The organism is Bacteroides sp. RCH18 (assembly GCF_058231005.1).
On sequence record NZ_JBIPTC010000002.1, the window covers coordinates 1,499,181 to 1,556,851 of the forward strand.

Sequence of the window (57,671 nt, forward strand, 5' to 3'; positions counted from 1 at the left end):
GATGGAATACCGAGCCGTCTTCGTTGATAATCAGTTCAGAGGATGGAAAGTACTTTTTCATGTTATTGAACGGTTTTAGTTTTACAATAAGTCGTATATAAATAGAAACGCCGGAACCGGATTTTAGTTCGGAAGAGGTATCTTTCTTTTGCAAGTTTGTCAAAGAGAAGATACGCAGATGAACTGAATAGGAATCGGGTTCCGGCGTTGGGTAGACTATTTACTCAAAGGCTGGTTGGTGGTACCACCAGTCGTTGGTTTGGCAATGTTTTCGCGCATTGAAGTATCGGCTTCGATATTTTTCATACGGTAATAATCCATTATACCCAGATTGCCGCTACGGAAGGCCTCTGCCATTGCTTTAGGTACTTCCGCTTCCGCTTCGATTACTTTGGCACGCGCTTCCTGTGCTTTAGCTTTCATTTCCTGTTCGGAAGCGACAGCCATTGCACGACGTTCTTCTGCTTTAGCCTGTGCGATGTTCTTGTCTGCATTAGCCTGGTCAATCTGCAAAGCTGCACCAATGTTTTTACCTATATCGATATCCGCGATATCAATAGATAGAATTTCGAAAGCTGTTCCTGCATCCAATCCTTTACGAAGTACGAGTTTAGAGATAGAATCCGGATTTTCGAGTACTGACTTGTGGTTTTCCGAAGAACCGATAGAGGAAACGATACCTTCACCTACACGGGCAAGGATGGTATCTTCTCCGGCACCACCGACCAGCTGCTTGATGCTGGCACGTACCGTTACACGAGCTTTCGCTATCAGCTGTATACCGTCTTTGGCTACCGCAGTAACAGGAGGAGTATCAATCACTTTCGGGTTTACAGACATCTGAACAGCTTCAAATACATCACGTCCGGCAAGGTCGATAGCGGTTGCCATCTGGAATGACAATTCGATGTTCGCTTTCGATGCGGATACCAACGCATGGACTACTTTTTCTACATGGCCTCCGGCAAGGTAGTGGGCTTCCAGTTCATCACGGGTGATGTTCTTCAATCCGGCTTTGTGGGCTTCGATCATGCCCGGAACAATGATATACGGCGGAACATTACGGATACGCATCAGGAAGAGTTGAATCAACGAGATGTTAACGCCTGATACTTTAGCCGACAACCAAAGGAAGAACGGCACATAATGGAAAAATAGTATTAGGAAAATAATACCTCCAACAATCATAACGATAGGTAAGTACAAAGATGTTTCCATTGATAATTTATATTAAGTGAATATTATATTTTGTGTTTCTCGACCAGGATGGTACCGTCAGCGATGCGGCTCACAATGATGGGAGTTTTTTCATTGAGGAAGCCGTCTATCGATCTTACTTCCACGATGTTACCGTTAATCTCAGCATAACCGATTTGTGCCAGGCGGGTAGTGCTGATTCCTGTGTCGCCTACCTTGACGCTCTTCTCCGCACTGCGGTCTACTTTCGAATCAATATCTTTTTTCAAAGCCAGCTTATCCAGCATCTTCGAACGCATGAACCAGATAAGCGAACCGATACAGGCGACAGCCGATATCCCTAAAGTGATAAATCCTCCTGCCATACCCAGATTGGCGAAAGCGTAATAGTTGGCATAGAGAATACAAGCAAGTGCTGAAATGCCAGCCAGGCTAATCCCCGGAATGACAAACAGTTCAACCAAAAATAGTATTACTGCAGCAATGATGAGAACGGTGATAGTCAGTATGTCCATAACTCTGTATTATTTTGATTTTGTTTTTTCGGCATTACGTACACTTACTCCAAGAGCATCCAGTTCTTCATTCATTTGCAGAATTCTTTTTTCCAGATCAAGGATTGCGGGAGCGAGTTTTTCTTTTCCTTGTTGGTTGGCGCTTGCATATTGCTGGCGCAGACCGTTCAGTTTATCTTCCTGTTGTAGATAATCTTTTTCCAGTTGCCGGTAACTTTGGAACAGTAGCTTTGCTTTGGGAGATTTGAAGTCACTCAATTGATAATAGGTCGTGCTATCATCGATGACAAACTCGAAATCAACTACACGACGTTCCTGTGGCTTATGATTGATTGCCTCTTTCAGACGTTGCAGTGCCTCCGTTACTGTATTTTCATCTTTCCAAGTTTCCTTCAGCGAATGAATCTGTGCCAGACGGATCATCTGCTGCGGGTCCATCGCCTCATAATTATAAGTCTGTTTAGATGAATTAGGAATGAATACATAGATGCAGACCTTCTCTTCGGGCTGGAAACGGTCGGAGGCAAACCAACCCAGATTATTGTATTCGTCAATGACGTACATATAATCGTTATAAGGTGAATTGAACGGCATTCCCACATTTTCCGGTGTCAGATAAGAGTCTGTATTTGTGTTGTAGCGAGTGACAAAAATATCATACCCTCCCAGTCCTTCGCCATCGGTTGCATAATAAATAGTAACACCGTCCGATAGTACAAACGGGTAGTTGGCATTTCCGGATTCGTTGATGCTGCCGGGCAACGGGCGACCGTTGCTCCATTCATTCAGTAATTTATTCTTGGAGAATATGTCCAGATTTCCTCTTTCTCCCTTTTCGCTATAATAGATTTTATTACCGATTTCTGTTTCATATACTGTTCCCGGATGATCTCCTTCGGTCTGGAAGAATTCGTTGAACGTAAATAGCTTGCCGGACTCTTCACTGATTTTGTATGCGCTTAGGAAATTTGCTTTATCTACCACGAAACTGTCAATAATGCACACATCTTCTACTCCTTTGAGCATACGCAGGTCAGCTTTGCTCTTTTCCAATAGAGCTTCAGCTTCTTCCGTCGATCTTTTGCGTTTGCTGAGGTCGGCGATGTATTCTTCGAAGCAGTTGACTGCATCTTCGAAACGATAAGTATCATTGTAGGCTTGTCCCAGATATAGTTGTCCACCGGCTACCCGTCTTTTTACAGCGGTTTCAAGGTACTTCACGGCTTCTTCCGGTTCTCCTGTTTTCAGGCAGCAGACACCGTACCAGTAGCTGTAGTTACCATTGGACGGTTGAGATTTGGCATATTTCTGAAATACGGGTTTGGCTTGTTCGTAGTCACCTTTTGTAAATAAGGTGCGTGCCTGTTCCAATGTTTGTGCAGATACTCCTCCGAGGAAGAAACTGCAAATTATAAATAGAATATATTTTCTTTTCATTGTTTTATTCACTAATCCATGCATCAATTGTTCAAAAGTACAAATTTATTAGAAATAAACCCTTTTTCAGAGATTCTATTATGTTAATTCTTCTTTAAATCATTCTTTTCGCTTACTTTTGCAGCCGATTTTTGAAGATATGACACAATTTACGGAAGAAGAGAAGACGATCCGCCGTATTGAACGGCGATTCAATAAAGGAGTGGTGCAGTATGGACTGATAGAAGAAGGGGACAAAATCCTTATCGGACTGTCGGGCGGGAAAGATTCGTTGGCACTTGTAGAGTTGCTGGGCAAGCGGGCGCGTATTTATAAGCCTCGGTTTTCTGTGATAGCTGTTCATGTGGTGATGAATAATATTCCTTACCAAAGTGATACTGAATATCTGAAAGCATATTGTGACTCTTTTGGAGTGCCTTTTGTGCAGTACGAAACGTCCTTTGATCCTGCTACGGATACGCGTAAGTCTCCCTGCTTTCTTTGTTCCTGGAATCGACGGAAAGCTCTGTTTACGGTTGCCAAGGAGCAAGGATGCAATAAGATTGCTTTAGGACATCACATGGATGATATTTTGGAAACATTGTTGATGAACATTACTTATCAGGGGGCATTCAGTACGATGCCGCCCCGCTTGATGATGAAGAAATTTGATATGACAATTATCCGACCGATGTGTATGGTGCACGAGGCTGATCTGATTGAACTGGCTGCATTGCATGACTACCGGAAACAAGTGAAGAATTGTCCTTATGAATCACAGTCCAGCCGAAGTGATATGAAAGGTATTCTGCGACAGTTGGAAGCGATGAACCCGGAAGCTCGCTACAGCTTATGGGGGAGCATGACGAATGTGCAGGAAGAATTATTGCCGGATAAAATAGACTGATAATTACTAATTTTAGTATATAATAAGATGAAAGGTTTCTATACAATTTTATTACTCATTGTATCCAATGTCTTTATGACCTTTGCATGGTATGGTCATTTAAAAATGAAACAAGAGTATTCTTGGTTTGCTGCTCTTCCGTTGATAGGTGTGATTACCTTTAGTTGGGTTATTGCATTTTTTGAATATTCTTGTCAAATACCGGCGAATCGTATCGGCTTTGTCGGGAATGGTGGTCCATTCTCGCTGATGCAGTTGAAAGTGATTCAAGAGGTGATTACTTTGATTATATTTACTGTTTTTACCACTGTTTTTTTTAAGGGAGAAACATTACACTGGAACCATCTGGCAGCATTTGTTTGCCTGATTGCAGCTGTTTATTTTGTGTTTATGAAATAATTGTTTCAGCCACTCTGAAACAGAGGCTTCGTTTGGCTTCAACAGAGGTGCTGTTTTATATAAACGGAGGCTCTATTCGTATGAAATGGAGCCTCCGTTTATATGCTTATTTGCAAAGCATTTTTCTATTTGGCATCAGGCATATATCGTTTCATACCATCCGTATAGTAAGTCTTAAACTCTCCATTCTCGCCGCTATATATAAAGTAGGCATCGATCATAGGATTTGCTTTACAGAATTTTTCGGCTTCTTCCAGTCCCATTACCATGAAAGAGGTAGCCAAAGCATCAGCCGTCATACAGTCTTCGGCAATCACAGTAGAAGATAGGATACTGTGCTGTACCGGATAACCTGTTCTGGGGTCGATGGTATGAGCATACTTTTTGCCATCCTTATAATAATAGTTGCGGTAGTTTCCCGAAGTAGCCATACCTAAATCTGTCAGGTTGAGTACTACTTGTATATCTTGCTTAACAGCTAATGAGTCGTCGTACGGCTTGTTTATTCCGATACGCCACAGATCTCCTGTCGCATTTTTACCTTTTACTACTACTTCACCACCTATATCTACCATATAGTTTTTGATTCCTTTCCGATCGAGTAGACGGGCTATTACATCTACCGAATAGCCTTTTGCAACCGCACTGCAACTTAACATTACACGCGGATCTTGCTTGACTACCTTTCCGTTTTCCAGCTTCACTTTTTCGTAACCGGTAATCTGTAGCAGGCTGTCTATCATCAATGAATCAGGGAAAGCGCCTTTCTTAAAGCCAAATCCCCAAGCATTGGCAAGAGGGGCTATCGTTATGTCAAAAGCTCCTTTTGTTTCACGGGAGATTTCCATAGAACGGTTGAAGCAAGTTTGGAAAAAGCTGTCTGTCACCAACTCTTCGTTGCGATTGACGCGACTAATGACCGAACTGTCATTGAACGGTGAGAGAGACTGGTCGAAACGTTTTAATTCCGCTTCAATCTCCGGTTTCAGATCAGCGTCATGTTGATACGCGATCTTGTATACTGTCCCAAACACAAAACCACTGGCGGTATTAAACTCTGCTTTTTGGTTACGTCTGGCTAATATCCAGATCGTTGCCAAGATGAGGAAGGCCAGCCAAAGGAAACTCTTTTTTGTTTTCATACGTTTTTCTGTTTTTTTTATTAGAGGAACCAATGCTTATTATTGTAAGAACAGATGTTCTATCAATATTTTTAATCCGATAGCGACTAGAATGATGCCGCCCCATAATTCCGCCTTTAATTTCCGTGCACATCCACAACCACATTTGATACCGAAGTAAAGGCCAATGAGCGACATGACGAATGATACGAATCCGATGATAAGGATAGGAGAGAGGATTTCGGTATAGTTGTTGATTCCGAGCAGGGCAAAGGAGATGCCTATTGCCAGTGCATCGATACTTGTCGCTATCGCCATTGTGAATACGACTTTCGGACTTGCGGGGTTAAATGTCTGACGGCAGTCCTCGTCTTTAAAAGATTCAAGAATCATACGTCCGCCCAAGAAGGCAAGGATAGCGAAGGCGATCCAGTGGTCTACACTTTCTATCAGGTGGCTGAAAGTCTTTGCAAAAATCCATCCAATGAATGGCATCAGAGCCTGAAAAAGTCCGAACGCTAAAGCCATGACCAGCATCGGTCTCCATTGAGTACGTTTCAAAATAATACCGCTTGCAATTGAAACAGCGAAACAATCCATCGCTAAGCCTATTGCAAGCAGCCAAATCTCTAGTCCTGTCATTATTCTTTAAAGAGGTAATTTGTAAATAAGGGAATAGGTAATTCCCATGTTATTTGATTTAAATTTTCCGTAGCCGGGCACATACCAAGGGTTGGCGTATTCATTGGTCGAAGCATTTGTCTTATATTTCATGCGTACAGACCAGCCCATATTGAAATTCTTGTAAATGCGTACTTTGACACCTACCACTAATTCAAACCACTGCATAGACCCTTTCATTCCTAAATGACTGAAAGGAACGCTTCCTCCCCAGTAGTCGTCTTCCAGACTCGGATTTCCGATGCTTCCTCCCCAAATCGGATCGTCAACCGGCAGGGTTGACACATCATACTTGAATGAACTGAACGCATAGCGGAGACCTACATATAGATAGCTGTTTTTCTCCTTTTTCTTTGCCATCGTGTTATAGTCTACACCAATCCGGAAGAATGGGGCGGTCTTACTTTTGTAGTGTATTCCCGTTTCATTCCATGTATCTGTTCCTCCCATACCAAACTCGATAGTCGGGATAAACTTGTTTTTAAGGTTGACGCCTATGCTGACTTCGGAGCTCATGAAGTCGCCACCTAGCATTTTACTTCCGATGCCGTATATGTCCACACCGACATACGTCCCATTATAAAACGGGATGGTATCGACTACAGCCTCTTTCTTCTTCTGGTCTCTTTTCTGTACAGGACCCGGTCGTTGTTGTTGCTGTTGTGCAATTGACGGTAATCCAATACAAAAGAGGAGCAGCACACTACTCAATCGTAGGAGGCGTGCGGTCGCGATATCTATAGAATATTTCCAAATTCTGAATTTCATTTGTATTGGCTTCTTTGTTTGATGTATGAAGTGAGTCTATTTTTTCCTGATCTGCGGTTTTTCTCGGATTGCCGTATCTCGCACTGAGAATGTTTTGTTTCATCATATACCCACATTCCATTGACTGGAAATACGGAGTGTTTTGTTGTACAATAATTAATGTATCGACGTCATTCGGTTTACGGTCCGGATCGTAGCGGAAAATAAAAACAGTAGTATCGCTGGTATAGCGTAACGGTAACATCAGCGTATGTACTTTTTTCTGGTTGTTGAGAATGATTGAGTCTGTTCCCAATGCTGTAATTGTTAATGAGTCCAGTGTGTCATTTACCCTGAGATCGGTTATCTCGTCAATTGTGTACAATGTGCAGTACATCATGGGGCGTCCCGCCAGCGAACAATCATTTTCGTCCGAACACGAACTGCCGATGCTTATACCTGCACCAACAATTACTACTATTAAAAAGATACGAATTAAATTCTTCATAATCGGTTATTGGGCGTGAATTAAATTTTCTTTTCTATCTGATAATTGTTCCGTTCGGGGGCATTACGTGAGATCAGTTCTCCCAGGAATCCGGCAAGGAATAACTGTGTACCGATAATCATCGCTGTGAGCGATAGATAGAAATAAGGAGAATCGGTTACAAGCCGGTAGGGGAGACCGTTGTACATTGCGTGCAGTTTACTGACACCTACCATGATAACGGAGATCATTCCGATAAAGAACATAAGCGATCCTAATAATCCGAAGAAATGCATCGGCTTCACTCCGAATTTAGACAGGAACCAAAGAGAAATCAAATCCAGATATCCGTTGAAGAAACGGTTGAATCCGAATTTGGTAGAGCCATATTTACGTGCCTGGTGGTGCACTACCTTTTCACCTATCTTCTGGAATCCGGCATTCTTAGCAAGGTAGGGGATATAGCGGTGCATTTCGCCATATACTTCGATATTTTTCACGACATCTTTGCGATAGGCTTTCAGACCGCAGTTGAAGTCGTGCAGGTTTGGAATACCTGAAACTTTGCGTGCGGTAGCATTGAATAACTTTGTCGGCAGTGTCTTTGATAGCGGATCATATCTTTTTTGCTTCCATCCGGACACCAGATCGTATCCGTCTTCCGTAATCATCCGGTATAATTCCGGTATTTCGTCCGGGCTGTCCTGTAAGTCGGCATCCATTGTGATCACCACATCTCCTTGTGCTTCTGCAAATCCGCAGTAGAGTGCTGGCGATTTACCGTAATTGCGGCGGAACTTGATGCCTTTTACGCAGTCCGATTGGGCTTTGAGTTTTTCTATTACCTCCCATGAACGGTCTGTACTTCCGTCGTTAACGAAAATCACTTCGAATGAGAATCTGTTGGCTTTCATTACCCGTTCTATCCAAGCGTAGAGTTCGGGCAGTGACTCTTCTTCATTGAATAATGGGACTACAACTGATATATTCATTTTTAATAATTATGAATTACGAATTATGATTGGGCCGGGGTATTGTTTTCCGGTCGTGCTTTCTTCATTACCATCAATCCGGTAGGAATGGCCAGTAAACTTCCCCAGAATACGTCCCATGACAGGAGTTGCATGGTAATATTGATTGAAGTAAGTGAACGGGCAGTATCTATCGTTTCTTTTATTATCTCTTGATTTTCCATCAAAGCGGGGGTTTTAGTCATCAGTTCGTCCCATAACTGGATATAGGAGTTGATGATAAAGCCGTGATCAATGAATTGGAAATAGGCGTAGTGTGCAACGGCTACCAGCAGGGAAGCAAACATATACATGAATATGGTAAAGAGAACTGCATGAGAGAATTGGATACTTCCTCCACATATTTTGTCACGATACATCTTCACGTAGTGATAGCCAATGAATGGCACTGCCAACGTCAGGATTACAAATAATAGTGAAAGGAAAGGGATGTGAAATCCCAACGGAAATAAAATGAACTTCAATATCCAATAGATTCCCATATACGTGCCAAAGTGCATGGCATATTTCTGTAAATAGCTTCTGTTCTCTGTCATCTTCGTTAATAAATTGCGCACAAAGGTACAAATAATATCGGTTGGTAAAGGGAATATGGTTGTTAAAGTTAATAAAGCAGTAAAAGTTGGCACTCGAATATTTTTTTTGATTTTTAATTGCTTGAAACGTAGAGTATTACTTCCTTTTATGCAAAAAAGTTACCTACAGCTATTGCAGAATCCATAAAAATACCTACCTTTGCAACCGCAAAACGGGTAAGTCCTATACGGCCAGCTCCCTTCGAATCCTCCAGGGCTTGATCGCAGCAAAGGTAGTTGGTTGTAGCGGCGCGATATAGTAAGCTTACCCACCCGCCTCTTTAGCTCAGTTGGCCAGAGCACGTGATTTGTAATCTCGGGGTCGTTGGTTCGAATCCGACAAGAGGCTCAAAAAGAAAAAAGCATTCAGGTATTTTACTTGGATGCTTTTTCTTTTTTGCTTTTATGATCTCCTCCTGTATAATCTGATGAAAATTCCTAAGACAAACAGCATCATGAATAAAGTAATCCCGAATGCCCAGTAATTAATGACCCGTGACTCTGCGGTAAGTACATAATCACCAGCGAGAAGCCGGAAGCCGTCTATTTTCCAGATGACTACATTATCTTTCAGAACTTTGGCGTTAGAGGTGAGCAGTCTGCCCGGCAGTGTCAACTCAAATTGTATAGCATGATAGAAGACTTCGGCGATGTTGATTTTCTCTTCGCACAGGGCATCCATCATTTCTTTATTTGTTTTATAAAGGTCCGAAAAGTATTTCGTACTGCAAGCTTTATCAAACATACCGCAGACCTCCTCGATATCAGCGTCTCCCATACTGTCGCCTTTTTCTGACGAATGTTTCTTGTAGACAGAATCTTTCAATTCCTCCAGACACTGCAGGCAAGCGGTATCTCCTTGTAAAGAAGTGAAGTGGCGGATGACTTCCCAATTGATTTCATAGACACTGCGGTTATACCATTCTCCGAATTTAGCTTCGAGTTTATCCAGTTTATCATTCATTTCGATGCCGTTCATGCCTCTGAAGGCATCATCGTTTCCATGAAGCCAAATCATTTGCTCTTCCTTATTCAGATAATTGTCAAGAGGTACAGGACCTTTGTCCTGAAGTTCTTTGTAAGTGGCGGTATATATATAATAGGTATAGAACCATCTGAAACTCTTCTTTACCCGTTCCATAGGTATAGCCATGGCACTCAGATGCTCTTTACCTTTGGCAACAGTGAAGTATTCTCCATCTACTCCGGAGAGTTTTTGGCAGGCTTTTACATTCAGCTTTTCTTCTTCGCCCCAGAAGTTGAATTTAATTGTAGAGTCCAGATTTACTAATTGCCAGTTGGCATCCGGTTGAAACAGAAAAGGAGTATGTGTTTTATCTCCTGCGATGAAAGCGGAATCACCTTGTGCATAGATTTCCCTGTACAAACTTCCGTCCCTTTCAACCCGTGAAGTCATCCGATAATAGGTGCTGCAAGAAGTCATGCTAAGTAACAGTAGCATGGTTATTAAGAAATAGTTGGTTTTCATATTCTGTCTATTTTAATCGTTTTTCTTTGATGACTTGTAAGAATTGCATCTTCCGGGATTTCCGGTGTTGCATATATTGAGAGGATAGATAAGTGTTCTTTTCCAGCAGTCGCATTTCTTCCCAGTGGTCAGGTAATGGAATGCTGTTTGACCAGTTGTCATATTCATTTTGCATTTCTGTCCGGTGAGGGACAGCAGTGAAGCAAGTGTCATTGATGAATAGCAGGAGTAATAATGAGGCGGCAATGCCGGATGCCCATGCTCCTATAAGAAACTTTCTCCGTTTCCTTTCCGGTGAGATTCCGGATATTCTGTTGAGGATGGCTGCGGTCAGTTCCTCCGGATTCTCCAATATCGGCTGGTTACTTTTGATTTCAGTCAGCCATTTTGCGTACTGTTTATCTTCTTGTTTCATAAGGCGGGATCTATTTGATTCATTTTATTACGTATGTTCTTTCTGGCAAGGTACAAGGTACTTTTTATTTTTTCGGGCGATAATCCTGTGATAATCTGTACTTCTGCTACCTCTAACTCTTCGACATCCCGAAGCGTGAAAACGAGTTTCTGCTGGGGAGGCAGTTCGCCGGTATATCGCAATATCAGTTCTTTCAACTGCTTGTTGGAAAGGGATATCTCAATATTATCGTCAGAAGGAATATTGGCCGAATCGGAAAAGGCGGATTCATTATCCAGCGGAGAATGGCGTAACGAACGCAAACGGTCGTAACAGGTGTTACAGGTGATTTTGTAAAGCCAGGTTGACAGGCGGTTTTCCTGATTGTATGCTTTCAGGGATAACCATACTTTTACAAATGTTTCTTGTGTTATGTCCCTGGCTTCCTCTTCATCACAAAGTAAACGGAAAGCTAGTCGGAACACCAGTGGCTGGAATTCCGAAACCAGTAGGGCGAAGGCCCTTTTGTCGTCCTGCTGACTTCGGCTGACCAGTTCCTGTATTTTTTCCTGATTCATCATTATTTATTCCTGTTTACTATATGATACGTAGCAAAATGCTTCAGGTCGTTTGCAAGTCATCAAATATATAAAAAAATCCCCGGACAACACATTGCCCGGGGAAAGATATCTGAAAAGAGAATAAAGATTATTTGATTCTCTTATATCCGTATACAGCCAAGTCACCGAGTTCTTCTTCGATGCGGAGCAGTTGGTTATATTTAGCCATACGGTCCGAACGGCTTAATGAACCGGTCTTGATCTGTCCGCTGTTGGTAGCTACTGCGATGTCTGCAATCGTTGCGTCTTCCGTTTCGCCGGAGCGGTGAGAAGTGACAGTCGTATAGCCATGACGGTGAGCCATTTCGATAGCGTTCAGAGTTTCGGTCAGCGAACCGATTTGGTTAACCTTGATCAGGATAGAGTTTGCACACCCCTTCTCGATACCCATTGCGAGGAAGTCAACGTTCGTTACGAACAGGTCATCACCTACCAACTGGCAGCGGTCGCCGATACGTTCAGTCAGTTTCTTCCAGCCTTCCCAGTCGTTTTCGCTCATACCGTCTTCGATGGAGTCGATCGGGAATTTGTTGATCAGTTCTTCCAGGTAGTCGATCTGTTCTTCGGCAGTACGTTTCTTGCCTTTGGCACCTTCAAACTTGGCATAGTCGTAGATACCGTCATGGTAGAATTCGGAAGAAGCGCAGTCCATACCGATCATTACGTCTTTACCCGGTTCGTATCCGGCAGCTTTGATGGCTGCGATGATAGAGTTCAGAGCATCTTCCGTACCTTCGAGGTTAGGAGCGAAACCACCTTCATCGCCTACGGCAGTGCTGAGGCCACGATCTTTCAGTACTTTCTTCAAAGCATGGAATACTTCGGCACCCATTCTCAAACCTTCTCTGAATGAGGGTGCACCTACCGGACGAATCATGAATTCCTGGAATGCGATAGGAGCGTCACTGTGTGAACCGCCATTGATGATATTCATCATCGGTACAGGCATTACGTATGTATTTGTTCCGCCGATATAGCGATAGAGAGGGAGATCAAGATAGCTGGCTGCTGCTTTGGCTACAGCGAGAGATACGCCAAGAATAGCGTTAGCACCTAAATTGGACTTGGTTTTAGTACCGTCGAGTGCCAACATTGCGTAGTCGATTCCTCTTTGGTTGAGAGAAGACATACCGATCAGTTTCGGAGCAATGATCTTGTTTACATTGTCCACCGCCTTTTGTACGCCTTTGCCACCGTAACGTTGCTTGTCACCATCACGAAGTTCGAGTGCTTCATGTTCACCTGTGGAAGCACCTGACGGAACAGACGCACGTCCCATGATACCTGATTCCAATACTACGTCAACTTCTACTGTGGGGTTACCTCTTGAATCAAGAATTTCTCGAGCTACAATTTTTTCTATTTTCATCGTTTCTATTGTTTTGAATAATATTTTTGCAAAAGTACGGACTTGACAGAGAGTGGGAAATCACTATAAATAGGTATTCTTTCGAATCATATTCCCTAGATGTCATTAGTCCGGTCTTATTATATAACAATGTGACGATGCTTTTTGTTTGAATGCGGACGGATGAAATTGGCAGAATTCTAGTCCTCGATAATAACTCCCAACAACGGAAGCAAGTCCATGGCCTGCAAGGAAGTAATGACAGCTCCTTTCAGGTCGCTGATATTAAGTGTTATTCCGCCGATGCGTGAAGTACGCAGGTCGATTCCACGGAGCGGAGCATGAGAAAAGTCAGCTTCTACCAGATCACAACTGTCGAAGGCGACGGAAGAGAAACGGCAGTCATTGAAACTTCCGTTTCGGAAATGGCAGTGCGAGAAGCGTACCTGATTCATTTTGCTCATCGCCAGATTGATGTAAGAGGCATTACAGTCATGTAATAAAACATGATTCATGGTCGTCTCTGAAAGGTTGGTTCCCAGTAATTTGCAGGAAATGAACTCTACCCGGTAAAGGGAGCTTTCGGCAAAAGAAATGTTGGACAGGTCGCAGTTCTCGAACCGTATATCTACCAATTGAGAAGAACGGAATTTACATTCGCTGAATGTCTGATTCCGGAAAGTGCAGTTCTTGAAACTCTTGTAAGACTTGCTGATTCCCTCTTCTCTTCCTTTGCTGAATATGAGATTTGAGACGGTTTCCTCTTTTTCAAGCAGTTCTTGCAAGGTGCTTGTACTGACTTCCTGTTCCTCCATCATGGGAGGAACTACGCGGACGGGTTTGGCTGCATTTCTTTTGATCATACGATGTAGGTATGTTATGTTTATTGTTTTACAAGTGAAAATCCCAAGTACAGCATAATGAATCCTACAAACAAGCTGAGGCCTACATAGAGTGAGAGGTAGAAGAAATTATCGTCTTTGATTAACTGAAAGTTCTCATTCATGAAGGTTGAAAAGGTGGTGAATCCTCCACAGAATCCTACGGTGAGAAACATTCTCAGATTGGGGTTCATCAGATTTCCCCGTTCGAAGAGTCCGTAAAACAGGCCGATGGCGAAACAACCGAGTATATTGACCAGAAGTGTTCCCAAAGGGAAGGAAGGTGTCAGGAAACTCTGAACGTAACGCGAGATGAGATAACGCAGAACGCCTCCGGTAAAACTTCCCATACCGATAAAGAGTAAAGTCTTGAGCATAAGCTGACAATTTAAGAGTTATACATTCAAATTGTAGGGATCATCAGCTCCAAAGGGCGGTTAAAGGCTAATCCCATAGCCGGTGCAAAGATAGAAAAAAGATAAAACTATTTGCAGAAGGCTTCAAAATCTTTTTCAAATTGTTTGAACCCTCCGGTGTAAACCTTATCTATCCGTTCGGAAACAATGGATGAGTCATCTTTGTTTTGCAAGGAGAGTACAAAATCACGTAATATCTGCCGGGGAACTTTCTCGATCCAGAAAGTGACGAGTGCATGAGAGAGGATATAGGCGTATTGTTCGTCGGTTCTTTGCTGCTTCATAAATTCCTTTTGGCGGCTGTTGATAAAGGTGAGCAGATCAATGTCCCCCAACATATATATAGTGCGGATTCTTCCTTTTTCGTAATCGGTAAACGTGTGCTGAAGTCCTTTTTTATTGACTTTACAATGCTCAAAATATTCGGCAAGTCCCTCGTTGAACCATATCGGAGGACGTCCTGCCGTGATTTGCAAGGTGAGGTGATGGCTCAGTTCGTGATAGATGACGCCCAGACCTTGTTGGTATTCTTTTTCTCTGCTTAATATGATGGCCTTTTGTAATCTGGATATATACATTCCGTTTGTACTTTTGGGAGGATGTATATTGAATTTGTTCAGATAGACCAGCGCATCTTCCCTTTTGTTGAATACAGTCAATTGAAGATTAAGCGTATCGGGAAGTCCGAATTGTGTGTAAAATTCGACTTCATATTGGAGGGCCTGTTCGATCTTTCGGCGTTCTTTGTCCGTAAGCGGGTCGCCTTCATAAGAGATTCTTACAGTCTGCGCATGGAGCAGGTCGCAAAGGCAGATGAAACAGAGGATAAGATAAAATATACGCATATTGTTTCCCTTTATTTTGAGTATTTCTGCTTCTGAAATTTCTTTTTCTCACGTTTGCTCATTTCAAGCATGATCAGTTCATCATCTGTGGCGGATTTATAGGCTGTTTTCTCCTCCAGTTTTACATCCCCCTTGTCCGTACGGAATACAGGAGTAAAGTGTGAATATGGATAACCTAAGAAGCCGTTTGCATCGAATTTATTGTTATCAAGAAAAAAATAAGAGATGGATACTCCGAGTACTCCGGCTATCCCAATGGGTTGCCCGGTCATGACTTCTTCACCCGTCTGGATGAAGTTTTGACGCATCATAAGGTAAGCGGCAAAGGTATGGTCGGGGTGGTATATCAACAATTGCTGTGGCAGCACTGTCGCACAGGCGACTCCTCTGCGGGTTGCATAGACGGTGTCTCCTTCCTGAATTTGGAATATCATAGTTTTGGCAGATTCCTGAGGAGCGATCTGCCATTGTGTTTCTTCGCCGGTCTTTACAGGAAGTGCATAAGGAGTACTGATCTGAAAATCTTTGGGGAATTGACCGCGGAAGAACATATACCTGCTTGAAGTCTTGAAAGAATTGCTGGCATTGGAGCCTTTCTCTATTCTGAATACCGTGTTCTTTCCGGGGTTCAAATTGTATGAACGGTCATTTTCGCGGAAAAGGTAGTAACTGCACAGGTCTCCGTTGTAATAGTTTAATTCTGTTCCTCCTTCCGGAGTTTGCTCCCATTTCGATTCAATAATGCGCGGAGGCATTTCCATTAATTTTCGCAGAGACTGTGCGGAGGCATAAACGGTAGATAATGTTGTAAGAAGTACCAATGTCGTATATCTGAAGTGCTGTGTCATAATAGTAATATTAGATTATGTGTTATAAAGTAAGATATTTTGCTTGCAAATTTATCAATTATATGCTAATATCATAGCATACTTTGAACTTTTTTGTCTCTGGTATTCAGATTAGATGTAAATTTTAGGATAATTCAATCCGAACCCATGCGGATATTGTATTTTGAACTATATTGTATTCCTTGTCATTGGGCGGTTGTTAGTGTTTTATCTGACTGTCTTTTCTATGATATCCTGCTTATATTTGTATCTTTTCTACCTTTCATCTTTATCGTTCCACTAGAGTGAACAGGTCTGTTCACTCTAGTGATGAGAACTCTTCACAAGAGTGATGAGATCTGTGCACTGGAGTGGAACGATGGTAATATCCCTTCAAAAATACAGTATTAATAGATGATATACATACCCACATACTATATGTTATATACAAAGTAGCGGTAGGTTCCATGTTCTGTAAGGTTTGCCATAGTACAATGGATTATCGGCTTTGAGACGAATGAGAGATAACTGAAATATGAATGAGAGGTAGTCAAAAAGAAAGCTATTTGATGAGGAAATGATGAGAGATAACTATTTAAAAAGTATCTCTCATTCTGTATTGTGTTGATTGTCTATATATTAGTTGTCATAGGATGAGAGTATGAGATTAAAATATTTTTTTTATTTCTGAAGAGAGGCGGGAAAATAAAGAAAAATCCCGTTTGTCGGATGTGAAAAGGTGCTATATTGCTCCATGTAAGCACTATATTTTTTCTGTTGAAGTACTTTGGTATATGTTTCATTAACAGGTGCTTATCGGTGTTGAAACATTCGGAAACGCTATATTTTAATTATAATCCGAAGTGGCGCTTGCTATTCCTCACTACATTTGCCATATGATTATTAACTAATTCATTTATATCATGAAGAACATGAAAATATTAACTACGGCAGTACTCTGTCTGTTACTCTCTTTTTCTATGGGCGCAACGGCAATGGCAGAAAGTATCACTTCTCCTGACGGACAATTAAAACTGGATTTTTCGGTCAATGCTCAGGGAGAACCGGTATACGAACTTTCTTATAAAGGAAAAGGAGTGATTAAACCATCAAAGTTAGGACTTGAATTGAAGAATGATCCGGGACTGATGAATGGGTTTGCGTGCATCGATACAAAAACTTCCACCTTCGACGAAACTTGGGAGCCAGTGTGGGGAGAAGTGAAATCCATTCGCAATCATTATAATGAAATGGCTGTCACACTGAATCAGAAGGCGCAGGACCGGAATATGATCATCCGTTTCCGGCTTTACAATGATGGATTAGGTTTCCGCTATGAATTTCCGCAGCAGAAGAATCTGAATTATTTTGTTATAAAGGAAGAACATTCGCAGTTTGCCATGACGGGTGACCATACTGCCTTTTGGATTCCGGGAGATTATGATACCCAGGAATATGATTACACAGAATCCAGACTAACAGAAATCCGTGGACTGATGAAAGGGGCTATTACCGACAATGCTTCTCAAACGTCTTTTTCACCAACAGGCGTGCAGACATCTCTGCAAATGAAAACAGCTGACGGTCTGTATATTAACCTGCACGAAGCCGCTTTGGTAGATTATTCCTGCATGCATCTCAATCTTGATGACAAAAAACTGATTTTCGAATCATGGCTGACACCGGATGCAATGGGAGATAAAGGTTATATGCAGACACCCTGTCAGTCTCCGTGGCGTACGGTGATTGTGAGCGATGATGCACGCGATATCCTTGCTTCCAAACTGACCTTGAATCTGAACGAACCATGTGCTTATCAAGATGTTTCTTGGATTAAACCGGTGAAGTATATCGGTGTGTGGTGGGAGATGATTACCGGAAAAAGCAGTTGGGCATATACAGATGATGTTTATTCCGTCAAACTCGGACAGACGGATTACTCAAAGACAAGCCCTAACGGACGTCACGCTGCCAACAATGACAAAGTAAAACGTTATATCGACTTTGCAGCGCAGCATGGTTTCGATCAGGTATTGGTAGAAGGCTGGAATGAAGGCTGGGAAGATTGGTTCGGCAAATCAAAAGATTATGTGTTTGATTTCGTCACTCCCTATCCGGATTTCGACGTGAAGATGCTAAACGCATATGCCAAAGAGAAAGGGGTGAAGCTGATGATGCATCATGAAACATCTGCCTCCGTGCGTAACTACGAACGCCATCTGGATACGGCCTACCAATTTATGGTTGACAACGGATATAATGCCGTGAAAAGTGGTTATGTTGGCAATATCATTCCTCGGGGCGAACATCACTATGGACAATGGATGAACAACCATTATCTATATGCCGTGACGAAAGCCGCCGATTATAAAATCTGTGTGAATGCGCACGAAGCTGTACGTCCTACTGGATTATGCCGTACTTATCCCAACCTGATCGGCAATGAATCGGCACGGGGGACGGAATATGAAGCTTTTGCCGGTAATAAACCTTTTCATACTACTTTGCTTCCATTCACTCGGCAGATCGGCGGCCCGATGGATTATACACCGGGTATCTTCGACACGAGAATTTCTTTTCTGGATGGGAAGCATAGCGTTGTACGTACTACTCTGGCGAAACAACTGGCTCTTTACGTAACAATGTACAGTCCTTTGCAGATGGCTGCCGATTTGCCGGAAAGTTATGAGCGTTATCCGGATGCTTTCCAGTTTATTAAAGATGTAGCTTTGGACTGGGATGACAGCAACTATCTGGAAGCCGAACCGGGGGATTATATTACAGTAGCCCGCAAAGCAAAAGGAACCAATCATTGGTTTGTTGGCGGTATTACAGACGAAAACTCCCGTATTGCCGCGTTTACTCTTGATTTTCTGGAACCGGATAAAGAGTATGTGGCTACCCTGTATGCCGACGGAAAAGAGGCTGACTACGAAAAGAATCCGACTTCCTATCAGATAAAGAAAGGGATCGTTACGAATAAAACAAAGATGTCCGTCAAGCTGGCACGCAGCGGTGGTTTTGCATTGAGTCTTATCGAAGCAGCTCCATCCGACCGGAAATCAATTAAGAAATGGAAATGAGACGCGACTAAAACGATTGTTCAATCTTCTTTGTATTTTTAATAAAATTTAGAAGTACTCCGCAAAGAAAATTAAAACTTTGCGGAGTGCTTTTTTTATCGGATGGATTCTTTTTTGTACTTTTGCGCCATCTTTTTTTAAACATTATCAATAAAGAGAACAACATGGGAGGTTTTTTCGGAACAGTCTCGAAATCGAGTTGCGTGACTGATTTATTCTATGGTACAGATTATAACTCACATCTGGGTACAAAGCGGGGCGGACTCGCGACTTATAGTCAGGAGAAAGGATTTATTCGCTCCATTCACAATCTGGAAAGTACATATTTCCGATCCAAGTTTGAAGGAGAGCTTGATAAATTTAAAGGCAATGCCGGCATAGGCATTATCAGCGACACAGATGCACAACCCATTATCATCAATTCCCACCTCGGCCGCTTCGCCATCGTCACAGTCGCTAAAATATCGAATATCCAGGAACTGGAAGAAGACCTTCTCAACCAAAATATGCACTTCGCCGAACTTAGTTCGAGCAACACCAATCAAACGGAACTCATCGCACTGCTTATCATACAAGGAAGAACCTTCACCGAAGGTATCGAGAACGTATTCAAACATATCAAGGGTTCTTGTTCTATGCTGATTCTGACAGAGGATGGCAGCATTATCGCGGCTCGTGACCAATGGGGACGTACTCCGGTGGTGATCGGGAAAAAAGATGGTGCGTATGCCGCTACCAGCGAGTCATCCAGTTTCCCGAATCTGGATTATGAAATCGAAAAGTATCTGGGACCGGGGGAAATAGTACGCATGTATCCCGATCATATCGAGCAGCTTCGCCAACCGAATGAAGGAATGCAGATTTGCTCTTTCCTTTGGGTGTATTATGGTTTCCCGACCTCTTGTTATGAGGGCAAAAATGTAGAGGAAGTCCGTTTCACCAGTGGAATGAAGATGGGACAGAAGGACGAATCGGAAGTGGATTGTGCTTGTGGTATCCCTGATTCGGGAGTAGGTATGGCGTTGGGATATGCGGAAGGTAAAGGAGTGCCTTATCATCGTGCCATTTCAAAATATACACCGACATGGCCTCGTAGCTTCACACCCAGCAATCAGGAAATGCGTTCGCTGGTTGCAAAGATGAAGCTAATTCCGAATCGTGCCATGCTTCAGGGAAAGCGTCTGCTGTTTTGTGATGATTCGATTGTGCGTGGAACACAGTTGCGTGATAATGTGAAGATTCTATATGATTATGGAGCGAAAGAGGTACATATGCGTATCGCTTGCCCTCCGTTGATCTATGCCTGTCCGTTTGTGGGTTTCTCGGCTTCTAAGAATGCTTTGGAGTTGATTACCCGTCGTATTATTAAAGAATTGGAAGGCGATGAGAATAAGAATCTGGAGAAATACGCCACTACGGGGTCTCCCGAATACGAGAAAATGGTTAGTATCATAGCCGAGCGTTTCGGACTGACTTCATTGAAATTCAACACGCTTGAGACTTTGATTGAAGCTATCGGGCTGCCGAAATGTAAAGTGTGTACGCATTGTTTTGATGGTAGCAGTCACTTTTAAGTAATATACTGAGAAAAAAGAGCCGTGAATTGTTTGTCAATTCACGGCTCTTTTTTTACCTTTACGGCACTATAAACTATCAAAATGTAAATTGCAAATCATTAAATCGTAAAATAGATATGACTTTAGTAGACAGATTTTTGAAGTATGTGAGCTTTGATACACAGTCGGATGAATCAACAGGGCTTACTCCCAGTACTCCGAAACAGATGGTATTCGCTGAATATCTGAAGACTGAACTGGAATCTTTGGGGTTGGAAGATATTACTTTGGATGAACATGGCTATCTTTTTGCCACGCTTCCTGCTAATATAGATAAAAAAGTACCCACTATCGGGTTTATCGCTCATATGGATACAAGTCCCGATATGACAGGAAAAGATGTAACTCCACGTATTGTAAAAGGCTACGATGGGACGGATATAGTGCTTTGTGCCGAAGAAAATATCATTCTTTCTCCTGCACAATTTCCGGAACTGCTCGATCATAAAGGAGAGGATTTGATTGTAACAAACGGCAAGACGCTGCTTGGTGCGGATGATAAAGCGGGAATTGCCGAGATCGTATCGGCAATCGTTTATCTGAAAGAACATCCCGAAATCAAACATGGAAAGATTCGTATCGGTTTCAATCCGGATGAGGAAATCGGTGAAGGTGCGCATAAGTTCGATGTCGGGAAGTTTGGCTGCGAATGGGCGTATACGATGGATGGTGGTGAAGTAGGGGAACTGGAGTTTGAAAATTTCAATGCTGCCGCTGCAAAGATTACTTTTAAAGGACGTAATGTACACCCCGGATATGCAAAGAATAAGATGATAAACTCGATTCGTGTCGCTAATCAGTTTATCGCAATGTTGCCATCGACGGAAACACCGGAGCAGACTGAAGGGTATGAAGGATTCTATCATCTGATCAGTATTCAGGGAGATGTAGAGCAAAGTACAGTGTCTTATATCATTCGCGACCATGATCGTGCCAAATTTGAGAAACGCAAGGAAGAGATAAAACGTCTGGTTGTGCAGATCAACACTGAATATGGAGAAGGTACGGCTACACTTGAATTACGCGACCAATACTATAATATGCGTGAGAAAATAGAACCGGTGATGCACATCATCGACACTGCTTTTGCAGCCATGGAGGCGGTAGGAGTGAAGCCGAATGTGAAGCCGATTCGTGGCGGTACGGATGGAGCGCAGCTTTCATTCAAAGGTTTACCCTGCCCGAATATTTTTGCCGGCGGTCTTAATTTCCACGGACGTTATGAGTTTGTTCCTATTCAGAATATGGAGAAGGCAATGAACGTCATTGTGAAGATTGCCGAACTGGTAGCTTCTAAGTGATTACATTCCACGAATATCAATTTATTACTTAAAACTTAATACACAAAAAATGAAAACCACTTCGTTTACAGAGAAACACATTGCATTAGGTGCTAAAATGCACGAATTTGCAGGCTATAATATGCCTATCGAGTACTCTGGAATTATTGATGAACATCTGACTGTTTGTAATGCAGTCGGGGTATTTGATGTATCCCATATGGGAGAATTCTGGGTGAAAGGGCCGCAAGCGTTAGCCTTTCTTCAGAAGGTGACTTCCAATAATGTGGCGGCACTTGTTCCCGGTAAGATACAATATACCTGCTTCCCTAATGAAGAAGGGGGAATTGTAGATGACTTGCTGGTATATTGCTACGAGCCGGAAAAATATCTGCTGGTAGTGAATGCGGCCAATATAGAAAAGGACTGGAACTGGTGTGTTTCTCATAATACGGAGGGGGCGGAGCTGGAGAATTCTTCCGATAATATGGCGCAGCTTGCTGTTCAAGGGCCGAAGGCTATTCTTGCTTTGCAGAAGTTGACGGATATCGATCTGTCGGCTATTCCTTATTATACATTTACCGTTGGCCGGTTTGCGGGGAAAGAGAATGTGATTATCTCCAATACCGGATATACCGGTGCCGGAGGTTTTGAACTTTATTTCTATCCGGATGCTGCCGAGGCGATATGGAAAGCTGTGTTTGAGGCGGGGGAAGAATTCGGTATCAAGCCGGTGGGACTGGGCGCTCGTGATACACTTCGTCTGGAAATGGGCTTCTGTCTGTATGGTAATGATCTGGATGATAAAACTTCACCGATTGAAGCTGGATTGGGATGGATCACTAAGTTTGTGGAAGGTAAGGAGTTCATCAACCGTCCGATGCTGGAAAAGCAGAAGGCAGAAGGAACTACCCGCAAACTGGTTGGTTTTGAAATGATTGACCGCGGCATTCCTCGTCACGGCTATGAACTCGTGAATGGGGAAGGGGAAGGTATAGGCGTGGTGACTTCCGGAACAATGTCCCCCACCCGCAAGATTGGTATTGGTATGGGATATGTGAAACCGGAATATGCCAAAGTTGGCACGGAAATTTGTATTGATATGCGTGGACGTAAATTGAAGGCAATAGTGGTGAAGCCACCTTTTAGAAAATAAATCTTGAGTTTATAAAATTTTTAGCCCTGGATAGGTTTTGATACTATCCGGGGCTAAATCATTTTATGATGGTTGATGTGAAACATATCCGTGAATCTGTTGTTTATACGATAGATTTATTTTAATTTTGTCACCAAATACGATGAAACAATGTCTCAATTACCTACACTCATTGCCGATCTTGCGCTGATATTGATCTGTGCCGGCGTTATGACTTTGTTGTTTAAGAAGTTAAAGCAACCTTTGGTGTTGGGATATGTGGTTGCCGGTTTTCTGGCAAGTCCGCACATGCCTTATACACCATCAGTAATGGATACTGCCAACATTAAGACATGGGCGGATATTGGTGTTATCTTCTTGTTGTTTGCTCTTGGTCTGGAGTTCAGTTTTAAGAAAATCGTAAAAGTCGGAGGTTCTGCTATCATCGCTGCCTGCACCATCATCTTTTGTATGATATTGCTGGGGATAGGTGTCGGTATGGGATTCGGCTGGCATCGGATGGACAGTCTGTTTCTAGGTGGTATGATTGCGATGTCTTCTACTACTATTATTTATAAGGCGTTCGATGACTTGGGACTGAGGAAGAAGCAGTTCACCGGGCTTGTACTGAGTATTCTGATTCTGGAGGATATACTGGCTATTGTATTGATGGTGATGCTTTCTACGATGGCGGTAAGCCATAACTTTGAAGGCACCGAGATGCTGGAGAGTATTGGTAAACTGCTGTTCTTTCTTATTTTGTGGTTTGTAGTAGGTATCTATCTGATTCCGGAGTTTTTGAAGCGTTGCAGGAAACTGATGGGAGAGGAAACTCTGCTTATCGTATCATTGGCACTGTGTTTCGGTATGGTAGTGATGGCAGCCAATACAGGGTTCTCTGCTGCATTCGGTGCGTTTATCATGGGGTCTATTCTGGCAGAAACAATCGAAGCGGAATCTATTGACCGGTTGGTGAAGCCGGTGAAAGATCTTTTTGGCGCAATTTTCTTTGTATCGGTGGGGATGATGGTCGATCCTGCAATGATTATTGAATATGCAATACCTATCATTGTGATTACGATCGCAGTTATTTTGGGGCAGGCTACCTTCGGAACATTCGGCGTGATTCTTTCCGGCAAACCCTTGAAGACGGCTATGCAGTGCGGTTTCAGTTTGACTCAGATTGGTGAATTCGCATTTATTATAGCTTCATTGGGTGTATCTCTGCATGTGACGAGCGATTTCTTATATCCGATAGTGGTAGCAGTTTCTGTGATAACCACTTTCCTGACTCCTTATATGATTCGTCTGGCTGAACCGGCTTCTTCTTTTGTGGATGCTCATTTATCCGCTTCCTGGAGAAAGTTCTTAATGCGTTATTCTTCGGGCTCGCAAACAGTACTTAATCATGAGAATTTGTGGAAGAAGCTGTTGCTGGCAATGGTACGCATAACTGTGGTATATTCAATAGTCAGTATATCCATTATTGCACTGTCTTTCCGTTTTGTCGTCCCATTCTTTAAGGAGAACCTGCCTCATTTCTGGGCGTCATTATTGGGGGCTGTTTTTATTATCCTTTGCATTTCGCCTTTCCTACGTGCTATCATGGTGAAGAAAAACCATTCGGTGGAATTTATGACCCTGTGGCATGATAACCGTGCCAATCGTGCACCATTGGTGTCTACTATTGTCATACGTATTATGATTGCGGCGTTATTTGTCATTTTTGTGATATCGGGATTGTTTAAGGCATCTATTGGATTGATTATTGGAGTGGCTGTGCTTGCAGTCTTGTTGATGGTATGGTCGCGTCGTTTGAAAAAGCAATCTATATTGATAGAACGGCGTTTCTTTCAAAATCTGCGTTCCAGGGAGGTGCGTGCAGAATATTTGGGAGAGAAGAAACCCGAATATGCCGGACGTCTGTTATCTCATGATCTGCATTTGGCGGATTTGGAGATTCCGGGGGAATCCACTTGGGCGGGAAAAACGTTGATGGAACTAAATTTGGGAAAGAAATATGGCATTCATATCGCTTCTATCTTGCGGGGGAAGAGAAGGATTAATATTCCCGGTGGCTCGGTGCGTCTTTTTCCTATGGACAAGATACAGGTAATAGGAACGGACGAACAATTGAATGTATTTAGCAGTGCCATGCAAAGTGGTGCGAAGATAGACTGGGAGATGTATGAGAAGGGAGAGATGACTTTGAAGCAGTTTATTATTGATGCAGACTCCGTTTTTCTGGGTAAAACAATCCGTGAATCGGGTATACGGGATAAGTATCATTGTATGATAGCCGGTGTGGAACGGGAAGATGGAACTCTGATGGTGCCGGATGTAAATGCACCGTTCGAAGAGGGAGATGTAGTGTGGGTTGTCGGTGAAAAAGAGAATGTGTACCAATTAGTCGATCAAAAAAACGAAAAAATACAGGTGAAATAAAAGCAGAACGACTATTTTTGCTTTGTCAAAACATAAAAATAAGAATATCATGAAGAGTGATCCAAAAGAATGTCTGTATTGCCAGAACAATGAAACGTTGCATAATCTGATGATTGAGATTGCGCAGCTTAGTGTATCACGTGTGTTTTTGTTTAAAGAGCAAACTTATCGGGGGCGTTGCCTCGTTGCTTACAAGGATCACGTAAATGATTTGAACGAATTGAGCGATGAAGACCGTAATGCATTTATGGCTGATGTGGCACGTGTTACCCGTGCAATGCAGAAAGCTTTCCAGCCGGAAAAGATCAACTATGGTGCTTACTCAGATAAATTATCTCATCTGCATTTCCATCTGGCTCCGAAATATGTAGACGGACCTGATTATGGTGGTATATTCCAGATGAATCCGGGAAAAGTTTATTTGACCGATGCTGAATATCAGGAACTAATTGATGCTGTGAAAGCAAATCTCTAACCAACAGTTGGTAAAATAGTGAACGGTGAATAAACTTGTAACTTCATGCTATAAGTTTATTCACCGTTCATTATTTACTTATCTTCGTCGAAATCAAAGTCGAAATCAAAATCATCCATAAATTCCGGAGCTGTGAATTCCTCCAGACTTCTGCGGTCTTTTTTGGTTGGACGTCCGGTTCCCCGTGCGCGATCAATGAATCCACTGATTTTACTCATTTCCAATAGTTCGTATTGGTCGGGAGTGGTAACGTTTTCCATTACATCGGGTACAAGTTTGGCACCTACTCGTTTTTCGATAGCTTGCAACACTTTGAATGAATAGGTGATAGGCGGTTTCTTAACTTGAACCACATCACCCGGCTTTATCATGCGAGATGCCTTTACGTATGCTCCGTTGATAGTGACACGGTTCATCTTGCAGGCTTCGGCGGCAATTGTGCGTGTCTTGAAAATACGAACAGCCCACATCCATTTATCTATTCTTGCTTCTGCCATATGTTGATAATTTATTAATTAACAGTGTACCATGTGTCATGGTGGAGTACTTACTGACCGTTTACATATATACGCTGTGAAATAATCAATTGTAAATACTCCTATTTCTTATTGAACTGGTTCATGGTAATATCAATACCTGCCAGACAGAAACTTTTAATGATTTCTCCGGCAGTTTCCAGTCTTTCATCCATTGTCTTGCGATCTTCGTCAGTAAAGTGTCCGAGTACATAATCAATTTGTCCGCCTTTGGGGAAGTCATTTCCGATACCAAAGCGTAAACGGGCATAGTTTTGAGTTCCTAAAATGGCTGCTATGTGCTTCAGACCATTATGTCCGGCGTCACTTCCTTTTCCTTTCAGACGCAGAGTGCCGAAGGGGAGAGCCAAATCATCTACTACTATTAACACATTTTCCAATGGGATGTTTTCTTTTTGCATCCAATAGCGAACAGCCAGTCCGCTCAGGTTCATGAAAGTTGACGGTTTGAGCAGGATTAACTGGCGTCCTTTGATCGAAAAACTAGTGGTAAATCCGTAGCGTCCGTCAATAAAGGGAGGAGCATTGTTGATTCTTGCCAATGCCTCTACTGTCATGAAACCAATATTGTGCCGGGTTTCATGATATTCGGGTCCAATGTTTCCTAGTCCGACAATTAGATATTTAATCATTGTTTTTTCGTAAAAAACAGTTCGTGAATATAAAAAGAGAAACGCAGATTAACGCAAACTAATGCAGACTGAACATCTGCTTTAATCTGCATTAATCTGCGTTTTGCTATATCTCTTTACAGGGATAATCTCAAATTACTTTCCAGCGGCTGCTGCTGCACCTCTTGCTGCACGAGTCAACTTAACAGCACATACAACTGCTTCCTTAGCGCTGATCAGTTCAAGACCTTCGAAGCTCAGTTCGCCAACTTTAACAGTCTTACCCAATCCCAGGTGAGATACGTTAACAATCAGTTTTTCAGGAATTACATTGTACAGAGCTTTCACTTTGATCTTACGCATCTGCAATGCAAGCTTACCACCGGCTTTCACACCTTCTGCAAGACCTTCCAGCTGTACCGGAACTTCCATAACGATAGGTTTAGCTTCGTCAATCTGATAGAAGTCAACATGAAGAATGTTGTCTTTTACCGGGTGGAATTGAATATCTTTCAGGATAGCGTTTACTTTTTTGCCATCGATATCCAAATCTACTACGTAAATGTGCGGAGTATAAACCAAGTTACGAAGACCTTCGTTAGTCACTGTAAAGTGAACAACTTCACCGGCTCCGTAAAGTACACAAGGTACACCACCGTTCTTACGAATTTCTTTCAAAGCTCTTGCTTGTTCCGAAGAGCGTTCTGCAATAGTTCTTGCAGTTCCTTTTACTTCAATTGATTTCATTTCTTAAAAAATTGTGTTACTCTAAATTAAGTTATTTTGCTTAATTCACCATTACACGATGTGGATTATCACATGATGTTGCAAAAAAGCGGTGCAAAAGTACTGTTTTTTTTTGAAATATCAAAGAGTTACCTCTTTAAAAGTCAATATCAATCTTAATTTCGTTTTCCAGCTTGTCCTCTTGTGCTTCTTCGGCAAGAGCTTCCTGTTCTCTTTTTATATCAGCTTCTTCGTTCAGGCGGCTGATGTAATCGTTCATGTCACTGTGGTTAATAAAACTGATGGCTTCTGTCAATCCTGCCATAAATTTCTGAAAATCCTCCTTATATAAGAAGATTTTATGCTTTTCGAAGCTAACTTGAGAGTCATCTCCTTCTCCCATCACCACTTTCTTACTCTCCGTAATAGCTAAAAACATTTCATCTTTACGGTTCTTCTTCACATCGAGGTAATAGATGCGTTTACCTGCTTTGATGGACTTGGAGAAAACGATCTCCTTATCATTCATGTCTGCGTTCATTTTCTTTTTAAAATCTTCCATATCATTGGGTCCGTTAATAATCGGCCTCAAAATTGGATATTTTTTTTAAACTGTCAAAAGAAAAAGCGCAGAGAATCAAATACTGCATTAAAAAATGTGATTTATTTGTGGAAACTCATTAAAAATATCTACTTTTGCAGTTCGATAATAACAGTATTAATTTGAATTATGATCAACAGAGTTCTTATTCGTCTTAAGATTATACAAATAGTGTATGCCTATTACCAAAATGGCAGCAAAAATCTAGACTCAGCGGAGAAAGAGTTATTCTTCAGCCTTTCAAAGGCGTATGACCTTTATAATTATTTGTTAATGCTGATGATGGCATTAACAGAGTATGCACAAAAACGCATTGATGCGGCAAAAGCAAAACTGGCTCCTACTAAAGAAGAGTTGTATCCCAACACAAAGTTTGTGGATAATAAGTTTGTTGCACAGTTGGAGGTGAACAAGCAACTGACCGAGTTTATATCTAATCAGAAGAGAACTTGGGCAAATGATCAGGATTTCGTCAAAGAGCTTTATGAGAAAATAGTAGAAAGCGATATTTATAAAGATTATATGGCTTCCGGTGACAATTCATATGAAGCTGACCGCGAATTGTGGAGAAAACTCTATAAAACATATATCTTTAATAATGATTCTCTTGATCAGGTGCTGGAAGACCAGAGTCTGTATTGGAATGACGATAAAGAGATTGTAGATACCTTTGTCTTGAAAACGATTAAGCGTTTTGAAGAAAAGAACGGAGCAAATCAGGAATTACTTCCCGAATTCAAGGATGACGAAGATCAGGAATTTGCACGCCGCTTGTTCCGTCGTACAATTCTGAATGCTGACTATTACCGTCATCTTGTGAGCGAGAATACGAAAAACTGGGATTTGGATCGTATCGCATTTATGGATATTATCATTATGCAGACTGCTTTAGCCGAAATTTTAAGTTTCCCGAACATTCCGGTAAGTGTTTCGTTAAATGAATATGTAGAAATTGCGAAGTTGTATAGCACTGCCAAGAGCGGTAGCTTTATCAACGGAACGCTGGATGGAATAGTTAATCAATTGAAAAAAGAAGGTAAGTTGACTAAAAACTGATACCTTTGTCCATATAGTAGAAACTAAAACTTGATTATTTATGAACTTATTGACTGTATTATTGCAAGCTCCCGCAGCGGGAGGTGGAAGTATGATGTGGATCATGCTGATAGCTATGTTTGTTATCATGTATTTCTTTATGATTCGCCCTCAAAATAAGAAGCAGAAAGAAATTGCTAATTTCCGTAAATCTCTTCAGGTAAACCAGTCGGTAATTACTGCAGGTGGTATCCATGGTACAATCAAAGAGATTACTGATGATTATATAGTACTTGAAATCGCTTCTAACGTGAAGATTAAAATAGATAAGAATTCTATTTTTGCTGATGCTTCGGCTGCCGGCAATCAGTCTAAATAATCTTTAGTAAACAAATACCCTATGCTTGATCGTAGGAAATTAAGATATACATATTTAAGACTATCCAAGAGAATTAAGGATTTCCTGCTTAGTGATAAAAGCAGGGAGTTCTTAATTTTTTTATTTTTTTTCCTGATAGCCAGTGGATTCTGGCTGATTCAGACTCTTAATAATGACTATGAAGCGGAATTCTCTATCCCGGTGAGGATGAAGGATGTCCCTAATAATATTGTGCTCACTTCGGAACCTCCTTCCGAACTTCGCGTCCGGGTAAAAGATAAAGGAACAGTGCTTCTCAATTATATGTTGGGGAAGAGTTTCTTTCCGGTAAATCTGAGTTTCCCTGACTATAAAGGGCAAAATAATCACGTGAAAATCTTTGCCTCTGAGTTTGAAAAGAAGATACTCAGTCAATTGAATGCTTCTTCTAAGATACTTTCAATAAAACCTGATACGTTAGATTATATCTATTCGACAGGCAAGTCCAAATTAGTACCCGTTCATTTTCAAGGAAAAGTGACTGCAGGGCTTCAATATTATGTTTCTGATACCATTTGCAGTCCGGATTCCGTATTGGTATATGCTCCGGCCGGAATTTTGGATACTATAACAACCGCTTATACTCAAGAGGTAAATCTTGAAAATATATCGGATACGATTCGGCAACGGGTTGCCTTGAATAATAAAAAAGGAGTGAAGTTTGTTCCCGCTTCGGTTGAACTGACTTTCCCTGTTGATATTTATACTGAGAAAACTGTGGAGGTGCCGTTGCGTGGGATTAACTTCCCGGCAGATAAAGTGCTCCGTGCTTTTCCATCGAAGGTTCAAATTACTTTTCAAGTGGGTTTAAAGCGTTTTCGTAGCATTAAATCCAGTGATTTTGTGATTAATGTTTCTTATGAGGAACTGCTAAAATTAGGATCGGATAAATATACGGTGAAGTTGAAGTCGGCTCCCCGTGGAATCAATCAAATCCGTTTTGTACCCGAGCAAGTTGATTTTCTGATAGAACAAGTTTCTTCTGATGGCTATTAAAATAGGTATTACCGGCGGTATCGGTAGTGGAAAAAGTGTAGTTTCCAGATTGCTGGAGATTATGGGAATCCCTGTTTATATTTCCGATATTGAGGCGAAGCGTATCACTCATACGAATGACGTGATACGCCGGGAACTTTGCGCCTTGGTCGGACAAGATGTTTTCCTGAATGGAGAATTGAATCGTCCTTTATTAGCATCTTATATATTTGGAAGCCCCGAACATGCGAAAAAAGTGAATGCTGTCATTCATCCGCAGGTGAAAGAAGACTTCAGGCGATGGGTGAAAGGGAAAGGTGATATAGCTATGGTCGGTATGGAATCTGCCATCCTTCTGGAAGCAGGCTTTAAGCAGGAAGTAGACTTTGTAGTAATGGTATATGCACCGTTGGAGGTGAGAGTGGAACGGGCAATTAGGCGTGACCATTCTTCAAGGGAGTTGATAATGAAACGTATCGAAGCGCAAATGAGCGATGAGGTAAAGCGGAGTCATGCTGATTTTGTAATCGTGAATGATGATGAAACCCCTTTAATTCCGCAGGTTTTGAAGTTTATTTCTTTGCTATCTAAAAATAATCATTACCTTTGCTCCGCAAAAAATAATTAATAAATAAAAGAATATATACTATGTTGAAGACTATCCTGTCTATCTCCGGTAAACCGGGATTGTACAAACTAATTTCGCAAGGAAAAAATATGTTGATTGTTGAATCAATCAGTGCAGATAAAAAACGTTTCCCCGCTTATGGTAATGAGAAAATTATCTCTTTGGCAGATATAGCAATGTATACAGATGATGCTGAAGTACCTTTGTATGATGTGCTGGAAGCTATGAAGAAAAAAGAAAATACTGCAGTTGCCTCTATTGACCCTAAAAAAGCCACTCCGGAGCAGTTACGCGAGTATTTAGGGGAGGTATTGCCTAACTTTGATCGTGAAAGAGTATACATCGCGGATATTAAGAAATTGATTTCCTGGTATAACATTTTAATTTCGAATGGAATTACAGAATTTAAATCAGAGCAGGAAGCTGAAGAAGAGGTTGCGACTGATGAAAAATAAGTCATGAAACATTGATGGCTTAGATGCATAAATGTAATAAGGAAAGCGTGACAATGTTGCAAGTTGTCACGCTTTTTTGTGTTTTTATATGTCTGCGTAATTAAAGGATCCCCTTTAGTGTTCTTTAAGCAATCTTATGTTTGCATGAATATTTTATTGTTTATATAGTAAATAAACATAGTTTTTCTATATCTTTGTGACTGCTAATATACGCACAAAATATGGATGTAATAACAAATAAAGAGGTAAACGTTTATCTTGATAATGAAAAAGGAACATTGTGCTTAACAGGAATGTTGGTAGGCACAATGGTATTTTTATATGATTCGCTGGGGGAGCTGAAAGAGAAACATAGATTTGCCTTGCCTTCGCTCACTTTGGAGATATCCAGAAAAGGTACTTATGTCTTAGTCATGAGCCATCCTAATTGTCAGCCGGAAGTAAGAAGAATTATATATTCAGGAATATAAAAAAGCCGATATGCTCACTTGGGAACATACCGGCTGTCCTTATAACAACTAACTATAATTTAGTTTCTGAATACTAATCCGTCTCCGTTTGAGTCAACAATGATTGCTTTGCTTCTGTCGACTTCCTGAGACAATAACTTTTTCGACAGATCGTTCAGTAAATAACGCTGGATAGCTCTTTTTACCGGACGGGCTCCAAATTCAGGATCATATCCTACCTGGGATAAGAAATTCAAAGCAGCATCTGTCATTTCCAGTTCAACTCCGTTTTCTGCAAGCATCTTTTGTACACCTTTGATTTGTAAGAGTACAATTTGTCTGATTTCAGTTTCCGTCAGCGGCAGGAACATGATTGTTTCATCAATACGATTCAGGAATTCCGGACGAATGGTTTTCTTTAGCATATTCATCACTTCCTTCTTCGTTTCTTCGATAACTTCTTCCTTATTCGAACCGCTCAGTTTCTCCATCTGACTTTGTATATAAGAACTTCCCATATTTGAAGTCATGATGATGATGGTGTTTTTGAAGTTGACTACTCTTCCTTTGTTGTCAGTGAGTCGTCCGTCATCCAGTACTTGCAACAGGATATTGAAAACATCCGGATGCGCTTTTTCGATTTCATCGAACAAAACAACTGAGTAAGGTTTCCGACGAATGGCTTCTGTCAGCTGGCCGCCTTCATCGTATCCAACGTATCCCGGAGGTGCTCCGACCAGACGAGAAACACTATGCTTTTCTTGATACTCGCTCATATCTATGCGCGTCATCATCGATTCATCGTCAAAGAGGAATTCCGCCAATGCCTTTGCCAGTTCGGTTTTACCGACACCGGTCGTTCCGAGGAAGATAAAAGAACCGATCGGGCGTTTGGGATCCTGTAATCCGGCACGGCTACGACGTACGGCATCTGCAACCGCTTCAATCGCTTCGTCCTGTCCAATCACTCGTTGATGGAGTTCTTCTTCCAAATGCAATAATTTATCTTTCTCACTTTGCATCATTTTGCTGACAGGGATGCCCGTCCAGCGTGAAACAACGTCAGCGATGTCTTCAGCATCCACTTCTTCTTTGATCATGGCTTTATCACCTTGCATACCACGAAGTTTCTCCTGCGTATCTTCTATCTCTTTGTCCAGAGCCTGGAGCTTTCCGTAACGGATTTCGGCAACTTTTCCATAGTCTCCTTCACGTTCCGCTTTCTCTGCTTCGAACTTCAGATTCTCTATTTCCACTTTGTTTTGCTGGATTTTATCCATCAGCGTTTTTTCACTTTGCCATTTAGCTTTGAAGGACTTCTCAACTTCTTTTAGTTCGGCCAGTTCTTTGCCGATAATTTCCAGTTTCGGCTTATCATTTTCACGCTTAATGGCTTCACGTTCGATTTCTAACTGTTTGATCTTACGTGAGATTTCATCCAATTCTTCCGGAACGGAATCTACTTCCATACGTAGTTTGGCTGCTGCTTCATCCATCAGGTCGATTGCTTTGTCCGGCAAGAAACGGTCAGTGATGTAACGGCTGCTCAGTTCTACGGCTGCTATGATGGCATCGTCTTTGATACGTACATGATGATGGTTCTCGTAGCGTTCTTTCAATCCACGAAGGATGGAAATGGTACTCAGAGTATCCGGTTCATCTACCTGTACAATCTGGAAACGACGTTCCAAAGCTTTATCTTTCTCGAAATACTTCTGATATTCGTCAAGAGTGGTTGCACCGATCGAACGTAGTTCTCCACGTGCCAATGCCGGTTTCAGAATATTTGCAGCATCCATTGCTCCTTCGCCTTTGCCGGCGCCTACCAGTGTATGAATCTCATCAATAAACAAGATTATATCACCTTCTGATTTCTTAACCTCGTTGACTACTGATTTTAGTCGCTCTTCGAATTCTCCTTTATATTTTGCTCCTGCAACCAATGCTCCCATATCGAGAGAGTAGACCTGTTTGTTTTTCAGGTTTTCGGGTACGTCTCCCCGGAGGATACGATGCGCCAATCCTTCTACGATAGCTGTCTTACCTGTACCCGGTTCACCAATCAGAATCGGATTGTTCTTGGTTCGTCGGCTTAATATTTGCAGTACCCGTCGGATTTCTTCGTCACGTCCGATTACAGGGTCCAGTTTGCCGCTGCGGGCGGCTTCGTTCAGATTGATAGCGTATTTCTCCAATGACTGATAGTTGTCTTCACTGGATTGAGAAGTAACTTTTTCTCCTTTTCTGAGTTCATTGATAGCGTTACGCAATTCTTTTTCCGTCATTCCGGCATCTTTTAGGATGGTGGATACGGTACTTTTTACAGTTAGCAAAGCCAGCAGAATATGTTCCAATGAAACAAATTCATCTCCCATTTCTTTAGAATACTGGGTTGCCTTCTGCAATACTTCATTAGATTCTCTGCTTAGGTAAGGTTCTCCTCCGGATACTTTAGGCAAAGATTCGATCTGTTTGTCAACGACTAGAGCTACCTGTTGCCCGTTCATTCCTAATTTTTGGAAGATGAAGTTAGTCACATTTTCGCCTACCTTCATTACTCCATGTAGGATATGAGCAGGTTCAATCGCCTGTTGTCCCCGACTTTGTACGAGATTTACGGCCTCCTGTACCGCTTCTTGAGATTTGATGGTAAAATTGTTAAAGTTCATATGGTTGTTCTCCTTTCTTTTTTCATGATTTTAATAACACTTGAAGGGGCTCAAAAGATTTGCCAAGTAGAAAAATATGACAAAATAGCATGATTATAAGGGAGTTAGAAGACAAAATGACCTTTTTCATCTGAATGATACTGACGAATTTGCCGCGAAATGAAGTGAATAAATAAAAGTATTGTAGTATCTTTATCCGCTGTAATCATATTATAAATAAGGTATGAATGATAAACCTCAAATAAAACTGTCTGAAACAGTAGTGTTGATTGATGCTGCTTTCTTGAATTTTGTAATTACAGATATGAAAGGTTACTTTGAAGAGACTTTGCGACGTTCTTTACAGGATATTGACCTTTCTATGTTGACCACTTATCTGACTCTGGATGCCGGAATCACGGAAGGGAAAAATGAAGTACAATTTCTTTTTGTTTACGATAAGGAGTCCGATCAGCTTGTACATTGCCATCCTTCCGATTTGGTGAAGGAGTTGAATGGAGTCGCTTTTCAGAGTCCTTACGGTGAATATTCATTTGCAAGTGTTCCTTCGGAAGGGATGGTTTCACGCGAAGATTTGTTTTTGGATTTACTGTCTATCGTTGCTGATTCGGCTGATGTGAAAAGGATGATTGTCGTTTCTTTCAATGAAGAATATGGAAAGAAAGTATCCGATGCGTTGCATGAAGTGAAAGGCAAGGAGATTATCCAGTTCCGTATGAATGAGCCTGAAGCGCAGGTAGGGTATAAGTGGGATATGTTGGCATTTCCTGTTATGCAGGCATTAGGAATCAAAGCTGAAGAACTATAGTCTTTGTGTTTAATTCCTGATCTTTAATTTTAATCCTCAAATAACTTAAATAAAAAGGTGTCCGATTTTCGTTTAAAAGTATTTCAGAGCGTAGCGAAGAATCTGAGTTTCACAAAGGCTTCGCAAGAATTGTTTGTCAGCCAGCCTGCTATCACTAAGCATATTCAGGAATTGGAGACTTATTATCAGGCTCGTTTGTTCGAACGTCAGGGGAGTAAAATCTCATTGACTGTTGCCGGTGAATTACTACTGAAGCATAGCGAAAAGATTTTAGATGATTACAAGCGGCTTGAATATGAAATGCATTTGTTGCATAACGAGTATATTGGAGAGTTGAAACTGGGAGCTAGCACGACGATTGCTCAATATGTTCTGCCCCCTTTATTGGCTCATTTTATTGCGAAGTTTCCACAAGTCAATCTTTCCGTCCTTAATGGAAACTCTCGGGGAGTGGAGGTCGCTTTGCAAGAACACCGGATTGAATTGGGATTGGTGGAAGGTATTTTTCGTTTACCTAATCTGAAATATACTTTGTTTTTGCAAGATGAACTTGTTGCGGTAGTGCATGTGAACAGTAAACTAAATATTCAGGAGGAGATAACACCTGCAGAATTGCCGAATATCCCTTTGGTTTTGCGTGAAAGAGGTTCGGGGACGTTGGATGTATTTGAACGAGCCCTGTCGCAACACAATCTGAAGCTGTCTTCTTTGAATGTTCTGATGTATCTTGGTGGTACGGAGAGTATCAAGCTCTTTTTGGAACATACTGATTGTATGGGAATTGTTTCTATCCGGTCGGTGCATAAAGAACTTGTGGCCGGCACTTTACGGGTAGTTGAGATAAAAGGGATGCCAATGTTGCGCGAATTTAATTTTGTGCAGTTACAAGGGCAGGAGGGAGGATTATCTCAGGTTTTTATGCGCTTTGCGGGGCATCATAGCAAGAACTTGTAGGTCAGACTTCTTCCATACGAACCATCTCCCAACCGCAGAACTGTATTACGATGCAGTGAAGTTGCGTGCCTTGGCATAATAGACGGACTTTCGGACTTGCGGCATAACCATGAATTTGAGCCACCGCTTCTTCCCATTGTTCGGCAGACTGGGCATCAAACTTTTCTTTAGGCAGATATTTTAGTTCTACTATATAGCTGTGTGCAATTTCTGAATAGCGTTGCAGGTCAGGCATGAGAAACATGTCGCAAAAGCCATGGTTCAACTCTACCTCAGGTGTCGTCAAGTAATATGCATTGACGCTAAGATAGGCAGTGAAGAATCCTTGAATATTGCGTTCTCCTTCAATGCTGCTGCGCACGGAAGAATTCTCTTTATAAGCTTTGGCTATAAATTCCAATGCAGGTCGCCATTCACCGTCAAAAGCCATGTTATTGAAGAGTATCTCTATATCTATCAGATTGATATAGTGGTGGTTTTGATATTCTTCCAAGATATATTCATAATATTGTTTTCGGACATTTGTATTAGGGATTCCTAAGATAGTCAGATTTCCACGTGTTCCGATGATAGTCAGCATGCCATAGTAAAAAAGCAGGCTGGGAAATATTTCCGGATTCGTGATTTGGTCTGCGGAAAAAGATTGGAATAGGTTAGTGATGATTTTTCCTTCTTCGGCAATGCGTTTGATAACGCCTTTGCGATTACCGTCAAGACGATCCAGTTGGATGAGTTTTTTCATCTTGTTATAATCCGTTCGGGTATTAGGGTCAATCATCTGTTCGGGAGATGCTCCCAACTGAATCCGATTCCGAAGGTAGTAAAGTACCATATCGCAGTTGAACATTTTGGGATCAGAACTCAGGCTTTGACGTGCAAAACAATAATTGTCATACCACGGCTTCATTTCCAGAATCATCTCTTCAATATCTCCATGCAGTTGCCCTGTTTCCTTGTAATATTGGAACATAGTGCGCACATCTTTTTCAGAAAATCCTAGCATCTGGTTAAATACCGGACTGGTACTGATGTTCCAACCGATATTATAACCGCTCGACAAGTCGTCTAGCGTTACGGGACTGACACCGATCATAAAGATACGGTCGAACATTCCTTTATAGTTTTTGAAGGCATCACGGTAGAAGCCGCTTGCGTGGGTGATGGCACGATATATTTCGTTGCCTTTTTCGTTGAGGACGACATTGGTGAAGTTATCGTATTCATCTATAATAAGATATAGGGGATAACCTAATCTCCTGGCTTCGTCATCAAGGATGTGAAGTTTATCAATTCCTTTATCCGCAGCACTGAAACGTTCTATGAATTCATCTGTGTAATATTCACGATATCGGTTGAGAAAACCGTCTAGCTGCACAGCGCTGTAAGAATCGAATCTTTGTGGCAGTTCATCAATATTGCCACCGATTTTGGAAAAGTCAAGATAAAGTATTTGGTATTTGCCTTGAAGCGGAGTTGCATGCTGACCGATCCAGAGATTGCCGAAGAGTTGCTGGAACTTATCTTTTTGTGAAAGGTCATAGTATGACCGAACCATACTAAGCAGTAGACTCTTGCCGAAACGTCGAGGACGAATGAATATCAGGTAGTTGGCTTGATCTTCCAATAAGGGGATATACATTGTTTTGTCCACGTAATAGCAGTTTTGCATGATTACGTCCTCAAAATTGGACATGCCATATGGTATCTTTTTCACTGTTTCCATAACTATAAAGTTTGCTGCTTTTTGTTTTTCAGATCCTAGCTCCTCAAACAATCAAAAATCAAAGATAGTTCTTTTAAGATGATTATTCCATTTTTGTGCGTTTATTTTCCAATTCGATCATAACCGCTGCTTTTTCATTCGAATCTAACCTTCTACAGAAAAAGAAAAAAAGATTTTATCTCTCATTACTCTCATTGTTTTTTCTTAAATATCAGATAATAAGATTCTTATCGAATGAGAGATACTTCTCCGAGAACCTATCTCTCATCATTTTATAGTGAAAATACACCTGAAAACTGTTATCTCTCATTCGTTTTTAGTTATCTCTCATCTATTTCCAGAGTATCTCTCATCATATATTGCTTTTTATTCAGTGGCAACTTTCTTCTTTACATAGACTCTGTGCGAACCTCTTCCTGCAATATCAATACCGGATTCCGGAAGATCAGCCCATTGTTTCAGTTCTTTAGTAGCAGCTGTCTGAAGCAGTCCGGTTAGTCTCTGGTAATTCCGTACAGTCAGGAAAGCGTGTTCGTCGAGAAATTTCAGGGCTAATGTCAGCCGTTGCTCCGGTGTGAACTTTTTAGAAGAGCGTTGTGGTTTCCATGGAGCTCTTTCCAGCCGGCATCTTTCATTAATGTTTCTGATCATCGTTCTGTCTGCCCGAAAATTCACTCCTCCTACGCAGATGCTTTGTGCGTTTCGGTGTTTGGCGCCTTCTTCCGCCTCTTCCCGTTCTTTGTCTCTGCATAGGGCGAGTGAGGGGGTAAAAGTCCCTATTCCGTCTATTTTCACAGAGCGTCCTTCCGCCATCAGATGCGCCATTTCTATAGCGGTCTGGAGCAATACGCCTTCTATGTCTCCGGCACTGAAGCCGCTGACGTCTCCTACTCGTTGCGCCAACTCTTTTATGCTTACATTGTCTATTCGTGCAAACTTGGGATAAGTAATTCTTTTGCCCGTTTTCTGAATGTCGGGCATCTCTTCCATAATGTATCGTGCCATATTGTCTTGGTTCTAAAGTATTAATAGATAAGTTCTTTGGTATTAGAGGTAAAGTTCCTTTCTTCTAATACTAAAGTTCTTATTGGTTAATTATAAACTATAATTGAAGCTTTTGTTTTTATAAATGCCAGTTGCGTTTTTAAAGTTGCAACTTTCATTTGTATAATTGGAATTTGCATTTATAGTTTACTATTAAACAAAGGTAACTTATCTTCTTGATAAAAGCAAGTTTACTACTAATAAAGAATAATTTATTTGTTAATAGATTGGGGGATAAGTAATAGAAGACTGTAATATGGTTAGATAGCGAGAGAATGAAGTCTATAAATACAGGTTTTATAATTTAAAATCAGAAATATAAGAAGAATTCTTTTAGTATTTTTGCGCTTATAGATAATCTTTTATATTTTTGCGAATGAAGTCTATGGTGATAGTCTTCAAAGTTTTATAAAAGAAAATATTGTAAGAAGCGTTGTGCTTCATTCTTGTTTCTGAAAACCTGAGAACTTTCAAAACGTACAAGAATGGCATAGACGGTTCTCGCGTCGTATAGGCGTGGGTCTGCTGTCTATTCATTTGTACGTTTGGGTTTTCTCAGGACCTTCAGAAACAAATGATAGCACGCAGTTCCGCGCTTCTTTTGTTTATTAATACCTTAGTGGAACGTGAGGATAAAGAATCTTTATTTATGAAAACTAAAAAACAAACATTTAATGGAAGCGAATTAGCAATGTTATTTCAGGCTTTTACCAGGAAGTTATTTATCCGTCCACAAAAAGGGGATATATTCTCTGTTTCTACCCATTCGGCCGATAATAGTTGTGATTTCTATTTCAGATTAGATTATTACGAACTGTTGGAAAAAGATTTTCAAGAAGCGTATACATTGGGCAAGTTTGCACAAAGTAATGCTAATAAGGAGTGGGTAAATCTAATGAAAAAAATCCAATCTGCTCAAGATACTTTTCTCGAAGATTCTTCTAGTTTAGAGGATTATTATGAATCAGTAAATCTATTTTGGAAATAGCTGTAGATTATCAAGAATAAATATGAAAAAAGAATATCGTTCATTTAACGGAAGAGACTATTTAGCTTTATCCGTTGTTTTGAGAAATTTAGGTAGATTGGAAATCGTAGAAGAGTTTCTAGTATTTAAACAGCATATTATAGGTGTTCCTAATTATGATCCTAGAGCAGCAACTAACGCAATGTTTGGATATAGTGAAGATGATTTTTGTAATGATTTAGAGGCATTTGTTGATATTATAAATACAAATGATAGAGGAGAGGATACTTTTTTTGTTGCGCTTGATATTTTTATAGATAAGCATATTAATACATATCATCGTTTAATTGATACTGATTTACTGCGTTCAGTCTCTATTTTAGTCGAGTTAATGGGGGCTGTTGCTGCATATAGTAATGAAGAATTAGATTTAGATGATAAAGTTGGTATTTTCAAATCTTTAGTCAGAAGGGAGATATCTCGCTGTCAAGATGTTTTTTATGTGGTGAAATATCGTTTAGAAGGAAATATTCAAAAACCTTATTTGGTAAAATATTAGATATAAAAGAACCATTGAATTAATTTATAAATATGACAAATCTTGAAATCGTAATTCATAATAGCTATATAGCTAATAAATTGTTTCATACTGATAGAAGTGAGGCAGAACTATATCTTGGTAAGATTTTAGAGTTGACTTTTACTCAACATGATTTTTTGTCTAAAATACCAGAACAAGATGCCGCTGTTGTAGGAGAGGCTTATTTGAACTTGTTAGATACTGTAAATGATCCGGAATTTTATCAGATATTTTCAACGCTTGGATATTATTTTTTGTCTTGTGGCTTAAAATTTAATTCTTCAAATATCAGAGCATTGGATAAAAGAGTTTTGATACTAAATTTAGGAGCACAATCGTTTTGCCGAACAATTGCCAGAGCGAAAAATTACTTTTTGTCAGATCATATAGATTTTAATGATTGGCAACATTTTCCGAAAGCTATTAAATCGGTTTTATTATTGGAATATAAAGACCTTGAAATGCTAGATAGAATGGTTCAACTGCCTCGTGATATGTTTTTACGTAGACAATGGTTGAAGGATGCTGTGGAAAAAGGGTATTTTGATGATTTATGTTCAAAACGAAATATTATAAAATCAAGTTTGTCATTACACAATGATATTGTGAGTTATTTACATGAAGAAATAGTAAACAAAGGAACCTTTTATTTTTATGGTTGAACTATGGAGAATACTATCTTATTATATAATAATTCTTTGAATTTTAATTTGAAGCAGACAATGAATGATGTAAGTGATTTGCTATATAATATTCAAAGTTTGAAACAACTTCAACTGGATATTGATAAAATACAAAGTATAAAAGATGGAGCACAATTACAAATTAATATGGCGTGCTTGGCTTTATTGAGGCAATATCTATTGGATGAATCTGCCGTAGGACCAACGTTATTTCGTAACCTTATTCGAAAATATTATCCATTAAGTGATGAACAAATCGTTAAATATGAAGATTGTATTTATAAAGGGGTACATAAGATTGTAGAGAATAATAGATTTGTTAATGATCCACGTGACTGGTATTACATAACAAACTTAAATGTGTTATATCGAAAAGGGGCTGAATTTTCTATCGGCGATAGATTATACAGAGTGTGTTATAAGCGTTTTCGTTCTACTGTGAGATGCTACGATGTTATTCCATCCACTTTAGTTTCTGAAATATCATCATTTGATGATTTGTGTGAATTATACGGGAAAAAAATAGATAGTTTTCAAGTATCTGATATTTTTCGTTTTAATTATAGTATTGATTTTCATAATATTTCTCAGGCTTATTATGGTTTGGCTAAAAATGAATTTACTAAATGGGATTGGGAACTAGTGAGTAAAATTAAGAATGCTGAAAGTATTAATTGGTGGTTAGAAGATTTATTAAATAATAATGGCTTTTTTGCTCAAATGGGTGTAAGAAATGTTGCAGAAACATTGACTCAGTTACAGCATTTATTGGGTACGGAATCTGTGATAGCGCAAAGTGATTTGGATGAAGTGATTGAAAGGTATGAGAAAATGGGGCTTAAGTTATATTCTTATAGTCCTAATATATCAAAAGAGTTTATAGTTGAACATCAAGATGATCTTGATTGGTTAGTTCTTCAAAGAAATCCTTATGTTCAATGGGATTTGGAGTTAATAAATTTATTTCTTAGAAAATACGAGAAACTTGTTCCTGAAAATGAATGGTACAAGAATCTGAATGCCTCCCGTGCTATGTATTCTGCCATTGAAAATCTTCTGAATGATCGGGTGTTGAATGATATAGAGAAATTGTATGAATTATGATTGAATGTTTTAAATTGGATATAATTAGGAATTCTTATTTTAGAATCCGCCGAATACCATTGTTGCTAATATATTTATGTCTTGTCTTTTTGTTTTCATGCGGTGAAGAGAACGAAAAGAATGAAGTTAGAGTAGAAACAGAAATCGTACCTACATCTGAATGTGAGACAATGTTTAGTCAAGGAATCAATGTCTCATCTGAAGGTGAACGGGCTACAATTTCTTTTTCCACTAACAAGGACTGGTCAGTTTCCCTTGCAGAGACGCAGAATGGGGATAATTGGTGTACAGTGTCTCCTTCGAGTGGTAAAGCTGGAAATGTCACATTAACTATTGTGGTGGCTAGTAATACTGGATATGATGACAGGAATGTTGTTTTAAAGCTCAGTGCTGATGAATTGACTAAAAGCATCATGATCAATCAGAAACAAAAAGATGCTTTAACATTAACATCGAATCGATTTGAGGTTGATAAAGATGGGGGAATTATTAATTTACAGGTAAAGTCAAATATAGATTATAAAATTATCGTTGATGAAAATAGTAGAGATTGGATTAAGCCTGTTATTTCTGGACGTACTCGTGGAGTATCTGCCAATTTTTACTCTTTCGCTATTTCTCCAAGTAAGGAGTATGATAAAAGAGAAGGGGAGATTATTATTCAAGGGGAAAAGTTATTTGAAAAAGTAAAAGTTTACCAGACGGGTGAAGCTATGTTACTATTGAGTGAAAATGAATATTTTGTTAGTGATGAAGGTGAGACTATAGCTGTTGAAATAAAAAGTAATTTTGATTTTGGAGTTAAGATGCCTAAAGTTGATTGGATTAATGCAGTTGCTGCTAGAAGTGTTTCAAGTCACACTTTCTACTATATTATTTCTCCTAATATTACTTATGATGAAAGGGAAGCAGAAATCGAATTTTATGATAAAAATAGTAATATTAAACAGTCATTAAAAGTAATCCAAACTCAAAAAAATGCTATTATTATTTCTCAAAAAGAGTATTTGTTATCTTCACAAAAACAAGCAGTTGAAGTTTTAGTAAATTCTAACATAGAATATAATGTCATAATCCCAAATGAGTATAACTGGATTAAAAAAGTAAATAATATCGTGACAAGAGGATTAACAGTTTCTAAATTGTGCTTTAATGTTGATGAAAATATTAGTAATACTGCTAGAACGGGACTTATTTATATTCGTAATAATGATAATACATTGTTTGAAACTATTGAACTGAAACAAAAAGAGAAATTCAATCCTTGATATTACATGTAGGGGTTGCTGGAAGTTTACCATCATTAATAAATGAGATGGATAAGTATGAAATAAAGGAGCTAATTTAAAGTGGAAATTTAGATGGAACAGATATTCGTTTTTTAAGGGAAATGATGGGAACTGATGCTTTTGGTAATGCTACGGAAGGAAATTTGACTGTTTTGAATATGAAAAAAACAACCATTGTAAATGGGGGGGATTTTTATTATGCAGGAAATGCTAATAGTGCAGATGTTAAAGCATATCTAACTCAAAATAATACAATATCTTCCGAAATGTTTTACAAGTGTCATTCTTTAGAATCTATAATATTACCAGAAAGTGTTACTATACTAAAATATTGTGCTTTTGATCGTTGTGATAATTTGGCTAAAATATCTATTACAGGACGCTTAACTAATCTAGGTGACGGACCAATTAGAGATTGTAAAAAGTTGAAGGAAATAAATGTTGCTACAGATAATTTGTATTTCGAATATGTATTTATAACCATAGAACAACCAAAACTAATCAGAAATATCCGAGTGTAAATCTTTAATTACCAGCATATTCTAAAATTTAACACTTTTCGGTTGCCATTTGTCGCTTCCCAAATTTCCACATATTTTTGAGACGTATTTCTGACGTGGAGAATTTGCGGGGCTTGTTTTTTGTCACACCGTGCAGACAGTTGACAAGGGTTTACAACCGTTTACGACAAGCGACAATAACCGCCCCGATATGCGGAAACAGTCACACTGTGTAGAAAAGCGACAATGGTTGACTTCCGTTCACATCCGTTTACCATTTCAGAGATATAGGATTGAAGAAATGAACCATTAAACGATAAAACGGTATGAAAGCAACCAGAAAATGCAGTTTTTGCGGCAAGTCCTTTGTAACCCGAAGCGGTATGCAAAGATATTGCAGTGAGGCTTGTCAGGCAGAAGCCAAACGAGCCAGAGTGATGCAGAAGAACAACCTCTTCAAAGTCGCCCAACCCTTGATGGAGATACAGCATCAGGAGTATCTCACCTTTTCCAAAGCAGCCATCCTCATGGGCTGTTCCCGACAGTACATTTACAAACTTGTAGCCATCGGCAAGCTGAAAGCCTCACGCATCAGCAACCGCATGGCATTCATCCGCAGAGCCGACATCGAGCAGATGTTGGAGGGCAATCCCTATCACCGCATCCTGCCCGGCAACACCTCCACACCAAGGAAATCATCTTCATCTTCCTTACCTGCCAAAAGAGAAAAAAGGGAAAAGGAAAGCGAAGAAGTGTTGGACTTCTATTCGGGCGAGGAGGTGATGTCCCTTTTTAAGGTAAAGCAGTCATGGCTTTACACTTCCGCCAAGCGTAACCATATCCCCATCTGCCGTATCGCAGGAAAGAACTATTACAGCAAGAAGCATATTGACGAGTTTTTCGGTGTGGCAGTTGATATTAGCGAAATTACCGACTGGCTACTGACCGAGGAGGTGGAGGAACTGTTCGGCATGAAGCCGACCGCACTCCGTGCCTACACCTATCGCCATAAGATACCCACTAAAAGAGAGTACGGGCGTACCTATTACTCCAAATCACATTTGAACGAACTCCGCAGAACTGACCTTGTGAACGATGAACGCTACTATACCGTTGAGCAGGTGCAGCAAATCTATGGTCTTTCGTCAGCCAACATCTGCCATATCGTCAAGGTGAAGCACATCGAAAAGATAAAGGTGGGTGTGAAAAACCTGCTTTTGCGCTCAGATGTGGAGCGTGTCATGGCTGAAAGGAACAAATAACCGTGAAAAATCGGGATTATCGAAAATTATTTCAAAATGATGTATCGTGGAGGTATTCACGGATATTTCACGTTGTTCCTTTGCCATCGGAAACATGGATACAACTCCAAAATGTATACAACCAATTAAAACATAATTATTATGAGTAAATGCAAAACAGTTACCTTGCGTAAGCGCAAGATTAAGAACGGGACACAGTATTCACTATGCCTTGACTACTATCCCGGCTACCGTGACAATGTCACCATGAGAGTGATTACACGTGAAGCCTTAGGAATTTACATCTTCGCCAAACCTGCAAACCAGCAGGAACGGGACTTCAACGCACGCATGATGAAGAAAGCGGTCATCCTGCGCAACCAGCGCTACGAAGCCATTTTCAATGAAAACAACGGCTTTTTTGACAAGACCAAGATGAAGGGCGATTTCCTTGCCTATTTCAAAGGACTGGCTGACCGCAAGAATATCAAGTGGCAGCACGTATACAAGCATTTCCAGCGGTTCGTGAACGGCAAATGCACCTTTGAGGAGGTGGATGTGGATTTGTGCCGCAAGTTCATGGAATACCTGCTTGATGCACCCCAATCCATCCACACCAACCAAAAGCTGCACATCAACTCCGCAGCAGGCTATTGGTCAACTTTCCGTGCCGTGCTGCATACCGCTTACCGTGACAGGAAGATAAAGGAGAACCCAAACGGCTTCTTAGACCGCATCGAGTGCATTCCCACCATCAGGGAGCATTTGAGCCAAGAGGAACTGATACGGCTTGCCGAAACACCCTGTGAGGAGGAGGTCTTGAAAAAAGCTTTTCTTTTCGCCTGTCTTACGGGACTGAGAAAGAGCGACATCAGACAGCTCACGTGGCAGCAGATACAACCATACACCAACGGCAGGATGTTCGTTACCACCCGTATGCAGAAAACCAAAGAAATAGTGCATAACCCCATCAGTGATGAAGCCTATGGACTGCTGGGAGAACGGGGCGAGGGACTTATCTTTGAGGATTTCAAGGACAAGATGCTGCAAGGACCACTCCAACGGTGGCTCACGGCAGCAGGGATAACCAAGAAAATCACCTTTCACTGTACCCGCCACAGCTTCGGAAGCCTGCACGTGGAAATGGGAACGGACATGGCTGTCATCCAAGCCTATCTCGGACATAAGAACATTACCACCACACAAATCTATTCCAAGATAGCAGCGCAGCAGATGTGTCAGGTGGTGGACAAGATAACCTTGAAGCGCAAGGAGGCATAAATGTCTCACATTGACAGGTATTCAGAGGGGCGGTTATGGCTACAAGGCTATAATCGCCCCTCTATGTTTTTGGCTTGATGCCACCATTTATAAGCCCCTCAGAGTATGAAACAGAGTATGATATGATGACATTTCGTGAAATACATTGAAAAAGACCGTTCTAACCGCAAATAACGGGCAGTAATTGGGAAAAATAGCATTAACTTTGCACAAAATAATACAGGAACATTCAATCTCTCAACGAAATATGGAATCATCAATCAAGGACAAATACATCATCTTGGGCTTTGTCGGCTTCGCCATCGTCCTAATATCTTCCATTGCCACGCTGGTAATAGCGGACAGCTTCAACCAAGACAACTTTGTCAGGTGGATAGTATTCGTATGCTGTAACCTGTTGGGATGGTTGCTCTATCTCTCCTTTCAGACACTTATCTTTGATACATACGAAATCTACAAAATCAAGTTCGGCAAGAAAGAAACGATTGCCGAAGCCATAGAGGTGCAGGAAGAACTGTCACAAAATACACTTGAAGAAGCCACATCTGTGCCTGGACCTACATCAGTCCCTGAGCCTGTACCCGAATCATCCCCGACAAAAGAAGAGACACTTATCCAAACACAACCGATAGAGCTTACTATCGCCCCGGATCTTCACGAAAAGAACCGTGCCAATTACGCAAGCAGAGAGCAACGGGAAAAGGAAGAGCGCATCCGCATGGTCATGGAGTATTGCCATTATTACCTGCCTCGCATTGCCGACCAAGAAACCGTGAACCACATCTGTACTGAGGTGGACAAATGGATGAATCTTAACACTTATACCCCGAAGCCCATACAAAGACCGTTTACCAAAGACATCAACAACATTCCACTCCGTCACTTCGTATGGAATATCTCTGAGCGTTTCCTGTACAAGAGATACTACAATGGGGATAACCGTGCCAAGTTCATCAAAGCCCTTTTCCCGAAATCGTTTGCTGATACAGACTTATCAACCATCAAGAATTTCAAGGTAGAGCCGTTAAAGACGGAAATTCCCATTGATGAACCCGAAAACGGCAAACTTGATTTCCACTATCCCGAGGATTATGTGCGGAATTAGGATAATCACGACACCAACGACAACCATCCGGTAACTCATAACCGCCTGTTTTACATCGTTTCCCGAGTAATTTTGCCCGTCATTTATGGCTGGGCTTAATTATTCGGGAATTATTTTGCAATGACGTGTCGTGGAGATATTCACGGATATATCATTTCAGTCCTTTGCGCCAAGTCTTACAAAAGAGACGAGTACGCGAATGGAAAAATCAATTCTTACCTTCAACGACCTCCCCGAGGTTGTCGCTCAGCTTCGAGACGAAGTGATGAGCCTGAAAAGCCTGCTCGCCGAGCAGTGCAGTGTGAACAATGCCAAAACGGTGGACACCCACGTGCCCATGTCTGTGGACGAGGCAGCAGAGTATTTAGGTATCCCTAAGGGTACGCTCTACATGAAACTGTCAGAAGGGACAATCCCTGCCACCAAGCCCGGCAAACGCTATTGCCTTTACCGTGACGAACTGGACAAGTGGCTGGAAACCGCCCGAAAGAATCCCATACCGTTGTCAGACGAGGAACTGAACAAGTCCTTATCCTCTTCCCACCGTCGCAAGCCCAACCCACGTAACTGGTGAATGATATGGAAGAGGATAAGAACTATATCAACCTGATACGTGGCGACCTCACAAAAGCATCCCAAGCGCATAACGGTATGCCCGACAGTGTAGGCATGATGAATATCAAGACGGCAAACCAAACCATTCTTGAAGCATCGTTATTGCCTACGCCCTGTGCGCTGTGGGACAGCTTTTGGTACGAGGGGGAACTCTCCTGCTTGTTTGCCGATTCCAACGTGGGCAAGTCCATCCTTGCCGTGCAGATAGCCGACCGCATCGCCCGAACCGACAATGTGCTGTATCTGGACTTTGAACTGTCCGAAAAGCAGTTCCAGCTCCGCTATACCAACGAGCATGGAGAGCTCTACACCTTTCCCGACAAACTCTATCGGGTGTCTATTGACTGCAACCAGCTTTTGGATGCCAACTTTGAGGAAGCTATCATAGGCGGCATTGAACAGATGGCTGTGCAGACCGACTGCAAGATTTTCATCATTGACAATCTTACCTACCTGTGTTGCGCCATGGAGAAAGGCGATGCCGCAGGACGGCTGATGATTCAGCTGAACAATCTCAAAAAGAGATATGCGCTCTCTATCCTTGTCCTAGCACATACGCCCAAACGCTCTTTGGATTGTCCCATCACATCCAACGACCTTGCCGGAAGCAAACGGCTCTACAATTTCTTTGACAGCGTGTTCACCATTGGAAAAAGTGCCCAAGACGGAGGGCTTCGCTATGTGAAGCAGCTTAAAGTGCGCTATGGCACGTTCTCTCATGATGCGGATAATGTAATCGTTTACGAGATTGACAAGGTGGATGCTTTCTTGCAGTTCGTGTTCAGGGGCTATTCCACGGAAAAGGAACACTTGAAAAAATTGGGCGACAATGAATCAAGCCAAAGGGATTGCCAAATTCTGCAACTCTCCCAATCGGGCAAGTCCGTCAGGGAGATAGCCTCACAGGTGAATTGTGGCAAGTCCACCGTAAACCGTATCATCCAGCGCAGCAAAGAGAGTAAAAACGCAGGTGTCCCAAGTGTCCCACTGTCCCAACCCTTAGAGTGTGGGACAATGGGACAGGATGGGACAGCCGACAATCAACCATCAAAAACGGACTAAGCTATGGGCAATTATTCATTACAGAAGTATAAAGGAACGGCAACACGGCATACCTGCCCCAAATGCGGAGACAGGCATTCTTTCGTCTATTACGTGGACGAAAATAATGTGCCGTTGCATCCATCGGTCGGCAGATGTAACCACGAAAGCGGTTGTGGGTATCACTACACTCCGAAAGAGTATTTTCAAGAGCATCCTGAACACAGAACTACCAATGATTTCTCTTTTGACAGGCAAAGAGCAGAGCAGAAGAAAGTGAAGCAGCAAAGTAAGCCGACAGCCATCGGCTATATTCCCCCTCACTATGTGGAGAAGTCGCAAAGCGAGCGTAGCAATTTCTTCCGTTTCCTCTTCACACTCCTTACTTCCTACTATGGCGACAAGGCGAAAGAGGTGTTGAAGCGGTTGTTGGAGGAATACCGTTTGGGGGCTACCCGTGACGGCTCTGTTATCTTTTGGCAGATAGACAGGACGGGCAAGGTACGCACGGGAAAGGTGATGCAGTACAATCCCGAAGACGGACACCGTATCAAGGGAGGACAGACATCGGCAGTGAACTGGATACACAGCATATTGAAAAAGCAGCGTGTGTTGGCAGAGGATTGGCAACTATCCCAATGCCTTTTCGGGGAACACTTGTTGAAAACGCATCCCGACAAGGTGGTGGTCTTGGTGGAATCCGAGAAGAGTGCCGTTATCGGTTCTGCTATCTTCCCCGATTATGTATGGCTGGCTACGGGTGGTAAGAGTCAGATGAGAGAAGAGAAACTCCGTGTACTGTCAGGGCGAACCGTGCTTCTCTTTCCCGATGCCGATGCTTATGCCGAGTGGAAACAGCGAGCCGAGAGCATGTACTTTTGTAAGGTGGTGGTTTCGGACATCATCGAAAGGAATGCCACCCCGAAACAAAAAGAAGCCCATATCGACATAGCCGATTGGATTATCTTTCAGATACGGGAGGGCAAGGTGATGAGTACAGCCAACCACTTGGTCGAGGCTGAGAGAATCCTCCAGCGGATGATAGAGAAGAATCCCGTCCTGCAAAAACTGATAGACGATTTAGACCTTGTGCTGGTCGGTGCATCTCCAATCGGCAACGATGATGAAAAACCTCCCTGACGGAGGAGAGCGGAAGCCGTAGGCTGGAGTTTGCAGACAATGGCTTGCCATTGATATAGCCCACTATAACTACACGCTCCGCTTACGTAGTTGTGGGCTCTCCCGAGGGGATTAGGGTTTTACCCTAATGACCCACTCAGGGCGTTTCTCCCCTGAGAACCCAGAGCAAAGAGTGACCCTCTCTTTGCAATCTCCGCTTATGGGTTGCACCCCTAAGAACCCCATGCGTTTACGGACAGCGGAAAAGCAAACAATAAAGTACAAACCAAAAAACAAGTATCTATGGCAACAAAATCAAGCATACATATCAAGCCCTGCAACATCGCATCGAGCGAGGCTCACAACAGGAGGACTGCCGAATACATGCGCCACATCGGAGAGTCCAGAATCTATGTCGTTCCTGAACTATCCACCGATAACGAACAGTGGATAAATCCCGACTTCGGCAGTCCGGATTTGCGGATGCATTATGACAATATCAGACAGATGGTAAAGGAAAAGACCGGACGTGCCATGCAGGAAAAGGAGCGTGAACGCAAAGGCAAGAACGGTAAAATAGTCAAGATTGCGGGATGCTCCCCCATACGTGAAGGAGTGCTGCTTGTCAGGTCGGACACCACACTGGCAGACGTGCGTAAATTCGGTGAGGAGTGTCAAAGACGCTGGGGAATCACACCGCTGCAAATCTTCCTGCACAAGGATGAAGGGCATTGGCTGAACGGTCAGCCGGAAGCGGAAGACAGGGAAAGCTTCAAAGTCGGGGACAGATGGTTCAAGCCGAACTATCATGCCCATATCGTTTTCGACTGGATGAACCACGAAACAGGAAAGAGCCGAAAGCTCAATGACGATGACATGATGCAGATGCAGACCCTTGCATCCGACATCCTGCTGATGGAACGCGGGCAGTCAAAGGCTGTCACTGGTAAGGAGCATCTGGAACGGAACGACTTTATCATTGAGAAGCAGAAAGCTGAACTGCAACGCATGGATGCAGCCAAACGGCACAAAGAAGAACAGATAAATCTTGCCGAGCAGGAACTGAAACAGGTGAAATCAGAAATACGCACTGACAAGTTAAAGAAGACAGCCACCACGGCAGCGACAGCCATAACTAGTGGAGTTGCTTCTCTTTTCGGGAGTGGAAAACTGAAAGAACTGGAACGTGCCAACGAAAAACTGCAAGACGAGGTTTCAAAACGGAACACCAATATTGAAAAATTGCAGAGCCAAGTACAGCAGATGCAGAAACAGCATGATACGCAAATCCACAATCTCAGAGAAATGCACAGGCAGGAACTTGACATGAAAGAAAAAGAACTGTCACGGCTCGCCAGAATCATAGACAAGGCTTTCAGGTGGTTTCCGATGTTCAGGGAAATGCTGCGCATGGAAAAGTTTTGTGCCATGCTGGGATTCTCTAAAGAAATGACTGAAAGTCTTATAGTCAAAAAAGAAGCCCTGAAATGTAGCGGTAAAATCTATTCCGAGCAACACAGGCGGAACTTTGATATAAAGGATGATATTTTAAGGGTGGAAAATGACCCTGACGATGAAAGCAGGCTGAACCTGACAATAAACAGGAAGCCGATTGCCGACTGGTTCAGGGAGCAATGGCACAGGCTTAGATATGGAGCAAGAGTGCCGCAACAGGAAGAAAGAAAAAGTAGAGGATTCAAATTATAATAGAAGCAATTTGATTAGTAATCTAAAAGCACTCCGATAACGATTAGAGTGCTTTTAGATTGTTTATCATTAATTATCAAAGCAAGTGCAGTTTAAGATTTTACTGAAGTTTGCATTAATAAAGAATATACTACAGCTGATATATGCGCAACATATTGTGACGCTTGTGATTCATTTCCCTTGAAATCCTTAACAAATACCGCTAAGGTATAACTGATATTATTAGGCAGACATATATAGGCAACATCATTGTGAGCTGCAAGAACACCATTTTCATTAACATTACCTGAACCTGTCTTATGCGCTATAACAACCCCTTCTTTATCAAGAAGTGGAGCTGCTATCCTATCTACACCTGTTTTGCATTCTTTTAACGTATTCTTAATGAAACTTTGTTTCTCATCATCGATAAGACCTTCAGTAAACAAACGATTCATCAACATTGCAGCACCAAGAGGAGATGTATAGTTAGAGTAAGCCTTGTTATGGTCAGCCGACATTTCCTCTTCCGTATAAGCTATCTGAAAACTTGAACGAGGAATGAGTGTGGCTATAAAACTATCTGTTTGAGCGACATTAACCATATCCTTAAACATAAGGTTGCTTGCATTGTTGTCACTCTGAGTAAGAGTATAACGCAGCAAATCTCTCACTGTCAATGATATGACTGGCCCTGAATAATCTTTCAGCATAGGACTCCAAGTCTTTGGGTCAAGTTTATCCCTATTTATATTTACTAAGGTATCAAGTGAAATTCCTTTATTGTCAAAGTCATTACAAAGAGCTAATGCCTGATGAACCTTAAACACACTCATCATAGGATAAACACTCTTATTATTGACCTTAACCGTATCTCTGTTATTAACAATAACCGCCACACCAATTTCGCCAGGACAAGCTGAGACAATTTGAGAAATGCTATCAGTCAAAACATTTGTTAAAGGAGGATTTGCGCTATCTTTTGTCGCTGATTTATGGAACAATGAAAATACCAAGATGAAAATGCAAACTAAAGCTATACTCAAAACTACGATTTGTTTTTTTCTGTTTTTTTCCATGTTTATATTATTTATATTTGTTTGACGAGAATATCTTTATTTGCCGACAAAGGTACATAACTTTACGGAAAAATACATAACTTTACGGAAAAATATGTTTCTAAAATATATAAATAGACAGCTGTGGGGAAAATGTGGGGAAAAATTAGATAATTAAAAAGGCTAAATGACTGAAAATAATCACTTAGCCTTTTAATCCGTACCCAGACCCGTACTTCGTAATTGCTGCGCCCATCATTCAAGACTGTCAAATCGGGTCTTTCCTGTCAAGCCAATGATGCCTATGCGTATGCCAAACACATGGATTACGGATTTCTCGTTCCGTGAACAAACACTTTATCCGCAACTCTGCTATGTGGTGTATTGGCTTAACTCCATTTCTATGGGCAACACTTTTGTTGCAGATTTCAAGCAGCTTTTATCGAAATACCCATCAGTAAGAACTCGTTTATTAGGCTTTCCTCATAATTGGGAACAAGAGCCTTTGTGGAGATAAAATAATTGCCCTGTTTCTTAAAAAGCACTGGGGCAAACCAGCTCCGTCTTTAATTGTTTCCAATAAATGGATTGTTTCAAGCCCCTATAGAAAGAGAACAAAAATTCCTGTGTGAAAATTAATCTACGACAAGGAGCAAGCAAGGAGCAATATCAAACAAAAATCAATACCTTTGCAGTACATATGAGATAGACCAAAACAAAAGTGGAATATCGGAAACGAATAGCAAGGAAAAGAGAAGAAACGACCCAAGTTGATGTCCTTTTTGAGTTAATAATCAATAAAAGCGTTAAATCTTCACCTTTTAGAATGTGCAATTAAAAATAACAACCATATTTCTGACTTATTATCTATAAAATATTGAGTAATAATCGGTTGTAAATACGATGTCTGTTGATGGAGTTTTGTTTAGTAAGGATATGGCTAAACTTTGGAAATTTCCGGAAGGTAAGTCTTTGAGCTATTCCATACCTTATGGGGTGACATTTATTGATGGTGAGGCTTTTAGTACAAGTTGTTATGATTCTAGTTTAATTTCTGTTGAAATTCCAGAAAGTGTTGCCGAGATAGATAATGGAGCATTTTCTAGATGTGCTAAATTGGTAACAATAACTTTGCCTAGTAGTTTAATGTTAATAGGCAATCAAGCATTTGCTTTTTGTCTCGGATTAAAGGAAATACATTGTAAAAAGGGACCAAATCCTCCGAGATTGGGACAATGGGTGTTTAGGGATGTGGATAAAAAAAATGTATTTTATATGTCCCTAAAAAATCTTCATTTATTTATCAAAATACAAATGAATGGAAAGATTTTAAAAATATAATTGAAGAATGATTTAATTTATTATCTGAAATATGTTTTATGTATAATGTGATTTGACTAATTATTTTTTTTCAATATAATGTATTCTGGATTAATAATGAAATATTGTGATGATTGCTTTAGGCATAATATGTAAACGAGATTCATTGGAAGTTTGTTTAATGGCTATTTATTTGAGTTGCTAATTTTAAAAAATAAAGATATGAAAGCATTTGGAATTACTTGTCAATTAGTGTTATTATTAATGTGCGTAACTGCATGTAGCAAATACGACGATGGTGAATTATGGGATAGAGTTAATTCTTTAGATGACAGAGTGACCTCTATTGAGAACCGATTGAAAGCATTGAATAATGATATTACATCAATTAGTGCTTTAGTAGGGGGACTTCAAAATAGGTTATATCTAACTAATGTTACTACATTGGGAGATGGCTATACACTCACATTTTCAGATGGTTCTCATATCACGGTTTCAGATGGAAAAGATGGAGTTGATGGAAAGGATGCTCCAGTGATCAATGTTCGTTATTATAATGGCAAATACTATTGGGTGCAAACTATTAATGGTGAAACAACATGGCTTAATGATAGTGATGGAAACAAGATTCCTGCGTCAGGAACGGATGCTATCACGCCACTATTGAAAGTAGACTCTGATGGATATTGGATCATAAGCTATGATAAAGGTTATACTTATTCCAAATTGCTTGACGAATACGGGAAGGCAGTTAAAGCTTCTGGAATGGATGGTGATTCATTTTTTGAATCTGTAGAGGCAACGGAAGATGAACTCAGATTAATACTCAAAGAGGGAACAGAAATAGTTATTCCTTTGGGAGAACAATCACTTTATAAAGCTGTAAATTTAGGACTTAGTGTGAGGTGGGCTTCATTTAATTTGGGAGCAATGACATCTTCGGAGAAAGGTGGCTATTTTCTATGGGGAGATGTTGATAATGTAGGAGTTATGCCTGATTATCAGGCTCCTAATATTGATAATATCTGTGGAAGCAAATATGACATAGCACGTGCAATGTGGGGAGGCTCATGGAGATTGCCCAATAAGGCTGAGCAAATAGATTTGATTAAGAAATGTACATGGACAAGAGCAACAATAAACGGAGTCAGTGGTATGAAAGTAACAGGTAGTAACGGAAATAGCATCTTTTTACCCTCTACGGGTTATATGCTTCCGGCAAGTGGACCAGCAGGAGCTACACAGCTAGTGGACGAGAATAGTGGTTATTATTGGGTTGGAGAATCTTACGGTGATACTTATGGACGTTTTGGCTATGTTTTCTATTATAATTCTACAAGTTATTATTATAATGCTAGTTGGAATGCAAGTATGATTAAAATGGCAATTAGACCTGTTAAAGAGTAATTTTTATTTCAGAATTACATTTCTTCCATTAATCCTTTAGTAATCCAAAGATATCTTTAGATTGCTAAAGGATTGATTCGTGTTCTTTTTTAGAATAATCTATCAATTATATGCAAAATACACATATCTTTGTATACATCAAGAACGTGGTATGAGAAGATATATATGGTAGATTATAAATTACAGCGTTTTCTAGATGCCCAGCAAGGTGTTTATAACCAAGCACTTGCAGAAGTGAAAAATGGGAAAAAATATTCTCATTGGATTTGGTACATATTTCCTCAGTTAAAAGGACTGGGGATGAGCTATAATTCTCAGTATTATGGAATTTGTGGTAAAGAGGAGGCCGAAGCATATCTTGCTCATCCCATTTTGGGAGTGAGACTCCGTGAAATAACAACAGTATTTTTGCAACTGAAAGGTAAGACTGCGGTAGATGTATTCGGAGGATTGGACGCAATGAAAGTGCTGTCGTGTATGACACTTTTTAATGAAGTTGCTTCTGATGATTTATTTCAGAAGGTAATTGATCTGTATTTTCAAGGCAGGCCGGATGAGACAACAAAGAAAATACTAAATAAATATTAGAACTGATACTTATGGGCTGTTTAATGAATTTGTTATGGTTATTACTTGGCGGTATTTTTACGGCAGTGGAGTACTTAATCTCAAGTATATTGATGATGCTTACAATTGTAGGTATACCTTTCGGTATGCAAACATTGAAGTTGGCAGGACTTGCTTTGTGGCCTTTTGGAAAAGAAGTAAGGAGTGGTGGGCGTTCAAGCGGATGCCTTTATATACTGATGAATGTTTTATGGATATTTTGGGGTGGTATTTGGATTTGTTTGTCACATCTGGTTTTTGGAGCTGTCCTATGTATCACCATCATTGGGATACCCTTTGGTTTGCAGCACTTTAAGTTGGCTGCGTTAGCATTATCACCATTTGGAAAGGACATCGTAGGAGCATAATGTAACAATAAGAGAAGTGACTATAACAAAAAGTTATAATACATAATTAGAAACAATTGGTTTGTCTTGATTGTTTGCCGTACCTTTGCACCCGCAAAATTATAAAAAGATAAAAAAATGATTTCAACCGCTACAAAAA

Annotated in this window: 60 protein-coding genes, 1 tRNA gene and 1 riboswitch (2 of these 62 cut by a window edge); of the genes, 35 read left to right on the forward strand and 26 right to left on the reverse strand. The window is 40.9% G+C overall.

Annotated features, from left to right (window positions below; all coding sequences use genetic code 11):
* The 4 genes from ACHLI0_RS21075 to ACHLI0_RS21090 all read right to left on the reverse strand — a co-directional run.
* On the reverse strand, positions 1-61 hold the beginning of the coding sequence (locus tag ACHLI0_RS21075; protein ID WP_054959345.1) for a nucleoside phosphorylase. Its footprint begins 818 nt before the window's first position; 61 of the gene's 879 nt are visible here — the first part of the coding sequence; its start codon is at positions 59-61; its stop codon lies beyond the left edge, outside the window.
* A 155-nt stretch (positions 62-216) separates the two neighbouring features.
* Positions 217-1,218 (reverse strand): flotillin-like protein FloA, encoded by a 1,002-nt coding sequence (gene floA / locus ACHLI0_RS21080; RefSeq protein ID WP_202573057.1) that lies wholly within the window; start codon positions 1,216-1,218, stop codon positions 217-219.
* A 23-nt stretch (positions 1,219-1,241) separates the two neighbouring features.
* A complete protein-coding gene (locus ACHLI0_RS21085; protein ID WP_234141693.1) occupies positions 1,242-1,712 on the reverse strand; it encodes an NfeD family protein in 471 nt (156 codons plus the stop codon).
* Positions 1,713-1,721: 9 nt separating this feature from the next.
* Positions 1,722-3,149, reverse strand: a complete 1,428-nt coding sequence (locus ACHLI0_RS21090) for a tetratricopeptide repeat protein (RefSeq protein ID WP_008764708.1) — start codon at positions 3,147-3,149, stop codon at positions 1,722-1,724.
* Positions 3,150-3,288: 139 nt separating this feature from the next.
* Here ACHLI0_RS21090 and ACHLI0_RS21095 point away from each other — a divergent pair, with 139 nt between their 5' ends.
* Both ACHLI0_RS21095 and ACHLI0_RS21100 read left to right on the forward strand, forming a co-directional pair.
* Positions 3,289-4,035: a PP-loop family protein gene (locus ACHLI0_RS21095; protein WP_490749969.1), complete on the forward strand. Its 747-nt coding sequence runs from the start codon at positions 3,289-3,291 to the stop codon at positions 4,033-4,035.
* Between the two features lie 27 nt (positions 4,036-4,062).
* The gene (locus ACHLI0_RS21100) at positions 4,063-4,434 is read left to right on the forward strand and encodes a DMT family protein (protein WP_008760318.1); all 372 of its coding nucleotides are present in this window, start codon (positions 4,063-4,065) and stop codon (positions 4,432-4,434) included.
* Between the two features lie 125 nt (positions 4,435-4,559).
* Here the strand turns inward: ACHLI0_RS21100 and ACHLI0_RS21105 are convergent, their stop codons facing one another.
* From ACHLI0_RS21105 to ACHLI0_RS21130, 6 genes are read right to left on the reverse strand one after another with little or no spacing between them, the layout of a single operon-like run.
* Entirely contained in the window at positions 4,560-5,576 is a 1,017-nt protein-coding gene (locus ACHLI0_RS21105) for an FAD:protein FMN transferase (protein ID WP_074857499.1), read from the reverse strand.
* 39 nt (positions 5,577-5,615) lie between these two features.
* Positions 5,616-6,197 (reverse strand): manganese efflux pump MntP, encoded by a 582-nt coding sequence (locus ACHLI0_RS21110; RefSeq protein WP_490749970.1) that lies wholly within the window; start codon positions 6,195-6,197, stop codon positions 5,616-5,618.
* A gap of 6 nt (positions 6,198-6,203) precedes the next feature.
* Entirely contained in the window at positions 6,204-7,004 is an 801-nt protein-coding gene (locus tag ACHLI0_RS21115; RefSeq protein WP_054959746.1) for a DUF6048 family protein, read from the reverse strand.
* Positions 6,940-7,491, reverse strand: coding sequence for a DUF6452 family protein (locus ACHLI0_RS21120; RefSeq protein WP_490749971.1), 552 nt, complete (start codon positions 7,489-7,491; stop codon positions 6,940-6,942). The genes ACHLI0_RS21115 and ACHLI0_RS21120 overlap by 65 nt, the downstream gene beginning before the upstream one ends.
* A 20-nt stretch (positions 7,492-7,511) precedes the next feature.
* Complete coding sequence (locus ACHLI0_RS21125; protein ID WP_413590154.1) at positions 7,512-8,462, reverse strand: glycosyltransferase family 2 protein; 951 nt, start codon at positions 8,460-8,462, stop codon at positions 7,512-7,514.
* Positions 8,463-8,485: 23 nt separating this feature from the next.
* A complete protein-coding gene (locus ACHLI0_RS21130; protein ID WP_008760323.1) occupies positions 8,486-9,037 on the reverse strand; it encodes a DUF4199 domain-containing protein in 552 nt (183 codons plus the stop codon).
* A 314-nt stretch (positions 9,038-9,351) separates the two neighbouring features.
* Here ACHLI0_RS21130 and ACHLI0_RS21135 point away from each other — a divergent pair.
* A tRNA-Thr gene (locus ACHLI0_RS21135) sits at positions 9,352-9,425 on the forward strand.
* 54 nt (positions 9,426-9,479) lie between these two features.
* On the opposite strand, the gene ACHLI0_RS21140 is transcribed toward ACHLI0_RS21135, so the two are convergent.
* The 8 genes from ACHLI0_RS21140 to ACHLI0_RS21175 all read right to left on the reverse strand — a co-directional run bounded on the left by ACHLI0_RS21140 (position 9,480) and on the right by ACHLI0_RS21175 (position 15,917).
* A complete protein-coding gene (locus tag ACHLI0_RS21140; protein WP_490749972.1) occupies positions 9,480-10,565 on the reverse strand; it encodes a hypothetical protein in 1,086 nt (361 codons plus the stop codon).
* A gap of 7 nt (positions 10,566-10,572) precedes the next feature.
* Positions 10,573-10,980: a hypothetical protein gene (locus tag ACHLI0_RS21145; RefSeq protein ID WP_055217130.1), complete on the reverse strand. Its 408-nt coding sequence runs from the start codon at positions 10,978-10,980 to the stop codon at positions 10,573-10,575.
* The gene (locus ACHLI0_RS21150) at positions 10,977-11,540 is read right to left on the reverse strand and encodes an RNA polymerase sigma factor (RefSeq protein WP_055217131.1); all 564 of its coding nucleotides are present in this window, start codon (positions 11,538-11,540) and stop codon (positions 10,977-10,979) included. The genes ACHLI0_RS21145 and ACHLI0_RS21150 overlap by 4 nt, the downstream gene beginning before the upstream one ends.
* A 127-nt stretch (positions 11,541-11,667) precedes the next feature.
* Positions 11,668-12,948: a phosphopyruvate hydratase gene (gene eno / locus ACHLI0_RS21155; protein ID WP_055217132.1), complete on the reverse strand. Its 1,281-nt coding sequence runs from the start codon at positions 12,946-12,948 to the stop codon at positions 11,668-11,670.
* Positions 12,949-13,127: 179 nt separating this feature from the next.
* A complete protein-coding gene (locus tag ACHLI0_RS21160) occupies positions 13,128-13,790 on the reverse strand; it encodes a pentapeptide repeat-containing protein (protein WP_490749973.1) in 663 nt (220 codons plus the stop codon).
* A gap of 20 nt (positions 13,791-13,810) precedes the next feature.
* Positions 13,811-14,185 carry a fluoride efflux transporter CrcB gene (crcB, locus tag ACHLI0_RS21165; protein ID WP_490749974.1) on the reverse strand — a complete coding sequence of 125 codons (375 nt, stop codon included), beginning with the start codon at positions 14,183-14,185 and terminating at the stop codon, positions 13,811-13,813.
* Positions 14,186-14,212: 27 nt separating this feature from the next.
* Positions 14,213-14,275: riboswitch (Fluoride riboswitch) on the reverse strand.
* 17 nt (positions 14,276-14,292) lie between these two features.
* Positions 14,293-15,069: a hypothetical protein gene (locus tag ACHLI0_RS21170; protein WP_490749975.1), complete on the reverse strand. Its 777-nt coding sequence runs from the start codon at positions 15,067-15,069 to the stop codon at positions 14,293-14,295.
* Positions 15,070-15,080: 11 nt separating this feature from the next.
* Positions 15,081-15,917 (reverse strand): M23 family metallopeptidase, encoded by an 837-nt coding sequence (locus ACHLI0_RS21175; protein WP_008764723.1) that lies wholly within the window; start codon positions 15,915-15,917, stop codon positions 15,081-15,083.
* A gap of 902 nt (positions 15,918-16,819) precedes the next feature.
* Here ACHLI0_RS21175 and ACHLI0_RS21180 point away from each other — a divergent pair.
* The 6 genes from ACHLI0_RS21180 (at position 16,820) to ACHLI0_RS21205 (ending at position 25,930) form a co-directional block, all read left to right on the forward strand.
* On the forward strand, positions 16,820-18,979 hold the full coding sequence (locus ACHLI0_RS21180) for a glycoside hydrolase family 97 protein (RefSeq protein WP_490749976.1): 2,160 nt from the start codon (positions 16,820-16,822) through the stop codon (positions 18,977-18,979).
* A gap of 164 nt (positions 18,980-19,143) precedes the next feature.
* Positions 19,144-20,553, forward strand: coding sequence for an amidophosphoribosyltransferase (locus ACHLI0_RS21185; RefSeq protein ID WP_008760332.1), 1,410 nt, complete (start codon positions 19,144-19,146; stop codon positions 20,551-20,553).
* A gap of 119 nt (positions 20,554-20,672) precedes the next feature.
* The gene (gene pepT, locus ACHLI0_RS21190) at positions 20,673-21,896 is read left to right on the forward strand and encodes a peptidase T (protein WP_490749977.1); all 1,224 of its coding nucleotides are present in this window, start codon (positions 20,673-20,675) and stop codon (positions 21,894-21,896) included.
* A 49-nt stretch (positions 21,897-21,945) separates the two neighbouring features.
* Positions 21,946-23,031 (forward strand): glycine cleavage system aminomethyltransferase GcvT, encoded by a 1,086-nt coding sequence (gene gcvT, locus ACHLI0_RS21195; protein WP_490749978.1) that lies wholly within the window; start codon positions 21,946-21,948, stop codon positions 23,029-23,031.
* A 150-nt stretch (positions 23,032-23,181) separates the two neighbouring features.
* The gene (locus tag ACHLI0_RS21200) at positions 23,182-25,455 is read left to right on the forward strand and encodes a monovalent cation:proton antiporter family protein (RefSeq protein ID WP_490749979.1); all 2,274 of its coding nucleotides are present in this window, start codon (positions 23,182-23,184) and stop codon (positions 25,453-25,455) included.
* 49 nt (positions 25,456-25,504) lie between these two features.
* Entirely contained in the window at positions 25,505-25,930 is a 426-nt protein-coding gene (locus tag ACHLI0_RS21205; RefSeq protein WP_004309783.1) for an HIT family protein, read from the forward strand.
* A 74-nt stretch (positions 25,931-26,004) separates the two neighbouring features.
* Here the strand turns inward: ACHLI0_RS21205 and ACHLI0_RS21210 are convergent, their stop codons facing one another.
* The 4 genes from ACHLI0_RS21210 to ACHLI0_RS21225 form a co-directional block, all read right to left on the reverse strand.
* The gene (locus tag ACHLI0_RS21210; protein ID WP_008760336.1) at positions 26,005-26,427 is read right to left on the reverse strand and encodes an RNA-binding S4 domain-containing protein; all 423 of its coding nucleotides are present in this window, start codon (positions 26,425-26,427) and stop codon (positions 26,005-26,007) included.
* 101 nt (positions 26,428-26,528) lie between these two features.
* Complete coding sequence (gene pth, locus ACHLI0_RS21215) at positions 26,529-27,095, reverse strand: aminoacyl-tRNA hydrolase (RefSeq protein WP_032813877.1); 567 nt, start codon at positions 27,093-27,095, stop codon at positions 26,529-26,531.
* A 138-nt stretch (positions 27,096-27,233) separates the two neighbouring features.
* Positions 27,234-27,824, reverse strand: a complete 591-nt coding sequence (locus ACHLI0_RS21220) for a 50S ribosomal protein L25/general stress protein Ctc (protein WP_055217140.1) — start codon at positions 27,822-27,824, stop codon at positions 27,234-27,236.
* Positions 27,825-27,960: 136 nt separating this feature from the next.
* Positions 27,961-28,365 (reverse strand): PUR family DNA/RNA-binding protein, encoded by a 405-nt coding sequence (locus ACHLI0_RS21225; protein ID WP_008760338.1) that lies wholly within the window; start codon positions 28,363-28,365, stop codon positions 27,961-27,963.
* Positions 28,366-28,533: 168 nt separating this feature from the next.
* On the opposite strand from ACHLI0_RS21225, the gene nusB reads away from it, so the two are divergent.
* The 6 genes from nusB (at position 28,534) to ACHLI0_RS21255 (ending at position 32,385) form a co-directional block, all read left to right on the forward strand.
* Complete coding sequence (gene nusB, locus ACHLI0_RS21230; protein ID WP_008760339.1) at positions 28,534-29,460, forward strand: transcription antitermination factor NusB; 927 nt, start codon at positions 28,534-28,536, stop codon at positions 29,458-29,460.
* 40 nt (positions 29,461-29,500) lie between these two features.
* Positions 29,501-29,818, forward strand: a complete 318-nt coding sequence (yajC, locus tag ACHLI0_RS21235) for a preprotein translocase subunit YajC (protein ID WP_008764747.1) — start codon at positions 29,501-29,503, stop codon at positions 29,816-29,818.
* Between the two features lie 21 nt (positions 29,819-29,839).
* Positions 29,840-30,853 carry a CdaR family protein gene (locus ACHLI0_RS21240; protein ID WP_490749980.1) on the forward strand — a complete coding sequence of 338 codons (1,014 nt, stop codon included), beginning with the start codon at positions 29,840-29,842 and terminating at the stop codon, positions 30,851-30,853.
* The gene (coaE, locus tag ACHLI0_RS21245; protein ID WP_490749981.1) at positions 30,843-31,460 is read left to right on the forward strand and encodes a dephospho-CoA kinase; all 618 of its coding nucleotides are present in this window, start codon (positions 30,843-30,845) and stop codon (positions 31,458-31,460) included. Before ACHLI0_RS21240 ends, coaE begins: the two co-directional genes overlap by 11 nt.
* A 20-nt stretch (positions 31,461-31,480) precedes the next feature.
* The gene (locus ACHLI0_RS21250; protein ID WP_490749982.1) at positions 31,481-31,915 is read left to right on the forward strand and encodes a DUF5606 family protein; all 435 of its coding nucleotides are present in this window, start codon (positions 31,481-31,483) and stop codon (positions 31,913-31,915) included.
* A gap of 221 nt (positions 31,916-32,136) precedes the next feature.
* The gene (locus ACHLI0_RS21255) at positions 32,137-32,385 is read left to right on the forward strand and encodes a hypothetical protein (protein ID WP_490749983.1); all 249 of its coding nucleotides are present in this window, start codon (positions 32,137-32,139) and stop codon (positions 32,383-32,385) included.
* Positions 32,386-32,444: 59 nt separating this feature from the next.
* Here the strand turns inward: ACHLI0_RS21255 and clpB are convergent, their stop codons facing one another.
* On the reverse strand, positions 32,445-35,033 hold the full coding sequence (gene clpB / locus ACHLI0_RS21260) for an ATP-dependent chaperone ClpB (protein ID WP_490749984.1): 2,589 nt from the start codon (positions 35,031-35,033) through the stop codon (positions 32,445-32,447).
* Between the two features lie 223 nt (positions 35,034-35,256).
* Between clpB and ACHLI0_RS21265 the strand changes: the two genes are divergently transcribed.
* Positions 35,257-35,841 (forward strand): DUF6621 family protein, encoded by a 585-nt coding sequence (locus ACHLI0_RS21265; protein ID WP_490749985.1) that lies wholly within the window; start codon positions 35,257-35,259, stop codon positions 35,839-35,841.
* Between the two features lie 57 nt (positions 35,842-35,898).
* Positions 35,899-36,795 carry a LysR family transcriptional regulator gene (locus ACHLI0_RS21270; RefSeq protein WP_008760345.1) on the forward strand — a complete coding sequence of 299 codons (897 nt, stop codon included), beginning with the start codon at positions 35,899-35,901 and terminating at the stop codon, positions 36,793-36,795.
* A 1-nt stretch (position 36,796) separates the two neighbouring features.
* On the opposite strand, the gene ACHLI0_RS21275 is transcribed toward ACHLI0_RS21270, so the two are convergent.
* Both ACHLI0_RS21275 and ACHLI0_RS21280 read right to left on the reverse strand, forming a co-directional pair.
* Positions 36,797-38,518, reverse strand: coding sequence for an ATP-binding protein (locus ACHLI0_RS21275; RefSeq protein ID WP_258893569.1), 1,722 nt, complete (start codon positions 38,516-38,518; stop codon positions 36,797-36,799).
* 366 nt (positions 38,519-38,884) lie between these two features.
* Positions 38,885-39,523 carry an HU family DNA-binding protein gene (locus ACHLI0_RS21280; protein ID WP_490749986.1) on the reverse strand — a complete coding sequence of 213 codons (639 nt, stop codon included), beginning with the start codon at positions 39,521-39,523 and terminating at the stop codon, positions 38,885-38,887.
* A 613-nt stretch (positions 39,524-40,136) separates the two neighbouring features.
* Here ACHLI0_RS21280 and ACHLI0_RS21285 point away from each other — a divergent pair.
* From ACHLI0_RS21285 to ACHLI0_RS21345, 13 genes are all read left to right on the forward strand, one after another.
* Positions 40,137-40,550, forward strand: coding sequence for a hypothetical protein (locus ACHLI0_RS21285; RefSeq protein WP_490749987.1), 414 nt, complete (start codon positions 40,137-40,139; stop codon positions 40,548-40,550).
* Between the two features lie 22 nt (positions 40,551-40,572).
* Entirely contained in the window at positions 40,573-41,088 is a 516-nt protein-coding gene (locus ACHLI0_RS21290; protein ID WP_258893572.1) for a hypothetical protein, read from the forward strand.
* Between the two features lie 32 nt (positions 41,089-41,120).
* A complete protein-coding gene (locus ACHLI0_RS21295) occupies positions 41,121-41,771 on the forward strand; it encodes a hypothetical protein (protein ID WP_490749988.1) in 651 nt (216 codons plus the stop codon).
* 3 nt (positions 41,772-41,774) lie between these two features.
* Complete coding sequence (locus ACHLI0_RS21300; protein WP_490749989.1) at positions 41,775-42,896, forward strand: hypothetical protein; 1,122 nt, start codon at positions 41,775-41,777, stop codon at positions 42,894-42,896.
* Positions 42,893-44,164, forward strand: coding sequence for a BACON domain-containing protein (locus ACHLI0_RS21305; RefSeq protein ID WP_490749990.1), 1,272 nt, complete (start codon positions 42,893-42,895; stop codon positions 44,162-44,164). Before ACHLI0_RS21300 ends, ACHLI0_RS21305 begins: the two co-directional genes overlap by 4 nt.
* 122 nt (positions 44,165-44,286) lie before the next feature.
* Entirely contained in the window at positions 44,287-44,706 is a 420-nt protein-coding gene (locus tag ACHLI0_RS21310) for a leucine-rich repeat protein (protein WP_490749991.1), read from the forward strand.
* 305 nt (positions 44,707-45,011) lie between these two features.
* Positions 45,012-45,947: a transposon Tn4555 protein TnpA gene (tnpA, locus tag ACHLI0_RS21315; RefSeq protein ID WP_004292844.1), complete on the forward strand. Its 936-nt coding sequence runs from the start codon at positions 45,012-45,014 to the stop codon at positions 45,945-45,947.
* 141 nt (positions 45,948-46,088) lie between these two features.
* A complete protein-coding gene (locus ACHLI0_RS21320) occupies positions 46,089-47,207 on the forward strand; it encodes a tyrosine-type recombinase/integrase (RefSeq protein WP_004338318.1) in 1,119 nt (372 codons plus the stop codon).
* A gap of 247 nt (positions 47,208-47,454) precedes the next feature.
* Positions 47,455-48,312 (forward strand): transposon Tn4555 protein TnpC, encoded by an 858-nt coding sequence (tnpC, locus tag ACHLI0_RS21325; RefSeq protein WP_004339687.1) that lies wholly within the window; start codon positions 47,455-47,457, stop codon positions 48,310-48,312.
* Positions 48,313-48,511: 199 nt separating this feature from the next.
* Entirely contained in the window at positions 48,512-48,886 is a 375-nt protein-coding gene (locus tag ACHLI0_RS21330) for a helix-turn-helix domain-containing protein (RefSeq protein WP_122116178.1), read from the forward strand.
* 5 nt (positions 48,887-48,891) lie between these two features.
* Positions 48,892-49,989 (forward strand): AAA family ATPase, encoded by a 1,098-nt coding sequence (locus tag ACHLI0_RS21335; protein WP_122116177.1) that lies wholly within the window; start codon positions 48,892-48,894, stop codon positions 49,987-49,989.
* 3 nt (positions 49,990-49,992) lie between these two features.
* On the forward strand, positions 49,993-51,108 hold the full coding sequence (locus ACHLI0_RS21340; RefSeq protein ID WP_004292742.1) for a DUF6371 domain-containing protein: 1,116 nt from the start codon (positions 49,993-49,995) through the stop codon (positions 51,106-51,108).
* Between the two features lie 282 nt (positions 51,109-51,390).
* A complete protein-coding gene (locus ACHLI0_RS21345) occupies positions 51,391-52,794 on the forward strand; it encodes a hypothetical protein (protein WP_004292734.1) in 1,404 nt (467 codons plus the stop codon).
* 92 nt (positions 52,795-52,886) lie between these two features.
* Here ACHLI0_RS21345 and ACHLI0_RS21350 read toward each other — a convergent pair whose 3' ends face one another.
* A complete protein-coding gene (locus tag ACHLI0_RS21350) occupies positions 52,887-53,852 on the reverse strand; it encodes an extended-spectrum class A beta-lactamase CfxA4 (protein ID WP_057280848.1) in 966 nt (321 codons plus the stop codon).
* Between the two features lie 915 nt (positions 53,853-54,767).
* Between ACHLI0_RS21350 and ACHLI0_RS21355 the strand changes: the two genes are divergently transcribed.
* The 5 genes from ACHLI0_RS21355 to ACHLI0_RS21375 all read left to right on the forward strand — a co-directional run.
* Complete coding sequence (locus tag ACHLI0_RS21355; protein WP_490749992.1) at positions 54,768-55,172, forward strand: leucine-rich repeat domain-containing protein; 405 nt, start codon at positions 54,768-54,770, stop codon at positions 55,170-55,172.
* A 201-nt stretch (positions 55,173-55,373) separates the two neighbouring features.
* Complete coding sequence (locus ACHLI0_RS21360; protein WP_490749993.1) at positions 55,374-56,558, forward strand: DUF4988 domain-containing protein; 1,185 nt, start codon at positions 55,374-55,376, stop codon at positions 56,556-56,558.
* A 165-nt stretch (positions 56,559-56,723) separates the two neighbouring features.
* Entirely contained in the window at positions 56,724-57,146 is a 423-nt protein-coding gene (locus tag ACHLI0_RS21365; protein WP_490749994.1) for a DUF1810 domain-containing protein, read from the forward strand.
* Positions 57,147-57,157: 11 nt separating this feature from the next.
* Positions 57,158-57,532 carry a YccF domain-containing protein gene (locus ACHLI0_RS21370; protein WP_490749995.1) on the forward strand — a complete coding sequence of 125 codons (375 nt, stop codon included), beginning with the start codon at positions 57,158-57,160 and terminating at the stop codon, positions 57,530-57,532.
* Between the two features lie 117 nt (positions 57,533-57,649).
* On the forward strand, positions 57,650-57,671 hold the 5' portion of the coding sequence (locus ACHLI0_RS21375; protein ID WP_225693970.1) for a YeiH family protein. It continues 971 nt past the right edge of the window; the window shows 22 of its 993 coding nt (coding positions 1-22); the start codon lies at positions 57,650-57,652; its stop codon lies off the right edge, out of view.

Bases quoted from the DNA above. Each gene is read 5' to 3' on its own strand.
- floA (WP_202573057.1), bottom strand. From the start codon at position 1,218: ATGGAAACATCTTTGTACTTACCTATCGTTATGATTGTTGGAGGTATT.
- ACHLI0_RS21085 (WP_234141693.1), bottom strand. From the start codon at position 1,712: ATGGACATACTGACTATCACCGTTCTCATCATTGCTGCAGTAATACTA.
- ACHLI0_RS21090 (WP_008764708.1), bottom strand. From the start codon at position 3,149: ATGAAAAGAAAATATATTCTATTTATAATTTGCAGTTTCTTCCTCGGA.
- ACHLI0_RS21095 (WP_490749969.1), top strand. From the start codon at position 3,289: ATGACACAATTTACGGAAGAAGAGAAGACGATCCGCCGTATTGAACGG.
- ACHLI0_RS21100 (WP_008760318.1), top strand. From the start codon at position 4,063: ATGAAAGGTTTCTATACAATTTTATTACTCATTGTATCCAATGTCTTT.
- ACHLI0_RS21105 (WP_074857499.1), bottom strand. From the start codon at position 5,576: ATGAAAACAAAAAAGAGTTTCCTTTGGCTGGCCTTCCTCATCTTGGCA.
- ACHLI0_RS21110 (WP_490749970.1), bottom strand. From the start codon at position 6,197: ATGACAGGACTAGAGATTTGGCTGCTTGCAATAGGCTTAGCGATGGAT.
- ACHLI0_RS21115 (WP_054959746.1), bottom strand. From the start codon at position 7,004: ATGAAATTCAGAATTTGGAAATATTCTATAGATATCGCGACCGCACGC.
- ACHLI0_RS21120 (WP_490749971.1), bottom strand. From the start codon at position 7,491: ATGAAGAATTTAATTCGTATCTTTTTAATAGTAGTAATTGTTGGTGCA.
- ACHLI0_RS21125 (WP_413590154.1), bottom strand. From the start codon at position 8,462: ATGAATATATCAGTTGTAGTCCCATTATTCAATGAAGAAGAGTCACTG.
- ACHLI0_RS21130 (WP_008760323.1), bottom strand. From the start codon at position 9,037: ATGACAGAGAACAGAAGCTATTTACAGAAATATGCCATGCACTTTGGC.
- ACHLI0_RS21140 (WP_490749972.1), bottom strand. From the start codon at position 10,565: ATGAAAACCAACTATTTCTTAATAACCATGCTACTGTTACTTAGCATG.
- ACHLI0_RS21145 (WP_055217130.1), bottom strand. From the start codon at position 10,980: ATGAAACAAGAAGATAAACAGTACGCAAAATGGCTGACTGAAATCAAA.
- ACHLI0_RS21150 (WP_055217131.1), bottom strand. From the start codon at position 11,540: ATGATGAATCAGGAAAAAATACAGGAACTGGTCAGCCGAAGTCAGCAG.
- eno (WP_055217132.1), bottom strand. From the start codon at position 12,948: ATGAAAATAGAAAAAATTGTAGCTCGAGAAATTCTTGATTCAAGAGGT.
- ACHLI0_RS21160 (WP_490749973.1), bottom strand. From the start codon at position 13,790: ATGATCAAAAGAAATGCAGCCAAACCCGTCCGCGTAGTTCCTCCCATG.
- crcB (WP_490749974.1), bottom strand. From the start codon at position 14,185: ATGCTCAAGACTTTACTCTTTATCGGTATGGGAAGTTTTACCGGAGGC.
- ACHLI0_RS21170 (WP_490749975.1), bottom strand. From the start codon at position 15,069: ATGCGTATATTTTATCTTATCCTCTGTTTCATCTGCCTTTGCGACCTG.
- ACHLI0_RS21175 (WP_008764723.1), bottom strand. From the start codon at position 15,917: ATGACACAGCACTTCAGATATACGACATTGGTACTTCTTACAACATTA.
- ACHLI0_RS21180 (WP_490749976.1), top strand. From the start codon at position 16,820: ATGAAGAACATGAAAATATTAACTACGGCAGTACTCTGTCTGTTACTC.
- ACHLI0_RS21185 (WP_008760332.1), top strand. From the start codon at position 19,144: ATGGGAGGTTTTTTCGGAACAGTCTCGAAATCGAGTTGCGTGACTGAT.
- pepT (WP_490749977.1), top strand. From the start codon at position 20,673: ATGACTTTAGTAGACAGATTTTTGAAGTATGTGAGCTTTGATACACAG.
- gcvT (WP_490749978.1), top strand. From the start codon at position 21,946: ATGAAAACCACTTCGTTTACAGAGAAACACATTGCATTAGGTGCTAAA.
- ACHLI0_RS21200 (WP_490749979.1), top strand. From the start codon at position 23,182: ATGTCTCAATTACCTACACTCATTGCCGATCTTGCGCTGATATTGATC.
- ACHLI0_RS21205 (WP_004309783.1), top strand. From the start codon at position 25,505: ATGAAGAGTGATCCAAAAGAATGTCTGTATTGCCAGAACAATGAAACG.
- ACHLI0_RS21210 (WP_008760336.1), bottom strand. From the start codon at position 26,427: ATGGCAGAAGCAAGAATAGATAAATGGATGTGGGCTGTTCGTATTTTC.
- ACHLI0_RS21220 (WP_055217140.1), bottom strand. From the start codon at position 27,824: ATGAAATCAATTGAAGTAAAAGGAACTGCAAGAACTATTGCAGAACGC.
- ACHLI0_RS21225 (WP_008760338.1), bottom strand. From the start codon at position 28,365: ATGGAAGATTTTAAAAAGAAAATGAACGCAGACATGAATGATAAGGAG.
- nusB (WP_008760339.1), top strand. From the start codon at position 28,534: ATGATCAACAGAGTTCTTATTCGTCTTAAGATTATACAAATAGTGTAT.
- yajC (WP_008764747.1), top strand. From the start codon at position 29,501: ATGAACTTATTGACTGTATTATTGCAAGCTCCCGCAGCGGGAGGTGGA.
- ACHLI0_RS21240 (WP_490749980.1), top strand. From the start codon at position 29,840: ATGCTTGATCGTAGGAAATTAAGATATACATATTTAAGACTATCCAAG.
- coaE (WP_490749981.1), top strand. From the start codon at position 30,843: ATGGCTATTAAAATAGGTATTACCGGCGGTATCGGTAGTGGAAAAAGT.
- ACHLI0_RS21250 (WP_490749982.1), top strand. From the start codon at position 31,481: ATGTTGAAGACTATCCTGTCTATCTCCGGTAAACCGGGATTGTACAAA.
- ACHLI0_RS21255 (WP_490749983.1), top strand. From the start codon at position 32,137: ATGGATGTAATAACAAATAAAGAGGTAAACGTTTATCTTGATAATGAA.
- clpB (WP_490749984.1), bottom strand. From the start codon at position 35,033: ATGAACTTTAACAATTTTACCATCAAATCTCAAGAAGCGGTACAGGAG.
- ACHLI0_RS21265 (WP_490749985.1), top strand. From the start codon at position 35,257: ATGAATGATAAACCTCAAATAAAACTGTCTGAAACAGTAGTGTTGATT.
- ACHLI0_RS21275 (WP_258893569.1), bottom strand. From the start codon at position 38,518: ATGGAAACAGTGAAAAAGATACCATATGGCATGTCCAATTTTGAGGAC.
- ACHLI0_RS21280 (WP_490749986.1), bottom strand. From the start codon at position 39,523: ATGGCACGATACATTATGGAAGAGATGCCCGACATTCAGAAAACGGGC.
- ACHLI0_RS21285 (WP_490749987.1), top strand. From the start codon at position 40,137: ATGATAGCACGCAGTTCCGCGCTTCTTTTGTTTATTAATACCTTAGTG.
- ACHLI0_RS21290 (WP_258893572.1), top strand. From the start codon at position 40,573: ATGAAAAAAGAATATCGTTCATTTAACGGAAGAGACTATTTAGCTTTA.
- ACHLI0_RS21295 (WP_490749988.1), top strand. From the start codon at position 41,121: ATGACAAATCTTGAAATCGTAATTCATAATAGCTATATAGCTAATAAA.
- ACHLI0_RS21300 (WP_490749989.1), top strand. From the start codon at position 41,775: ATGGAGAATACTATCTTATTATATAATAATTCTTTGAATTTTAATTTG.
- ACHLI0_RS21305 (WP_490749990.1), top strand. From the start codon at position 42,893: ATGATTGAATGTTTTAAATTGGATATAATTAGGAATTCTTATTTTAGA.
- ACHLI0_RS21310 (WP_490749991.1), top strand. From the start codon at position 44,287: ATGATGGGAACTGATGCTTTTGGTAATGCTACGGAAGGAAATTTGACT.
- tnpA (WP_004292844.1), top strand. From the start codon at position 45,012: ATGAAAGCAACCAGAAAATGCAGTTTTTGCGGCAAGTCCTTTGTAACC.
- ACHLI0_RS21320 (WP_004338318.1), top strand. From the start codon at position 46,089: ATGAGTAAATGCAAAACAGTTACCTTGCGTAAGCGCAAGATTAAGAAC.
- tnpC (WP_004339687.1), top strand. From the start codon at position 47,455: ATGGAATCATCAATCAAGGACAAATACATCATCTTGGGCTTTGTCGGC.
- ACHLI0_RS21330 (WP_122116178.1), top strand. From the start codon at position 48,512: ATGGAAAAATCAATTCTTACCTTCAACGACCTCCCCGAGGTTGTCGCT.
- ACHLI0_RS21335 (WP_122116177.1), top strand. From the start codon at position 48,892: ATGGAAGAGGATAAGAACTATATCAACCTGATACGTGGCGACCTCACA.
- ACHLI0_RS21340 (WP_004292742.1), top strand. From the start codon at position 49,993: ATGGGCAATTATTCATTACAGAAGTATAAAGGAACGGCAACACGGCAT.
- ACHLI0_RS21345 (WP_004292734.1), top strand. From the start codon at position 51,391: ATGGCAACAAAATCAAGCATACATATCAAGCCCTGCAACATCGCATCG.
- ACHLI0_RS21350 (WP_057280848.1), bottom strand. From the start codon at position 53,852: ATGGAAAAAAACAGAAAAAAACAAATCGTAGTTTTGAGTATAGCTTTA.
- ACHLI0_RS21355 (WP_490749992.1), top strand. From the start codon at position 54,768: ATGGCTAAACTTTGGAAATTTCCGGAAGGTAAGTCTTTGAGCTATTCC.
- ACHLI0_RS21360 (WP_490749993.1), top strand. From the start codon at position 55,374: ATGAAAGCATTTGGAATTACTTGTCAATTAGTGTTATTATTAATGTGC.
- ACHLI0_RS21365 (WP_490749994.1), top strand. From the start codon at position 56,724: ATGGTAGATTATAAATTACAGCGTTTTCTAGATGCCCAGCAAGGTGTT.
- ACHLI0_RS21370 (WP_490749995.1), top strand. From the start codon at position 57,158: ATGGGCTGTTTAATGAATTTGTTATGGTTATTACTTGGCGGTATTTTT.